This window comes from Macrococcus bovicus (assembly GCF_004359575.1).
Lineage (GTDB): Bacteria > Bacillota > Bacilli > Staphylococcales > Staphylococcaceae > Macrococcus > Macrococcus bovicus.
The window spans coordinates 1-49,477 of sequence record NZ_SCWF01000015.1 but is presented as its reverse complement, the minus strand read 5'-3'; the positions used below and the strand labels follow the sequence as shown (position 1 = coordinate 49,477).

Below are 49,477 nucleotides of genomic sequence, written 5' to 3'. Positions count from 1 at the left end.
GAATGACCTTCCTCATATAAATCGAAGATTTGCTGAAATGTTTCCGGTGATAGCTTGATTTTTCGCATAGAAAAACTCCCTATAAAGTTTTACTTTTTTAAGTGTCTACTTTATAGGGAGCATATCAGAGGCTGCGGCCTCTTTTTTTATGCGATTAATCACTGAATTAATAGTATAATAGTGCCAAGGAGTGAGATTGATGGAGAAGTTTACAGTTACATTAGCAGATAATCATCAGACAGAAGTCATGACCTTCACACCAGACCATCCGATCGGTACGGTGCAATTTCTGCACGGGATGGCGGAACACATGGACCGTTATCAGGATTTAGGTCAGTATTTTAAGGCACGCGGCTATAAAGTCATCATGCATAATCACGTCGGCCACGGCGGTCTGGTTCAAGATGATGAGAAAGGTCATTTCGACAGCATGCAGCAATTAGTGCAGCACAGCGCGGAAATTCTTGAGACATTCAAAGTCCCTGACAGACCGGTCGTCCTGATCGGTCACTCTATGGGATCGGTAGTGGCGAGACGCTACGTGACGATGTATCCCGAACACTTTGCGGCACTTATCCTGAGCGGGACGAGCTACTTTGATGCAAAAATGGCGGCAGCCCTACAGCTCCTCAGAGGAATGATCGCAGTCAACGGTAAAGATCATAAAGGGGACTTTGCCAATAAGGTGACGCTCAAGCAGTTCAACAGGAAGTTCAGACCGCTGACGACACCGTCCGACTGGTTAAGTGCAGATCCTGAGAAAGTGCAGCGGTTTATTGACGATCCGCTCACCGGCTTCAATATGTCGCTGAATGCCTATAAGGAAATTTTAAAATCGCTGAAACTGACGCAGCAGAAACGCCAGCTGAAGAGAATGAATAAGCACATGCCGATTCTCCTCGTGTCAGGAAAAGAGGATGCCTTCTCAAACTTTGGTAAAGGCATCGATCGTCTAGGTCACCTCTACAAGGAAGCAGGCATCGAGCATGTCACAGTGCAGCTCTACAGCCATTCACGGCATGAAGTGCTGCTGGAATCCAATCAGACTGAAGTCATGGAGCGTATGGCACGCTGGCTGGAACAGGTGAGCCATGACTAAGATTCCACTGGTCATCATTGTCGGTCCGACTGCTGTCGGAAAAACGGCGCTCAGTATTGAACTGGCGAAGCGTATCAACGGGGAGGTTATCAGTGGTGATGCGATTCAAGTCTACCGCGGCATGGATATCGGCTCAGCTAAAATAACGACCGAGGAGACAGAGGGTGTCCCCCATCACCTGATTGATATTTTAGAGCCGGACGAGAGCTATTCTGCTGCCGCCTTTAAAAAAATGGCTGAAGCCCTGATTGAAGAGGTCCATGCACGGGGTCATATTCCGATGATTGTCGGCGGTACCGGGCTATATGTTCAGTCAGTCATCTATGACTACGGTTTTTCAGATGAGAACCCGGCCGAGACTCAGAAGTATGAAAAACAGTTTGAAGCCCTGTCTCCGGCAGAACAGTATACTTTATTGCAGCAGTCAGACCCGGCAGCAGCAGACGAGATTCATCCTCACAATCAGCAGAGAGTGCTCCGCGCGCTTGTCTATTATCACGTACACGGTCAGTCGATCACTCAGCAGTCAAGAAGTGCTGCGCTGGCAGAACAGTATGATGTGACATTAGTCGGCCTGAATATGGAGCGGCGTCATTTGTATGACCGCATCAATCAGCGCGTGGATAAGATGGTGGAAGCAGGACTGATTGAAGAGGTCACACGACTCAAAGAAGCGGGTTATGGACACACCCGTAGTATGACCGCAATCGGCTATAAGGAAATCATCAGCTATTTAAATGGCAATCTGACATTGGAAGAGGCGTTGACACAGCTGAAGCAGAATTCCCGTCGTTTCGCTAAACGTCAGCTGACCTGGTTCAGAAATCAGCTCAGTTTGACGTGGTATGATACTGAACAGCAGACAACCGAGGAGATTGTGACAGATATCATCAGAAGAATGGCAGAAAATGAGGTGTGAGCTTGAAATCAAAAATGAATGAAACCCAAAAAGCGCGCGAACGTGCTATCATACTTGCTGTGCAGCTGAAGTCTCAGGATGATTTTGAATTCAGTGAGTCTCTGAACGAAATCAGTTCATTATGTGAGACAGCTGGCCTGGATGTAGAAGCGCAGTATACCCAGAACAGAGAGCGCTCAGACAGCGCGACTTATTTAGGTAAAGGACGTATAGAAGAGATCCTCGAACAGAGAGAGCGTGAGGATATTGAGTTTGATGTCATCATTGTCAATGATGAACTGACGACCAGCCAGTCGAAACATCTGGCGGAAGCATTCGATGTTAAGGTCATTGACCGGACGCAGCTGATTCTCGATATCTTCGCTCAGCGTGCCCGGTCTCGTGAAGGTCAGCTGCAGGTGGAGCTCGCACAGAATGAATATCTGCTGCCGCGGCTGTCCGGACACGGCGTCAGCCTGTCAAGGCTGGGCGGAGGGATCGGGACGAGAGGTCCAGGGGAGACGAAGCTCGAGACCAATCGCCGGCATATCAGGTCGCGTATCCATGACATCAAGGTTCAGCTGGAAGAAATCAAGAAGCACCGGGCACGATATCGTGAGAACCGGCGGAAACATGAGGTCTTCCAGGTTGCGCTAGTAGGCTATACCAACGCGGGGAAGTCTTCCTGGTTCAATCAGCTGACTGACAGTGAGACATTCGAAGAGAATTTACTCTTTGCGACACTCGATCCGAAGTCCAAACTGATGACGGTTAATGACGGCTTCCAAGTCCTGCTGTCAGATACAGTAGGCTTCATCCAGCACCTGCCGACTCATCTTGTTGAGGCCTTCAGTTCGACGCTGGAAGAAGCGAAATATGCGGATATCCTGATTCATGTGGTAGACCGCAGTCATCCGAATTACAGCGGCCATATAGAAACGGTGCAGACGCTTCTGAAGTCACTGGATATGAGCCATATTCCCGTCCTGACCTTGCTGAATAAGCGTGACCTTTTAAGCGAGCAGCCGGTAGAGAATACATTCGATACTCGCTATGTGACGTCACGTAGCGCCGCTGATGTGGCAGAGGTCAAGAAGACATTAAGTGACTTCATCCAGACACAGTTCACCCCCTATGACACTAAACTTGGAGCTGACAGCGGTAAAATCATCAGTCAGCTCAAACAGGAGACACTTGTCGAATCCATTGAATTTGATGAGCAGACAGAACGATATGCGGTGAAGGGATATGCACGGGATAACAGCAGCATTGTCGGCAGAATAAGGGAAAAGAGAGAGAGTCATGAATGAATTAATTAAAGAGATAGAACAGAAAATCAGACCCATCCATGAAGAGATTGAAGCACGCGCACTCAGCAATCAGGAGAAGGTGCTGAGTGCCTTTCAGGCGCAGCAGATTGCTGAAAGTGATCTTATCGGTACTTTCGGCTACGGGTATGATGACACGGGACGTGATCAGCTTGAAGCCCTTTATGCCAGGGTCTTTAAAGCAGAGGACGCGATTGTCCGTCCGCAGGTGATTTCAGGTACACATGCGATCACCCTCGCTTTGTCCAGCCATCTGAAATATGGAGATGAACTCCTCTATATTACAGGTGAACCGTATGACACACTACTAGAAGTCATCGGCGTGAACGGCAACGGTATCGGCTCCCTCATAGAGAACGGGGTCACGTACCGGACTGTCGACTTGAAAGACGGGGACATCGATTTAGAAGCGGTGATGGCGACTGTGACAGCAGAGACGAAAGTCATCGCCATTCAGCGTTCAAAAGGATATGCCTCCCGGCCATCATTAACTATCCGTCAGCTGGAGACAGCTATTCAGGCTATCAAAGAAAAGTTCCCGGACAAGATCATTTTTGTCGATAACTGTTACGGGGAGTTTGTAGAAGAACGGGAACCAATAGAAGTAGGCGCAGACCTGATCGCCGGCTCTCTCATCAAGAACCCGGGCGGAGGTATCTGCAAGATAGGCGGCTATATAGCTGGACGTCAGGCGCTCATTGAACGGATCGGCTACAGACTGACAGCGCCCGGAATCGGTAAAGAGGCAGGCGCATCCTTATACAGCCTGCATGAGATGTATCAGGGATTTTTCCTGGCGCCTCATGTCGTCAGTCAGAGCTTGAAAGGGGCGGTATTTACAGCGGCGCTCCTGGAAGAGCTGGGGATGACGACGAGTCCGAGATTCGACGATGTACGCACGGATTTAATCCAGTCAGTCACTTTTAATGACGCCGAGAAAATGATCACTTTCTGTCAGGCTATCCAGAGTGCGAGTCCGATCAATTCCAGATTTGCGCCGATGCCTGCCTATATGCCGGGGTACGAAGATGATGTCATCATGGCAGCGGGCACATTCATTCAAGGTGCCTCAATCGAACTGACAGCTGACGGCCCGCTGCGTGCGCCTTATGAGGCGTATGTCCAGGGCGGACTGACTTATGAGCACGTCAAACTCGCTATCATCAGCGCAGTGAAAACCATGCAGGAGTAAGGGATTCTCTCTGCCAGATAACCGATTATAAAATCCATGTCAGCTTTCCTGACATGGATTTGTTTTCTGAAAAAAAGTATGTTAGATTATAACCATGCAAGGAGGAGATGCTGTGTCAGATCGATTAAGAAGACAACTGCCTGTGTTTCCGATCAGCGTTGTCATGAAACTGACGGAGCTTACTGCCCGCCAGATTCGCTATTATGAAACGCATGACCTTGTAGCACCACAGCGGACAGAAGGCAACCAGCGATTATTTTCGATGAATGATTTAGACAGACTGCTGGAGATCAAACTGCTGCTTGAAAAAGGCTTCACCATCAAAGGAATCAAACAGATCATGCTTGAGGAAAACAAGGATCTGTCGAAGGATGAACAGAAATTAAGAGAGAGTCTATATGATGACATCTTTAAACCGACCGGCAGAGTTCCACTTAACCGCGGGGATTTATCAAGATTTTATCAATAAAAAACATTGGAGGCTATTATGGCTAAATTTACGAGAGAAGATATCATCCGTTTTGCAAATGAAGAGAATGTACGATTCTTACGTTTGCAGTTTACAGACATTCTGGGGACCATCAAGAACGTAGAGATTCCAGTCAGCCAGCTTGAAAAAGCACTCGACAACGAAATGATGTTCGATGGTTCGTCAATCGAAGGGTTTGTCCGTATCGAGGAATCAGATATGAAACTTTATCCTGACCTTGATACATGGGTGATCTTCCCGTGGACTTCAGACAAAGGTAAAGTGGCACGTCTCATCTGTGATATCCATAAACCGGACGGCACGCCCTTCTCTGGCGACCCACGTGCGAACTTAAAACGTGTCTTAAAAGAAATGGAAGAGATGGGCTTTACAGACTTCAACTTAGGACCGGAACCTGAATTCTTCTTATTCAAACTGGATGAAAAAGGCGAACCGACAACTGAGCTGAATGATAATGGGGGTTATTTCGACCTAGCACCGACTGACCTCGGTGAGAACTGCCGCCGTGATATCGTGCTTGAATTAGAAGACATGGGCTTTGACATCGAAGCGTCTCACCACGAAGTAGCGCCAGGTCAGCACGAAATCGACTTCAAATATGCCGATGCGGTCACTGCATGTGATAACATTCAGACATTCAAATTAGTAGTCAAAACAATTGCTCGTAAACATAACCTTCATGCGACATTCATGCCGAAACCTGTATTTGGTTTAAGCGGATCAGGTATGCACTTCAACGTTTCACTCTTCAAAGGACCGAAAGAGAATGCATTCTACGATCCAAATGGTGACATGGAATTATCAGACGATGCACGTCACTTCATCGCAGGGATTATGAAACATGCAAGAGGATTTACAGCGGTATGTAACCCATTGGTCAACTCATACAAACGATTAGTACCAGGATACGAAGCACCTGTGTACATCGCATGGAGTGGACAGAACCGTTCACCACTTGTCCGTATTCCAGCATCACGTGGTATCTCAACGCGTGTAGAAGTACGTTCAGTAGACCCAGCAGCGAACCCATATATGGCGCTTGCGACGATTCTGCAAGCAGGACTTGATGGAATCAAGAACAAATTAGAAGCGCCAGCACCAGTGGATCAGAACATCTATGAAATGAACCGTGAAGAAAGAGAAGCGGTCGGTATCGAAGATCTTCCATCAACCCTGTATACAGCCATCAAAGCGATGAAAGAAGACGGCGCAATGAAAGAAGCATTGGGCGAACATATTTACCGTCAGTTCATCAATTCAAAAACAATTGAATGGGATATGTATCGTATGCAAGTAAGTGAATGGGAGAAAGAGCAGTACCTGAAACAATATTAAGAGGTTTAACCCTTGAAGCTAAAGTCTTTGAGGGTTTTTTATTTTGTTTAGATATGTGTCCTTTAATCTTAAATTGACACCTAGGACACATTTGGGACACATCAGAATACTTTTTTGATGTATTTCTCGTAATCATCCAGGGCAGTCTGATTCATTTTAGGTGTAACATGCGCATAAACCTTTTCTGTCATTTCCATCGATTGGTGTCCTAAACGCTCCTGGATAACTTTCATTGGGACACCAGCTTCAAGTAATAGAGTCGCATGTGTATGTCTTAGTTTATGGACCGAGAGTTTTTCACCCAGTATTTTATTGCTGCAGTAAATCATCGTGTTATGGATGGATGATCTTGATATAGGATTGCCGAATGCATCAACAAATATAAAATTGTATTTGTTGTTATAGAGCTTGTTATTAATAATTTTGTTCGCATTATGCAGCTGAAGTAACTTGAATATTTCATTACTCAGCGATTGAGTGATATATACATCCCGATGATTCTTTGTCTTGGTTTCACCAAGCATATCTCTTTTCTGATCATACGATTTAGTTACATGGATAATATTATTGGTACGGTCAATATCCTGAAACGTCAAAGCACATGCTTCACCTACACGCAGACCAGTCTCAATAATGAGTCTAAAGAGAAAATAATGATAGACGTTTCTGCGGTTCACATCTTCAAGAAAGGCTTCTATTTTATCATGTGGTATATACTCAGCTGTTTTAGCCTTGCCAGTTGATTTATATTCAATAAGCTCAGCAGGATTATGAGTGATGTAGCCGTCATACTTCGCTCGTTCCATGGCCCGATACATGAGGGAATTGGTTTTCTTCACAGTAGATAAACTGCGGCCGTTTTCAAATAGCTTGTTTATGATTTTCTGATGTTTGGTGCCTGTCAGTTTGTCCAGGGTGATTGATTTGTCGTATAGCTTAACTGTTTTAGTATTTCCGTTTTCATCCTTGGTCTTAATTTCAAACAGCCTTTTTAAACTGCCTCTATCCATATCTACAGTTGCAGGACTCGCTTTACCTATACGGTATGCCTCGATATACTCTTCAAGGTACTCAAATAGAGTAGGAGTAGCTGATTTAATTACATAGGACTTCAAGTTATATTCAAGATCCGTCGCAATCTTCTTTGCTTCATTCTTCGTCTCAATGCCTTCTCGTGATAAAAATTTACGTTTTCCTGATTCATCTTTATAACTTACACGCACCCTATATTTACCGTTTTTCTTATCAATACTGGCCATAATATCAATCCTTTCCTCAAAAATAGTGTAAAAAAAGAAGGGTATAGAGATACCCTTACTTATTTACTTGTTTAAGTTATCTACTGCATATTGAGCTTCTTCTTCAGTGAAGGCATCAAATTGTGATGTTAATTGTGTTTTAATCGCATCAACCGACATATTTTGTGTTTCAGAATACTGTTTAGCTTTTTCTAAAGCATTCTTTTTGTAATCAGCTTTTAAGTTATCGACAGCCCACTTAGCGTCGTTCGCATTGAATTTATCAGCTTGAGATGTAAGTTGGTTGTAGATTCCTTTTTTACTCATAAACATTGTATCTGAATAAGTTTTAGCTTTATTAAGTGCTTTCTCAGCTTCACCGTTAGGTGCTTTAACATCTTTAGTAGATTCTTTGGCAGTGTCAGCAGTTGTTTTAGACGTTTCTTCCACTTTCTTTCCTGCGTCTTTTGCAGTTTCCTCAACTTTTTTACCTGCATCTTTAGCGGCATCTTCAGCTTGGCCACACGCAGCTAACAATAATGATGACGCGATCAGTGTACCCGTTAACATTTTGTAGTTCATTTCAATACCATCCTCTATAGTTTTTTTATATCTAACGGCTCAAAGCCGATTAAATATCCCTCGTATTTAACCCATAACCCGAACTTATTCTTGTAATCTTCAATAGCATCTTTTAAATACTTGTTGTCAATCTCCAGGTGCAGCACCATCTCGTATTCAGTGGTGATTCCTAAGTTATAACACTCAATCAGACGTTCTAACGGTAAAAGTAGTTTGATGCCATAGCGACGAGCGACAAGCTCCTGCTTAGCATGATTAATATTATTCGCATAATCAGTAATATGGCCGTGCGAAGTGAAATAGTGGCCAATCTCTTCAGCAAGGGTACCGGTATTGCGATAGTAGCCTTGGTTTTTGTTGATGCAGATCTCGTTATCCAGGTATAAACCAGCTAATTTATTAGGCATATAATCCAGGTAGCTCACTTTGACTTCAGGCACAATATTATGTAACCTCTCGTGCTGCTGCATAATATCACTCCTATTTACGATTGCGTTTTTTAAACTCGATGAAGTCCAGGATCTCCTGCATCTCTTCTTCAGTCACATCATCGTCAATGTGTGCTGCGATGGTTTCAATTTGTTTCGTATTCGCCTCATTCTTAGGGAAGAAATCATTAATACTGCATCCGAAAATATGTGACAATTCAAATAAAACGTCTTGATTTGCTTTGCGTTGACCATTCTCATATCTACTTACAGCTTGTTTAGTAATATTTAATCGTTCAGCTAGATCTTGTTGATTCATATTTCTAAATTCGCGCATTTTTTTAATTTGATTTGCTATATAAAGTGTAAGTTCTTCGTTTGTCATAATTATTTTCTCCCTTGATTTGATAATCCCATTATATAGGAAGCGTCACCAAAATGGAACATTTTTTTGGTCAAAATCTAAAAAAACTGTTCATTTTACTTGTTAAGTCACCAAAATGGTGATATAGTATAGTCATGAAAGGAGTGAGTTTATGCAAATGTATCTTTGGCGCTTAAGAAAAGAACGTAAATTGAGTCAAAATCAATTCGCCAAAATACTTGGTATGTCTAGGAACACGTATAGTGCTAAAGAACGTGGAGAAATACCGTTCAATTCCGATGAAATGTTCAAAGCATCTGAGTATTTAGAACTACCTATTGATCAAATTTTTTTACCTATATGTCACCAAAATGGTGACATAAATAACCGCGTGGAGGTCTGACCATGAATATTACTATCGATGATGCAGTAATTGTCGACCTGGTCAAAAAGCAAGTCGGTAATGTTATGGCAGATCTCGAGCTAGAGTTTGCAACGGTAGACATCAATCAGCTTTCCGAGATTACTTCTCTGTCACGATCAACACTTCTCAACACCATTACCTGCGAGCCAGAAATTGTAGAAGTGACTCGTCGTATTGGTTCGAGAGTGTTGTATCTCTATCCGGAAGTACTGGAGGCTTACAAAAAAGTATTGGAGAGGGTGGGGAAATGAAAAAACTGCTGTCATACGCAATAGCACTGATTTTCGCAGTTGCAATCTTCGTGGCTAACAATGCACCGATCAATGATTATACTGTTTCAGCACTTAGCTTAATAAGTATATGTATCTTTGGTTTAGCGAAAGTGGGGTGTGAGGAGTGATTGAGGACAACCTTGAAATGGCTGAACGTTATTTACATGCACAGGAAGCAGCATCGAAAGTGATGAAAGCTAGACCGTTCTTCTCAATGTATGAGCTGGAACAGCTAGAGGAGGATTACGGCGCACCTGACCGTCACGAGTACCATGACCATGAGTCAGGCGTAGCGTACTGGGAGGAAATTTGAAAGCAGGGCAAATAAAAAAACACATACCAAAAGGCATGTGCCACAAGTTAATTAGACACTAACATTGTAGCATCTTGCCTAGAGGAAATCTAGGAGGAAATTATGAACAGTCCAGAAAGATTGTACTTTTTACAGCAAATTCATGAAGAACTCGAACATTGCGAGCATGAGATTAGCCTTAGAGCTAAACAAGGCTTAATCTTCATTACTTTTGACGAAGAGGATTTAAAAACACTTTGGCTCTATCCAAACAGTACGGTTGATGAGGCTTATGATGTGCTTGAACAGCTGAGAAGTAACATTCAGTTTCTTAATAATCAGTCGTTAGTGAGACTGTCATCATGAGCGAACAAGTCAGTTACATCTATAAATTGAAAGTTGCTGATCTTTACGTTACTTCTCATTCAGAACATGGCACTTCATACACCACGAATCGTTCACAAGCCAAACCGTTTGTTGGATACGGCAGCAACGATAAACAACCAACACTTGAAACGCACGACATCATAAAGCGTACTGAAATAACAAATATAAGTTATGAAAGGGTTGATCTAACGAATGAATAAATCTGAATCAATCGTCGAACTGTCAAAGGCCATGGCTAACTTTCAGGCGGAAGTAAAACAGCCGCTCAAAGATAAAAACAACCCGTTCTTCAAATCGAAATATGTGCCACTTGAGAGCGTCGTAGAGTCCATCACAGAGTCAGCGCCTAAGCACGGCTTATCATTTACCCAGTGGGCGCAGAATGACGCACAGGGACGTATAGGAGTAGCAACCCTGCTCATGCACTCTAGCGGCGAATATATCGAGTATGATCCAGTGTTCATGAATGCTGATAAGAATACAGCCCAAGGTGCAGGTGCCTTAATCACTTATCTCAAACGCTACTCATTATCTGCAATTTTTGGCATTACAAGTGATGAAGATGATGACGGTAATGCTGCCAGTGGTAACAAGCAACAGGTAAAGCAGACACCTATCTCACAAGAAAAAGTGGGAGAACTTAAAACAGCAGTCATTTCATTCGCAAAAGATTATGGAGCAGATGAAAAGTCAGTGCTAGAAAACCTGAATATTCGTGACTACACAAAGCTGACTATGCAGGCAGCTGATGAAGCCATCAAAACATTAAATAACTGGAGGAATCAATCATGATCAACAATGTCGTATTAGTAGGGCGTCTGACTAAAGACGTAGAGTATCAGGTCACACCATCAGGCATACCAGTAGCTAAGTTCACACTAGCAGTAAATCGTAATTTCAAATCACAGAATAGTGAACAGCAGGCTGACTTTATCAATATTGTCACTTTCAGAAAGACAGCTGAAGTAGTTAACCAGTACTGCTCAAAAGGCTCACTAGTAGGTGTGCAAGGACGGATGCAATCACGTAGCTATGAGAACAATGAGGGCCGTAAAGTCTATGTAACAGAGGTTGTGGCAGACAGCGTGCAGTTCCTCGAATCCAAAAAAGATAGTCAACAGAATCAGCAACAACAGCCACAAAGCAATCCATTCGCTAATCAACCACAACAACAGCAACCTCAACAACAATATCACCAGCAATATCAGCAAGCTCCACCACAACAATACCAGGCACAGCCTCAACAGCAGTACCAGGCACCACCGCAACAAAATCATTACAACAATCCGGCAACATCCGATTTTGATTCGGATAATCCGCCTTTTTAATGGTAGAGCCTGATGAATGAAGTTTGGAAAGATGTTGTTGGTTACGAAGGTATTTACGAGGTGAGTGATCATGGCAGAGTGAGAACAAAAGAAGGTAAACAAACGCATTCTGTCAGACATGGTGTTAGAACATGGAAATCCAGAATACTAAAAGAAAAGAACCCTAACGGAAGAGACGTCAGAGTTTCTCTTTGGAAGGACAAGAAAGATAAAACTTTCCTTGTGCATCGGCTTGTAGCATTCGCATTTATTCCAGAAGTGCCAGGCAAAACATGCATTAATCACATCGACGGAAATCCCAGAAATAATCATGTTTCAAATCTTGAGTGGTGTACTTATAAAGAAAATACTAATCATGCCTTTGATAACGATTTGCAAAGTTCAAACATGAAAGTGAAGTTGATCAATGCAATAGGTATCGAATATGAATTTAGAAGTATTGCGAGAGCAAATAAATTTCTAAAGAGAGGTCACTCATATATTAATGATCGATTGAGCAAAGGCTATAAATTGGTTGAAGATTTAGATGGCAATCAATATAGAGTAATCAAGCTGTAAGGAAGTGATGACATGGCCAGAATCGAAAGATACCACCACCGAGGGAATGGCCGCTTTGACATAGTAGTCCGCAATGTGTCGCTAGATGATGACACATTGCAGCTACTAGATAATGAGATACCTGTCGCAGCTAACCTTGAAGTGATTGATCCGCACAAGATAACAGTCAAGCAGCGCAAGAAGATATTCGCACTGCTGAATGACATATACGAATACACAGGCCAGCCCCAAGACGACCTGAGACAGACGTTTCAGTTCTATCTTGAAACTATCAAAGGCTATAAACCTATCAGCTTATCTGACACTACTAAACAGATAGCCAGAGAGCTAATCGAACTAATTCTTGAATGGGTATTCCTGCATGACATCCCTCTTAACTACAAAACAAGCGACCTCATGAAAGAGGATAAGCGATTCATCTACCTTGCAACCATCAAGCGTAAATGTGTCATCTGTGGAAAGCCTCACAGCGACCTGGCACACCGTCACGCAATAGGTCGAGGGATGAACAGAAACGAAATGAATCACTACGGTAACGAAGTACTTGCCTTATGCAGACAACATCATGGAGAACAGCATCAGATAGGCATAGACAGCTTTAACGAAAAATATCATCTGCATGACAGCTGGATCCAGGTGGATGACAAGCTTAATGCGATGTTGAGAGGTGAGAAAAGTGAATAAAATAGTCGGTGAAAATTTTCGTATCGAAATGGCTATAAGAAATTTAAAAATATCTGATGTCCATGAAGGCACAGGTATCTCTAGAACTACTTTAATGAGTATTGCAAGTGGAGAAAGTCAAGGTATTCAATACGGTACTTTAGAAACATTATGTAACTATTTAAAAATAGAACCTTATACACTTTTCAAAAAGAAGGTGTATCAAGATGACTGAACAACCTAGTTACTATGCAATTCTGACGGCTAACGTCAGATACGATAATAGGCTGACTGATAGCGAAAAAATACTCTTCGCTGAAATAACAGCATTATCAAATAAATACGGATATTGTACTGCTTCAAATGGTTACTTTGCCAAACTATACAACGTTCATAAAATAACAGTTTCAAATCGGATAGCTAATCTGAAAAAACTTAACTATCTCAGAGATGAAATGATATATGAGGGCAAAGAAATCAAGCAGCGAAAGTTATACCCATTAGTTGATGCATTAACCCCTATTAATGCAAACGCTAATACCCCTGTTAGTCATACGGTTAATACCCCTATTAATGCAAACGCTAAAGAGAATATTACAAGTATTAATAATACAAGTAATAATATATCGTCTAGCGATGCTAGACCGCACGAGGAAATCATTAATTACTTAAATGAAAAAACAGGTAAAAAGTTTTCTCATAAGACTAAACAGACAGTTGAATTTATCAACGGGAGACTTGGCGAAGGGAAAACGATTGATGATTTTAAAAAAGTTATAGATGTAAAAGTGGATGAATGGTTAAACACTGATCAAGATAAGCATCTGAATCCTAGTACTTTATTCAGACCAGCTAACTTTGAAAAATATCTTAATCAAAAACCTTCAAAGAAACGAAAAAATAACAATATAAATATTAAGGATAAATATGACGCATTCTTGGAGGGATGGCAATGACCCCTAAAGAAGCATTAGAACTAATTAAGTTAATTGAAACTTCCTACCATCAAATAAACTTTGATAAAGAACAAGCAGATGTCTGGATCAGCATCCTAATAAAAGGCGATTACCAACTAAGTAAAGAAAAAATTTATCGCTATGTATCTACCGAAAAGTTTCCCCCAGTTATTAGCGACTTTCTTGTAGTGATCCAGGACAAGCCTGTTGAAGATTACTCAGCTGATATTGCAGCAGTACAGAGAGAGTTGAATGACCCTGTACTCAGAAAGAAACGTGAGGAAGCCATGCAGAAGCTGCGAGAGGCAGTGAAAGGCATGAATGAGAAAGTAGGTGTCTCTGATGATTGAGTTTGAAGAGAACCTGCTTGCTTCACTCATCAAGTTTCCTAAGCTGTACGATGATCTACAAGTGACACCGAACATGATATCTGATGAAAGTATCAAGGCAACGCTGCAATTCTTTAGAGAAAAAGGGTTTGCAGATGTGGCCAGTCTGTACCAGGTCAGCGGAGCATCTAATCAGCAAGTGATTGATAAAAAGACAATCGGCAGTATGCGGAATGACAAATTCATCTTTGAGTCACACTTCAAGCAGTATCAGATAGATGTCATCAACGCATACAAACAGAGGATGATCATTAGCGCTGCTCAGGATTACATTGAGAAGCCTACCGTTGAATCGCAGAACTTTCTTCAGCAGACCATCACGCAGCTGAATGAAATTGATATTGATGATGAAGATACAAAGACTGATGTTCTGCTGCAGATCATGGACACCATCACAAGCGATGCTAAGTCGGGTATTCTGACAGGCTTCAAGTCACTCGACGGACTGACAGACGGATTTGATGCGAGTCAGTTCAACATTATAGGCGCTCGGCCGTCAATCGGTAAGACAGCCTTTGCAATCGCAATGGGCCTTCAGATGGCACAGAAAAACACAGTTCATTTTGTCTCACTTGAAACAAAAGATGTGAAAGTCACGACACGTATCTTATCGAATCTGTCGAACGTACCACTTAAGAAGTTTAAGAATGGCGGCATGATGACATCTGATGAAATTGAATTAGTGACTAAGTGGATTGGATACTATCAGAATCTGGACTTTCATGTACATGACAAGAACAACATCACACCTGCCAAGCTGAGAAGCATCATCGCTAAACATCCTGATAAGACCAACATCATCTTTCTCGACTACATTCAGCTGATGAAGTCAGACGATAAAAGCAAGGATAGACGTCTTGAACTTGAGCAGATCAGTCGAGAACTAAAGATTGTGGCCAAGGAAACAAACTCAGTTATCATCGCCCTAGCACAGCTGTCAAGGGGTGTCGAGCAGCGTCAGGACAAGCGACCTATTATGTCCGACCTCAAAGAAGCATCAGGACTGGAACAGGACGCAGACATCATCATGATGCTCTATCGTGATGATTACTATACAAAGCAAACAGATCCAGACAATCCAGGTAAATCAGAAATTGAGTGCATCATCGCGAAGAATAAGGACGGGGAGACAGGCACCGTCAAGATGGACTTCTACAAGGCTTCACAGAGGTTTTACGGTTGAATGACTCATTTACTATTGATGATTATTTGGAACGCCTGAGAGAGCTATACAAGGCGGAGACAATGCCTCTAGTCAAGATTTACTGGATGAAAGCTGGATTGATTGTAAAGCAGCTGCTGGATGAAGGGCATTATATGCCTTTCGATGCAGCAAGCGAAGAGTTTGAACGAGATCTATATGGAAGGATGGATTGGAATGGCAGTCACATACATGAACAACGTTCGTCCAGATAAGGTCCTTTATATCCTCGATTACTTCGAGGAAAAGGACTACTTCACAAGAGAAGATGTGATTCTCGACTATGTGAACGGAACGCAGCACATTGTCCTGGACGGAAACAAACCGGTCGCTGTATTTACCCTGGAACGCATATTGAACAGAAAACACTTCAAGCGCTTCTCAATTCTGAATGATCAGTATGGCCGAGGTTACTTCAAAGCGACCTTAGAGCAGCTGATTAAGTATAAGGAGCCTATTGTCCTCACAGTGCTTCCGACTAATGAGAAAGTCATCCGCATCTTAAAGGAACTTGGATTTGAAAGAGTGGATGGACAGGTCAAATCAAGGAACAGTGATAACTACTATGATTTATATGAAATACAGAATTTCAAATTGGAGGGCTATTGATGAAAAACACTTTAGGAGATTTAAATGGTTACTTATTTGAACAACTGGAACGATTAAGCAATCCGGAAATGACAGAGGAAGAAATGAAGCTGGAGATTGAGAGAGCGAGAACAGTCACAGGGGTAGCTTCTCAAGTCATTTCTAACGGTAATCTTGTACTGAAAGCCAAAATTGCTTATGACGAAAATCTTCAACGTGATGCAGTTAAGCCGAAATTACTGGAAGGCTAGTCATGAATAATCAAAAGTTTATCTTCACAGAAGAAATGGATCTGTTCCTCCGGAAGAACAATGAAGGCATATCCAATAAGATTCTTCATCAGATGTTCAGAGAACATTTCAATTGCAATATCGGCTTATCGACTTTCAAGAATCGGAGAAAATCACTAGGACTGCATAGCGGACTTACCGGAAGATATGAAAAGGGTCACACGTCTTGGAACAAAGGGAAATCAATGCCTTCGCATCCTAACTCAGTCAAAACACAGTTTAAGAAAGGCCAGCGACCGACATCATTCAAAGAAATAGGCAGCGAAAGAATCGTTGAGGGTTACTACGAAGTGAAAGTTGCTAATCCCAGCACGTGGAAAGCTAAGCATCGTTTGATATGGGAGGAACATCATGGACCTATACCAGATGGACATGTCGTAATGTTTGCTGATCAGAATCCAATGAACTGCACTATCGATAATTTGATGCTGGTATCCAGAGGGCAGATGGCCATTCTTAATCAAAACAACCTCTTGCAGGACAGCAAGGAATTAAATGAAACAGCATTACTAGTTGCAGATGTCATATCAGCCACATACCAAAGAAAGAAATCACTTAAAAAGAAAAGGGGCAAAAAGAATGTCAAAACTAACTGAACTAACAACAAAAATCGAGCAATGGTCCATCGACCGTAATCTTCATACTGCTGATCCACGTAAGCAGATGCTGAAACTGGGAGAAGAAACAGGCGAACTATACGCCGGCATCGCAAAGAACAATGATGGCCTGATTAAGGACAGCATAGGGGATGCAGTGGTCGTAATGACCATCCTCTCTCAGCAGAAGGAAATTGACTTCAACAAGTTAGTCGAGAGTGTCGAGAAAATGAACTGGACAAGCAGAAATGACCTGAATGGCCACACACTTACTCTGATGCATCACGTCGGAATGTTAGCTGCAGCATTTGAGCAGACGGGCGGTAATACGCACATCATGATGAGATTGCAATGGGTGCTTGAATCGCTCATCGACATCTGTGAGGCGCTTGACCTGGATCTGATTGAGTGCGTGGAACTTGCTTACAACGAGATTAAGGACAGAAAAGGCAAGATGATTGATGGCGTGTTCGTCAAAGAAGCAGACCTGCAGGAGGTAGAGCGATGAAAATCAATGAATTTAAAAAGCAAGTAGAAGAACTTGATAAAGCTATCCAAGTTATTGAACTCGCAGACAAGAGAGTACAAGTTCAATTCAACAATAAACAGGTAGCATATGTGAAAAATGAACTTTATTCGATGTCAACAGGTTTCACTGAATTTGATAGATTAGGTAATCATATCAAAGAAGACATCATGAATCTTTGCAGACTATTTGCAGCTACACCACCGGAAGAACGCATAGAAGAACCTAAGTTCAGATTGAAGTTGTGTGATGTATTCGATTGCGCAGGTCGTGAATACCTTAATTACATCAGCAGATTAAATGCATTCATCTTTGATACGGAAGTTTCAGCCTGGGATCATAAAACTCAATTTACCAAAAGAGAAATGGATTTGTTACCCGAAAAAATAAAAACCATGATTAGTTATAAAATTCTTATTCCGGAGGTAGTCGAATGAAGCCACAAAAAGGAGAATACTATGAACTGCTATTCATGCCGGAAGATAATCAACTTTTTAAAGTAGTCAAGTTTTTCAGACATGAGAGAAAACCCCGGGCAGTAGTCAGAAGTGAAGTATTTGATAAAGACTATCCTATCCCAGTGAGAGTCCTAAAATCAGAACACTGTCGAAAGATTGAACCGATCATCGAGCCTGTTGTAATAGCAGAAGATGATATGGATGAAGTAATTGATGCTATGGATGAAGTGGAGTCAATGAAGTCAAAAGGTAGAATCAAGGGGTTATTCAAACGAATTTTAGCGAGAACTGTCTAAGCGATGAATGGAAAGAGCAAATATAACGCCAAGAAGTCCACCTGGAACGGCATCACCTTTGACTCAGAAGTTGAATGCGAATACTACCAGTTCTTACTTCAGCAGAAAGAGCAGCACAAGATCAGCATCATCAGATTACAGCCAAAATACAAAATCATAGACAAAGTAGCACATTTCAGAGCGACCTATTATGTGGCGGACTTTGAAGTCACACTGCCGGGCGGCCATGTCATTGTCATCGACATCAAAGGCATGGCGACAGCCGAGGCAAAGCTAAAACGAAAGCTGTTCATGTCTCTCTATCCGAACTTGGAGCTGCTTTGGATATGCAAGGCTCCGAAGTACTACTTAAAAGAGACAGGCGAACAATGGATAGATTACGACGAGTTACAACGAATTATTGCACAGCGTAGAAAACTAAAAAAACTGGAGGAACAGAAAAATGAATGAGAAGACAATCGACTTAAACTTAAACACAATCTTAGACGGTGCAGTGCAGGAGAAATTTGAGGAGGAAATGGAGGCAGTCCTCAAGAACATCCATGACCCAAACACTGATCCATCGAAAGCACGTAAAGTCGTCATTGAGTTTAAAATCTCGTCAGACAGCCGCAGAGAGACGCTAAAGACTGAAGTAACTGCCAAGCATTCAATCATCGGCAAAGAGCCTGTGACGGCCACTCTGCTTACTGGAGAGGACAGCAAGGGCGTACATGCTAAGGAACTTAAATCAGGTGCAAAGGACCAGACTTATTTTGATGAGTCAGGCGAGGTCCTGGACGATGCAGGGCAGCCAGTCGAGAAGAAAAGCAACGTGACATCAATCGAGAAGAAAGCATTATACAAATAGGGGGATATGAACATGTTAAAAGAAGCTATGCAATGGATTCAAGAACAGACAGGTACTGTTCAAATAGTGCAGGTGAATGATCAGGAGTATGCAAACAGAGAACTGTACAAGCTGGAACAGCCACGGAGAAAAGAACTCACGGTAACGACACTCACTGGTTTAGTTGATTACATCAAGTCAGAGTTTGATGGAAACGAGAAGTTTATCATCACAGTCCTTAATCATCACAAGGTCGTCGTTGAGTCACAGCTGAATGTAAACAAAAGACGTGAGTTTGCTATCGTCTCTAATGCACAGCTGCCGGAGGTAAGACTCAACATCTTCATGGATCTGGAGGAGTTCAATATTCAGATGCAGTCCGTATTCGTCAACACAGACGAACGCAAGCACGTACTCAGTATGATTGGTAACATCCGGACGGACAATATCCATCACACAGGCGACGATGGCATCAGCCAACAGGTCGAAGTGAAGCGAGGAATTACGTCAGTGAAGAAAGAGGACGTACCTAATCCGGTCTACCTGAAACCGTTCAGAACGTTTACAGAGATCAGTCAACCTGAATCGCCGTTTGTCCTTAGATTGCGTGAGGGGAACGCAGGACTACAAGCAGCACTCTTTGAAGCAGACGGCGGCGCATGGAAGAATGAAGCCATCCTGAACATCAAGGAATACCTGGAGAGAGAACTGGAAGCAGAGAAGGAAAGAATCACTATTCTGGCATAACAATAGGGCGGGATATCCGCCTCTTATTTTAAAGTGAGAGGGCTGGTGGAACAGATGAATCTTGAAAAAGAACTGTTAAGTTACTGGGATAAGCAAGGTGTAGATTTAATCTATAAGTATAAACATCAAATACATTGGTACAGAAGCCATAGAGAAGGTCGGGTGAACATTAAGTTATTTAATGATTTAACACAAACCATGTTTAAAGAGATTACTGATATTGCTAGTGTTGATGGCTATGTCGAAGATGGCTATGCAGTATCAGTGAAAGAATTATTAGAACGATTGGGACATCAGAGACAACGTGCTGACGAACTAGAAAAAGAAAATGACATTCTAAAGCATAATATCAGAGTTGAACTTGATTCGAGCAGAAACATGTTTAGCAGGATGTGTAAGGAAAAACAACGCGCTGATGAAGCTGAGAAACGTGCTGACGCTGCGGAGGGTAAGTGGGAAGAGTTGAAAGCCCTTCTGGATGAAGAAATATCTTACAATGCAACATCTCTTCGCGCATTATTCGCGCAGCAATGGTTAGTAGAAATGCAAAATCTCGAACGAGGTGAAGAGTGATGGTATTAGTGATTAATTCTGTTTATACAGGTACAGATGGCAATAATTATAAAGTTGGGGGATATGATTCTTATTTTGGCATTGTTGATATTGTTAGTGAGGCAACAGGCGAAGAAAGAATGATTCATGATGAAGTATTTATAAAGTATTATCAACCCGTTGAACGAGGTGAAGAGTGATGACTAAACACAGCGCCATCTATAAGAAGGAGAACATCAGGGTCTACGGTGAACTAGTCGAAACGAAGAAGAAAGTCTATATCAGAGTTCCTGCAGGTATTATGTATCCGGTTGATCCGCATAGTATCAGAAAAGAGGAGGAAACGGAATGTTAACTATACTTGCGTGGATAGTCGTTATCGTGTTCGTTCTATTCCTGGTCGGAGTATTAGGGGAAATCTTCTCATGCCTCATACAGCTGATTATATACGGAATATTATTCTACATTGTCTACTGGGCGATTAACTATCTGACGGACGACAGACTGCATCATGCAATATCAAATGTGTTCACATAAAAAAAGAGCCTTCAAAGGCTCATGCTGTAATTATCCACAAACTAATTATAACATGAGGAGGCTCTACATGAAGGATTTACTCATACAATATTTACAGTCGGCGGATGACATGAAGAAACGGATAGATGCTTTCGAGGCAGAGCATGCTGATGTGATTGAGGCGTATAAGGAACAGGGTAAGGGAAGCCTGGGCGATAGGCAGAAGGCAGCGTGTCCTGTCATGCAGGAACTTACGACGATGAATGGCATGTACAATGAACTGCTGTTTGTGATTGAGTGGTTACGCTCCGGACACAATCCGAATGTGACAAATGCGATTGAGAGACGACAGGTGTATCTGGTTGATCAGCAGGTGCTGGAAGTGGCGATAGAGGATAATCAATACGTCAAAGTATCTGATGATGAGTACACGGATTATATATCCAACGCAGACAGCCCTATCAGCCACGCACTGAGACGATTATCGCCAAGAGAACTGGAAGTATTCATAATGATGAAATGTGAGGGAATGAGCGCTGGAGACGTTTCACAGCTACTGAATGTGAGAGTGACATCTGTTGAGTCATACCTGGAACGAGCGAAGAAGAAAATTGATGATGAGTTATACAGCAATCTATTCCTGGCAGTTTAAATTTTGCGGTGGATAATACACATTAGTGTAAGGTATGTTACTAGTTAGTAATAATATTTTACGCCTCCTAAATTTATATGAACGTGAAACCACCTAGCGGAAACTAGGTGGTTTTCTGTATACTTGAAGTGTTCATACAAAATTTAATGGAGGAAATTATGGATAAGAATGAAATTAATCTAGCTTTGGAAGAAATTCAAAAAATCATTGATCAACCGATGAATATTCATGGATTTTTAGGATTTGTACAGCGATATGAGGATTTAGAGACTTTTGTGGATATATATGCGAATGAAGAATATTTTAAAAGTAAGTATAAACAATTATCTATGAAAAAGATAAGCTACTCAGGGGCAAAACTTGATTTGGAATCACAGCATCTTGCTAAAACATTTAAAAAGAGATTATTAAAACTCAGAGAAGTAGCGAAAGATTTGGATGCTGAGAGAGAAAGCGAAGTTAGTGTGATCGCAAGTCAAAATTGTAACGAGAAAGAGAATAAGATATTTATTGTTCATGGTCATGATGGTAGTTTTAAACATGAAGTAGCAAGAATAATAGAAAAACAAGGTATTAAAGTAAGTATTCTGGCTGAATTGTCTAATAGACATAAAACGATATTAGACAAATTTATAGATGAAATTGAATCCTGTCGAGTTGCAATTATATTATATACACCTGATGATTTATTAGATGATTCTTATCAGGCTAGACCTAATGTTATATTCGAGCATGGTTATGCAATAGCAAAGTTAGGTAGAGAAAACGTAATAATGATGAAAAAAGCTGATGATAAAAACTTAGAACTACATTCTGATATACACGGGGTTTTATATACAAATGCCAATGATGGCGGATGGAAGTTAGAATTATTAAAAGAGTTAAGAGATATTGGTTTTGAATTAAATATAGATAATATTTGATAACACCTTTCGAGGTGTTTTTTTTAATACAAAAATTTAAAGTGTGATTAACATAGAGGGCGTGATTGAATGAGAGAAAAATGAACTTAACGGATAAGCAGGAGAAGTTCGTTCTTGGTCTGATTGAGGGAAAGAGCCAACGTAAAGCCTATATAGATGCTGGGTATTCAACGAATGGAAAGAGTGAAAAATTCATTGATCAAGCTGCAAGCCGTTTATATAAGAATAGCAAGGTTTATACAAGGTACGAGCAACTCAAATCGGAAGTCGCAGAACAGTCGAAATGGACACGCCTTAAGGCTTTCGAGGAGTATGAATGGCTCAAAAACATCGCCAAGAACGAAATTGAGAAGCAAGGCATACGCAAGCCGACCGCTGACGCATTTATAAGCAGCTTGGAAGGCATGAACAAGATGGCATTCACGAACGATGAACTTGCTAACAAAAAGATTGAAAAAGAGATTGAACTGTTAAGTAAGAAGATTGATCAGATGAATAGTAATGGTGAATCATCAACTGAGAACGCACTCGCTGATGCACTGATTAAGATGGCAGGTGGCACGCATGACATTTAATAATATCCTCACACCTAAGCAGCAGGAAGTTTTCAATTGCTTCATCCATGAACAGCCTGTAATCACAGTGGCAAGTGGAGCGAAACGTGCTGGCAAGACTTATGTATTGATACTGACGTTCCTTACGCATATTGCACGTTACAAGGATAAGGGCCTGAACTTCATTATTGGCGGTGCCACGCAGGCAGCAATTAGGCGTAACGTTCTAGATGATATGGAACTGATACTCGGCAAAGAGTTGAAACTGGATAAGTCGAACGCCGTCCGGATATTCGGCAATAAGGTTTACGTGTTTGACGGTGCGAATGCAGATGCTTGGAAGAAAGTTCGGGGTTTTACTGCAGCTGGTGCATTTCTGAATGAGGCGACTGCACTTCATGATAAGTTCATCAAGGAAGTCATCTCACGCTGTAGTGTGTCACATGCCAAAGTCATTATGGACACGAATCCTGAGAATCCGATGCACACGGTTAAAGTGGACTATATTGATAAATCCGGGCAGCGATTAAGTAACGGCAAGCTGAATATTAAAGCATTTCAGTTTACGTTGTTTGATAACACTTTTCTCAATTCTGAATACGTTGAATCGATAGTGGCCAGTACACCGTCGGGCATGTTCACTGATCGTGATATTTACGGCAAGTGGGTAGCAGCTGAGGGTGTTGTCTATGAGGACTTTGATAAAGAGGTTCACATTATTTCCAAAGAGGAACTAGAAACCGTACGAGTAGTTGAATACTTTGCGGGCGTTGACTGGGGCTTTAAACATTATGGATCTATACCGGTCATCGCAAGAAGTGACGAGGATAAGTTCTACCTGATCGAAGAAAACGCACATCAAGGCAGATTTATCGAGGACTGGATAGAAACAGCTAAAGATATTATGAAGCGTTACGGTCGTATCAATTTTTATTGTGACACCGCACGTCCGGAATACATTGAGGACTTCAGACGTGCAGGCATCAGAGCCATAGAAGCTGACAAATCAATATTAAGTGGTGTTGAAGAAGTAGCCAAGCTGATAAAGCTGAGGCGCTTCTTTTTTGTCGAAGGCTGCATGCGGTTTGAAGAAGAAATTTATAACTATGTGTGGGACGGTACAACAGGTAAACCACTGAAAGTGTTTGATGATGTACTGGACGGCATCAGATATGCCATCTATACACATCTGCAAGGCAGCAGCATGGCAATATTAAAGTAAAGGAGGCTGACCATGAGCGACGTACGACTATATTATGAAGAAGTATTTGAAACAATGAAGCAGGAAGAAGAAACTATCAGCGATATGATTAAGCGACTGATTGCAGAGCATCAGCCGATTGTGACAGCGCAGATGATTGGCGAGAAGTATTATGATGATCAGCCGGATATTCTACTGCGCAAACCGCCGGAGGACGCAGAAGGTCGAACGGATGACAAGAAGCCACATAACTTACTGGTCGCTAACTTTCATCCAAACCAGGTAGACCAGAAAGTAGGTTACTTACTGGCCGAGCCGATTAACTTCAAAGCCGAGGATGCTATCCTGGATAAAATAGGCGAGCGATTCGATGACAGCTTTGATGACCTTATCATTGACGTACTCACTGCAGCATCTAATAAAGGCATTGAGTGGATGCACGTCTACTATGACGCAGACGGGAACTTAAAGTTTAAGCAGATTCCGGCGGAGCAAGTTGTGCCTGTCTATGACGAGTACGGACAGCTGACGATGTTGATTAGACATTATGTGCTTAACCAGGTGAGCAGAGCAGAGATATGGACTGCAGAGCATGTTTATTACTATATGTTAAGTGACGGCGAGTATGTAGCTGATTATTTTTGGGGCGAGGCAATCAAGACGCACTACAATGGCGACAGCTGGGGACGTATTCCGTTCGTACCGTTCCGCAATAACTCAAAGGAGAAAGGCGACCTATGGAAGTATAAGTCGCTGATCGATGCGTTTAACAATCGGTTGTCGGACATCCAGAACACTTTCGATGAATCAACAGATTTAATCTTTGCTTTAAAAGGTTATAACGGTCAAGATTTAGGCGAATTTGTTCGTAATCTGAGACACTACAAAGCAATCAACCTATATAAAGATGGAGAGATTGACACAATCACAGTCAAGATTCCGATTGAAGAGACAGAACGGTATCTAAAGATGCTGCGTGAAATGATTATCGACTTCGGCCGTGGCGTTGACTTCCAGTCTGATAAGTTTGGGAACAGTCCATCAGGCGTAGCGCTCAAGATACTTTACAGCGGCTTAGACATCAAAGCGAAACAGCTCGAGCGTAAGACACGCGTAGCGATTAAGGAGCTTCTATGGTTTGTATTTGACGATGCAGGTATTCAAGCAGACCCGAAAGACGTTGAGATGACGTTCCAATATAACCGACTTAAGAACGATATGGAGGATGCGCAGATTGTCGTAATGTCTAAAGGTATTATCAGTGATGATACTCTTATCGGGAATCATCCATTTGTTGATGATCCGCAGGGTGAACGTGAGCGCTTAGACGAGCAGGAGATTGCATTTAACAAGCAACTACCCGATATAACGATTGGTGGTGAAGAAGATGAAAAGTAATGTTGAAGTGACGCATGAAATGAAGATAAATATTCTTAAAAAAACAATCGAAGAATTTATGGAAGGCGGAAAACACTTTCATAAAGTAGAAGGTTCTGAAGGATACAAGCAAGGATGGAATGATGGTCTAGCAGCAATATTAGTGAGTTTAGAAAAACTCGATAAACTTAACTGTGAAATCAGTGTCACGCTAGGTGGTGCATCAGATGAACCAGGAACAGATTAGGCAGAACATCGAGAAACTTATCGCCGAAGCTGAATCAAATATCGAGAAAGTATGGTCAGAACGTCTCGAGCAAATCATCAGTGAGCTGTCTCAACTCTACGAGAAAGCGACAGATGATGAGGGACACGTCGGATGGACAGAGTTTAATAAGTATAACCGGCTGAATAAAGAACTCGATCTGATTGCTAAACAGATGACAGGTGATTACTCAACCATCGCTAGTATTATTCAAAAATTACAGCAAAATATCTACTTACAGTCATTTATGCAGCATATGTTTTTGTTTGAATATCAGGCACAGAAGATTATCTTGCAGACGTATCCTAATTTAGAACAGATACAAAAAGCACTAGAGCAGCCGATTGAGTTTATTAAGTTATTACCCACACTCGCTAAACAGCGTATGCAGGTGTTAAATCGTATCCGCGTGGACATCGCACAGTCAATCATGGCGGGCGAGGGCTTCGGCAAGATGGCCAAGCGATTACGTGACAACTTAGGCATGACCGCTAAACAGTCGAAGCGTGTCGCACGTACAGAGGGTGGCAGAGCGATGATGCAGGCCTCGCTGGACAGTGCAGCGCAAGTTAAGGCGAACGGTGTAGACATTGAGAAGATGTGGACCGCTACACTCGACAGCCGTACACGGTCATCACATCGCAAGTTAGATGGCAAGGCAGTGGACATTGACCACAACTTTAAGATTAACGGCTGCGTCGGTCCTGGACCTAAACTACTGGTCGGTGCGAATGCAGCTAAGGAAAACATCAACTGCAGATGTGTGCTGATGTATTTAGTAGATGGTCAAGTGCCGGAAGTGAGACGGGCGAAAGATGTAGACGGCAAGCCGATGGTTATACCGTTCATGTCATACAGCGAGTATGAGAAGTGGGTTAAAGGAGGACGAGTGGCTTAATGGCTAAGATAGTTAAATTCTTTTCAGATCAGGACAACACGAAACAGCAACTCATTGAACATATTGAGGACTTACTTGAATGGGCAAAGAACGACGAGTTTGACAATGTGATGATCGCCACTAAATTAAAATCCGGAGAAGTGATGACAGGCTACTGTAATCTTGATATGGGAGATAAACAATATCTTAACTCACACATCCAAGTGGATATTAACTTTGAAACAGTAAGAGCGAATGTAGATGAATTAATAGAATGGGTGGAGGGATAACAATGAAATTTAGTTATGACAGTGAACCTAATCCGTTAGAACGCTTATTGAATGCACAGATTGCCGAACTCAAAGAAGATGGAGCAATCGCAACTAAAAACTTGTCAGACGGCTATCACACTATCGGACAACTTTACCACGATAGAGCAATCCTGTTTGCAGTTATCTGTAATACTTATAAAGAAAATGCTTTCAAATCAAAGTTACATGACGATGGCACAATGTATGATGATATGTTTATCGTCGGACTTTACACACCTGAAGGCACTTACACATATCACTATCACATGGAATATTGGGATATGTATGATGTTGAAGAACTCAAGCATGCACCGGCTTATGATGGTCATACATTTAAAGACATTGGTCGCTTATTCGGCTTAGTAGGCAGTAAGTAATTAATTAGTCCTAGACACGACTTTAAACTGTCTTATTTTAGTGCAGTCTTTTAAGGAGATGATCTTTAGATTCACTGTATCTCGCCCTCAGCATGGCGTTAAAAGGCTTATTTGTTTTACAAAAAATCTTCGTGGCGTTGCACGTTAAACACGTAAAGAGGAGAGATATTCATGGATTTAAAGCAGTTACTCGATCAGTACAAAAATGGTGAAGTTGAGCAGAGCGCAGTGATTGACGCTGTTGATGCCTTGAAAGCTGATATGGTACCACGTTCACGTCTGAATGATAAGAACGTAGAGATTCAGGACCTTAACGCAGAAATCGCTAAACGTGACGAACAAATCACCGCACTCGAAGCAGCGAAAGGCGACGCACAGCAGACTGCTGACTTACTGGAGCAGTACAAACAACAGAACGAGAACCACGTTGCAGAGATGAACAAATTAAAACTGAATAACGCAATCAAGCTGGCAGTCGCTAAAGAAGCGAATGATCCAGACGACATCCTGGCGTTCCTAAAAACAGATGCGCTGGAAGTCACTGAGGATGGTACCGTCAAAGGTTTAGATGACGCCATTACCACACTCAAAGAATCTAAGCCGTATTTATTCCAGGGAGAACAACGACGCTCAGGCAATCCGCCGGTTAACGGTGCAGTTACTGGAGCGATGACGAAGCAACAGATTATGGAGATTAAAGACCCGGCACAACGACAAGAAGCAATCAGAAGCAACATGAATCTATTTAACTAAAAAAGGAGAATCATCTATGCAAAAATTAACAGAAAAACTTAAGTTGAACATCCAGTTTTTCGCTACACCATCTTATCCAGAAGCGAATCTACAAACGGTATCGACTCTGGATAACTACCCGGAAAAGTCAATCGACCATGTTTACCGATTCGAACAGTCTTTAAAAGACTTCCAGAACGCTTTAGGCATCTCACGTTTAATGCCAGTAGCGGAAGGTGTAACCATCAAGTTCTACGGTAAACCGACAGTAACACTTGCTGATGGCAACGTGCCAGAAGGCGACCTGATTCCACTGTCTTACGTCACACCAGCTGTTGAATCGACTAAAGAATTGACGCTTAAAAAATACCGTAAAGCAACTTCAGGCGAAGCAATCCAACGTTACGGTAAAGACAAAGCAGTTGAATTGACTGACGATGCGTTGCTGAAAGAAATCCAGAAAAATATCCGTAAAGACATGTTCACGCTTGTACAATCTGGCTCTGCTCAAACTAGCTTAAACGCTGCTAACGGCTTACAGGCTGCACTTGCAACTGTATGGGGATCACTACAGACTATCTTCGAAGACGACACTGTACGTCCTATCGTGTTCGTTCATCCAATGGATATTGCACAGGCGATTGCTGACAAACAGTTATCACTGGAAACAACTTTCGGTTTAAACTACTACACAGACGTAACTGGTACAGTTGTATTTTCATCTACACAAGTAACTAAAGGTTCAATCTACGCTACAGCTGCTGAAAACTTAGTTGTTGCTTATATCTCTGCTGATTCATCTGACTTAGCACAGACATTCGCATTAACATCTGATGACACTGGTTTCATCGGTATGACGCACTTTGTCAGCCACGAAACACTGACACAACAAACGTTGGCTGTATCTGGCGTGTTAATGTACCCAGAACGTCTTGACGGTATTGTTAAAGTGGCACTTTCAGCCGGCGCATAATACAAAAAAGGAGTGAACGAGCTTATGGCTAAGACAAAACTAACTGGAACGGTCCTCACTTACTGGGAGGACCTGCAAGACAATGACCGTGCTTATAATATGAGGGACACGTTCCCTCATGCTGAAGTCGGTTATGAAGTAACAGACGAACGTATGCATGAGTTGGCATCTAAACACAATAAGCGTGGACAAAAGTTGATTAATATCAATGAATCTGCGGAAGAGACAGAAGAAGTAACTGATCCATACGCGGATTTAACTGTCACTGAACTCAAAGAGCTGGCTAAAGAGCGTGAGCTTGAAGGCTACTCTAAACTTAATCGTGAGGACTTAATCGCCCTCTTAGAAAAGTAGGTGGTTAAATGAACGCACTTGAAGTGAGAACCATCAATCAGTGGCCAGCTGATAAGTATGATGATACTGAACTGGCTATCTTGATTGAGTTGTACAAGGGTATCGCTCAGGAACACTGCAACAATACTTTTCTTGATGGTAGCGAGCCGATGGGCGTGAAGAAATTCATCGCTGATTCTATCAAGCACTGCGAGACAACGGGTGTGACGAGCAAGAGCATGGGCAGCGTAAGTATCTCATTTGATACTAACTTACCTGCTGCGCTTTATAACCATCTCGCGCCGTTCAGAAAGTTGAGGTGGCGCTGATGTTTGAGAGCTTTTATGTCCACAATGTACAGATTGAGCGTACCACGAAGACAACGGACACAACGAAGTATCCGCCCGTTACAACGACAAACGTCTCTCTGACGTCTCTTCAAGCGTTTATGGACACGCCGGCAACATCTGAGGCTGTACAGTACCATCAGCGTAACATCAAGCTGACACGCTTTCTATACTATCCATACGGAGCAGCAGACATACGCAAGACAGACATCATCTTATTTGAGGGTGAGCGTTACGAAGTAACAGGCAAGCCTGAGAATCAAGGTGGTCAGAATCAAGTCATGCGTCTGCCGCTGAATCAGCTATGAAGAAGTTGGTTGTAGCACTTGATGATTATGCTGATGAAATGGAGCAATGGGCAAAGAAAGGCATAGCAGGCACGACAATGGCTATCTACAATACAGCTGTCTCACTTGCGCCAGTTGATATGGGGTTCCTGCGTGAATCCATAGACTTTAAGTTTGAGAATGGCGGAATGACCGGCATTATATCGGTCGGTGCAGAGTATGCGATCTATGTTGAGTTTGGGACTGGCATATTTGCCACACAAGGCTCAAAAGCTAAAAAGATACCGTGGACTTACAAAAACGCTGACGGCGAATGGGTCACTACTTACGGTAGCCCTGCACAGCCTTTCTGGTTCCCTGCACTTGACGCAGGCGAGCGATACTTCAACAAATACTTTAGTTAGGAAGTGATGACATGGCGGACTGGCTAAGTGCTGAGCAGCCGTTAATCAGAGCCATCATGGAGCATTTATATGCAAGTCCGCTGATGTCTTTGGTTGACGGCAATATTTTTGACAAAGCGCAAGTGGATATTACAGGTAACACGTATATCGTCATCGATAATACAAACGTACTAGAATACCCCACAAGCACGACGAATAAAGAAGTGATTGCAGTCACAGCACATATTTACCACAAGGACGAAGCACATCCTGAACAGGTAGTCGACCAGACACGCCAGTTCATGCGGTGGCTTCGTTTTTATATGCAACAGATCGAACAACTGCCGATGGAGCATTACGAGGTCAAGCGTGCCAGTCTCGATTTACAGGAGACCATCACAGACGTTGACTTGGTAACGCAACACGGCATCTTACGAATAAAATACGAAGTCTGGCATAACGTCAGATATTAAAAAGGAGAGAAATAGATGAACGCAAGTGATTTAGTAGTAATGGTGCTGCCGGTCAGCCAACCTTTAGCATCCGCAGCGTGGGCAGTCGGCGACTTTACCGAAGGTTCACATAAAATTTCAAACGAAGTACGTGAATCAGTCCGATCTGGTCTGAAAGACTTTGATTACGGCGTAACAGAAGAAGAAGTAGGGTTTACGATGAACCAGGTTACTTCTGACAAAGGGCAAAAAGCCTTTAAAGATGCAATTCAGAAGAAAGAACAATTACGTGTGTGGATTGTTGAGAAGGCATTGATGGACGATGGTAAACACCACAAATCTACTTTCTTCTACGCTGTTGCAGAAGAATTAGAAGACGGCTGGGACGACGAAGAAGGCACGCGTGAAGTATCACTTAAAGTGAAGCTGAACTCTGCTGAAGGTCCGTTCGATAAGTTACCACCAGAAATCCTTAATCCATCTGAAGCAGTACGTGTAGCATTCGAGAAGCCTGGTGAGTACACAGGTTCTCTTGAAAATCGTACTAACGCTGGAGCATAACTTAATCGAGGAGCGTAATGCTCCTCTTTTTTATTTGGCCAAATAAAAAAACTAACTGAAAAGAGGAAAAATAAATGACTAAAATCACAGAATTAACGATTGGTAAAGTAGTGGAAATGAACGAAGCAGGCGAAAAAGTAGTAGTCAATCCCGGTAAGGTCATCAAAGGGAAAGGCTCATTCTTTTTCACGCGTAAAGCAGACAAGAAATATGCGACAACTGACAAAGAGGGCAATGAAATTGACGGCGTATCAGCTATCTTTAACGACTTGACAATGTACAACGACTTAGGGCTTATCAAGTTCTGGGACTGTGCAGCAGCTAATCATCCATCGATTGACGTATCGGAAGATGAAATCACTGCGGAAATCCAACGTATTGCTGACGAAGTAGGAACAGCACCATTGTTTGCAGGTGCGCTCGAAGTTTTTACTCAGGGATTCTACAAAGACAAGGTGGAGAATCAGGACTACATGATGCAGCTAGGAGTCAACAAGGAGAAAGATCCAGTGAAGAAAGAGGAATTGGAAGGGCATCTTCAAATGGTCAAAGAGTTACGCAATCGCGTAGCGAGTTTATAGATTATAACGAACTCGAACAACATGCGGTCAGATATTTTAACATCATCGATTTACACTATCTCTACACATTAACCCCTAACGAGTGGGCGAACATGGTCAAAGGCTATCTACATCGCTCACTCGATAAAAGGGAGGAGAATCTGCACCTTGCTGTGATGATTGGTCAGTACAACAACGGTAAATCACTTCGTCCGTTTGCGCGTGATATTGAGAAGAAACGTCATGACATCGACACGACGGAAGAGCAGAAAGAGATGCAGAAGCTCGAAAAGAAAGTGCTTAAACAAATCACTGAAAGTGCGCTCGATAGATGGACGCACGACACATTTATTAAAAAGGAGGGACAGGGTGAATAAGAACTTTGCAGCTGAAATCACAGCGAACATCAACAAGTTTATGGCAAACATCAGACGCGCTCAATCCGCAGCGAACAGTCTGAAAGACGAAGTAACCGTCAACGTCAATGCAGACACTGCAGCAGCCACGGCACAGATCAGTCGATTCCGCGCGATGCTGAAATCTATTCCTAACAAGTTCCGCGTCCGAATTGATGCTGATATGAGTGGGATAGACCGTGCAAGAACAGCATTTGGTGCTTTCCAAGAGGCCAATGATCGTTTTGATAATCAAATGAGCAGTATCGCATCTAGTATTAGAGCATTTGGTACTGTTGTACAGAATCAAATACAAGGTGCGCTTGTAGCATCTTTTAGTGCAGCCATCCCAGTTATTGCATCGTTAGTTCCTGCAGTGATGGCAGTAGGTAATGCTTTAGCTGTGGTCGGTGGCGGTGCGATTGGTTTAGCGGGTGCATTTGGTATTGCGGGCGCAGGCGCATTAGGTTTTGGCTTCATGGCAAAAACGGCTCTCACTCTAGTTAAAGATGGCTTTGTAAATGCTACAAAAGAATCATTAGCTTATAATGCGGCCTTTACCAAGTATATGAATACTTGGGACGGTACAGTTATGAGCAACCAAGCAAGTATCTTCAATACACTGGCGAATGGCCTCAAGACATTTACAAGTGTATTACAACAAGCGGCCCCTTTTCTCTCAGGCATATCTGATAAAACAGCAGCAGCATCAGCACAAATGCTGAAATGGACTGAATCATCCAAAGTTGCATCGAACTTATTTAAAATGTTAGAAACAACAGGTGTATCTGTATTTGGTAACATTCTGAATGCAACCGGACGATTCGGAGCAGGATTCATTAGCTTGTTCGCTCAGTTCGGTCCTCTATTTAGCTTTGTGTCTCAAGGATTACAGAGTATGTCCGTACAATTTAACAAGTGGGCTAATAGTATTAGTACAGCTCAAGGAATACAGAGCTTTATAAACTATACTAAGACTAATCTTCCAGTAATAGGTCAAATCTTCGGTAATACATTCAACGGTATTTTTAATTTATTCAAAGCATTTGGATCTAACTCACAGTCTATTTTTAGTGCGCTTGCTGATATGTCTGCACGCTTTGAACAATGGTCAGCAACCATTGGACAGTCTCAAGGGTTCCGTCAATTTATTGAATATGTTCAAGCTCAAGGACCTATTGTGATGTCTACGATCGGTAGCATTGTTACTGCAGTGATGAACTTTGCGACAGCAATGGCGCCTATAGGTGCAGCAGTCCTAGGTGTAATCTCTGCAGTTGCACAATGGGTATCGGCGTTTACACAGGCCCATCCAGTCGTTTCTCAAATTGTTGGGGTCGTCATCAGTTTAATTGGTGTTATGATGTCTCTGTTGCCGACAATTCTACTGATTGTAGACGCAGTGGCCGTACTTGGTCCTATCTTTTTAACAGTTTTAGCGCCCATTGCATTATGGATTGCAGCCCTTGTTGCAGTTGGTGCAGCATTAGTTATGGCATATCAAAAAGTAGAGTGGTTCCGTAATGCAGTTAATACATTCGTGCAAGGTTGGCTTTCAGGCGTACAGATGATTATCGCAGGCGTTCAGCAGTTTGCTGCTGGTTGGATGGCGGGCTTTCAAATGATTATAGCAGGTATTCAATCGTTTATTGCAGGATGGACAGCAGGCGTACAGATGATTATTAACGGGGTTACTACTTTTGTTACTGGTTGGATGACAGGCATGGCTATGATTGGTCAAGGGATTACGATGGCTATTGCTTTACTAACGGCATTCGGCTCGACGGTCCTTACTGTCATGACTGCAGCATGGTCCGGAGCAGTTTCTGCAGTTACTGCTGGGTGGTCGATGATTACTTCGGCTATCAGTTTCGGAGTAGCTTCGGCGATTTCGTTTGTATCTTCTGGATTTCAGTCGATGCTCTCAACAGCCTCGTCGATTATGAGTTCGATCGTGAGCGCCTGCTCTTCAGCTTTCTCGTCTGTCGTATCGGCGATAAGTTCAGGAATCAGCTCAGCTGTCTCGATTGTCTCTAGTGGATTCTCGAGTATGCTGTCGACAGCTTCATCTATCCTAAGCTCGATTGTTTCAGCTGTTTCGAGCGCTTTTTCGGCGGTCACTTCAGCGATTTCTAGCGGTATAAGTGCTGCACTATCAGCGGTGTCTAGTGGTTTCTCTGCGATGGTTTCAGCGGCCTCTAGCTTCGCTTCGAGTTTAGTTTCGACGATTACATCTGCCATGAGTTCTTTTGTTTCTGCGATTACTTCTGGTGCTTCAGCGGCTTTATCTGCCATTACGAGTATGGTTTCTGGTATATTAAGCGCTGTTAGAGGTGCAGCAGGGCAGATGGTAGCAGCTGGTGCTGACTTGGTACGAGGCTTCATCAACGGTATTCAATCCATGGCAGGTGCAGCACTTGCAGCAGCACGTAATATGGCACAAAATGCAGTCAATGCGGTAAGGTCTGCACTTAAAATCGGCTCCCCCTCTAAGGTCTTGAAACAAATCGGTCAATGGCTGACTCAAGGTTTTGCAATCGGTATCCGTAAGGACATCCCGAAAGTAGATACTGCGGTACAGCGTATGCTTAGGCCAGTCACTAAAGGTCTTGCTAAACTCAAGTCAAATAATTACGGTACTGCTAAAGAGGGCGCGTCGTCCATCTACGGCTTTTTAACAGACAACATGAAAGCAGCTACTGCAGAAATCGAAAAAATTATTGATAAACGTAAAGGTATATCCCAAAAAATTGCTAAACTTAATCAAGATTTGCGCAAAAAGATGAGTTTAAAAGCAAGAGTGGCCAAAACGTCTCAAATCAATAAACTTAAAAAGCAGTACGCAACACTGCATAACATAGCGTCAGGGCAGTATCAAAAGCGCGCAAAAAACCGTAAAGCATATTACGAAATCAGACCGATGCAGATTTACATGACACGAATTGCGAAGAAACGTGAAGAGATTGCAGCACGTCTTGACAAAGCGCAGGATAAGCTACAGGCTGCGATTGACCGCAAGACAGACTTTAGCAACAAGATACGTGATGACCTGCGAGGGTTCGCGTCCATCACATCCACGGAACGCAAGACAGCGAACGGTATGCGTAAAGTTATGGCTAATCGACTGCAAAGTATGAAGTCCTACTACGCGAATATCGAGCGCCTTAAGAAGATGGGTATTAACAAGTCCACGCTGAAAGACATCCTAGACGCTGGGATTGAGACAGGCGGCTTACTGGCTAAAGGTTTAGTGAAAGGCGGCAAGTCAGCAGTCAATCAAATCAACAGCTTACAGGCACAGATCAATAGTGTCAGCAGTAAGATGGGCAGTAAGAATGCCACTCACTTTTATCAGGCTGGTGTGGATGCGGCTCGAGGTGTGGTCAACGGTCTGAAATCGCAGGATAAGCAACTTAAAGTAGTAGCCACTAAGATTGCGGACGTTATCAGCAGCACCATTAAAAAGCGTCTAGGCATCCACTCGCCATCAAGAGTGATGATGGACTTAATGGGCTATGTGGGAAGTGGCTTAGTTAACGGACTCAACACTGCACAGCGTAAAGTTGCAACGGCATCAAGTCAGATTGCAAGTGCCATTGAGCGTAATGTTAAGCCTGATTTGAGCCTCACACCGTTCGATGTTTCAGGCGGTACACAGGATATGAAACGATCAGTAGCATCTACTTTTGACGCAAACTTACAAGATGGTATCGAAATGCCACAGCAAAACATCACAATCGTGATTAAGTCTGAACACGATTTAGATATGCTTAAACACACGCTCGACACGATGGATGCTGTCGGCGCGAATGTAAACATATTGGGGGCGAGTTAATGTACAGTCTCGAACTAGTGCAAGGCACTAAAAGTATCAGGTTACATGAGGCGGGTTTTTGGCTCGCCTCTCCTTTAAAAGTAAGCAGTCCCGAAATCATCAATGAGTTCAGCCGGATAGACGGCAGACCAGGGCGGATTTTAGGAAACAGTTCGCACGAAAAAATCGTGCTAGAAGCAGAAATTGAATTTGACTTTAACTTAGATGCTCAATATCCGATGTTGCGTGACCAGATTATGGCCGTCTTATCGGGTAGTGAGCCTTTTTATATCAGAGAAATGGTGCCTGAGCATGTGAGAGTGAGCTTTGAAAAGCCGGGCGAACGAACAGGTGCGATGGGCTTACCTAACATGCGATACGCGAACGGCAAGCAATATCTAGTAATTGGTACAGGCAGTCAGGTATTTGAGCAGATAGCTCTCACAGGTAAAGGTACAGCGACCTTTGAGACAGCCATGCTGCCATACGCTGAAAGTATCGGCACGAGCAAGTTGATTAATGACAATGGTGTGGATGCAAGCAGTGGCATCTGGTCCTTTGGTATGGGTTTGCAGATGAAGGAGATTAATCGGGACACATGGGTGTACAAATACAGCAACGTGCCTAAATTCAACATCTATAATCCCGGCCATGTCGACATCAACGACTGGAAACAGTATTGCCAAATTACAATTACAGCTAAACAGTCAGCGTCAAGCATCAGATTGGTTGACGCAACAGGCGGTGTGTTCATTCTGACCAGAGATATTAAGGCAGGCGATGTCATCAAGATTAGTCAGCCTTATGTCAAGGTCAACGATGCGACAGCCCTGCATCAGAGTAACTACTATTTTCCTGTAATTAGATCAGGACAGAATGTAATGCGTGTTGAGGGGATAACTCAATACGACATCGAGTTTGATTTTAGATTTTATTACGGCGCCCAAAAAATAAGAGATGTGGAGGTTAATAGATGGAATTAGAGAGAATATATCCGATGATGGACGAAAAGACGGCGGTTGATATTGATGGGAATTTTCAAAAGATTGAGGGCGTTACAGGACAGCTGACGAACGAAGTGAAGAATCATCAAATTAGCCTGAACACGCTTAGTAGTAACGTATCAGATGTCAAAAAAACAATTGCAAACAGAGGTAAAGAAATCATTGCGAGCGAAGTCGTGCAGAGCTGGCTTGCTAAGAATGAGTTTAAGCCTAAAGAAGCAGTGGCAACATACGCTGATTTACCGGCCGTCGCCGAGCAAAAGGAAATCCGCGGCGTTCTCGATACAAATCAGATCTATTGGTACGACAACGGCAAATGGACGCTGCAATCAAGAGTAGATTTAAACGGGCTTAGTAACCGCAGTTTAGTGCAAACAAGCAATATCACCTTCAACATACCGTCGCAATATCCTACGTTGCAGGCGGCTATTGACGATTTAAGCACTCGCGCATTTAAGCAGGGGACAACAATCACATTGATGATTGATGCGGGGCATATCGTTACAACGCCACTTAGACTTGTTAATGGTGATTACAGTCACTTTAGGATTGCCTCAAAAGATGCTGTTGTCTTTGTCAATTTGCCATCTGGTGTCAATTTTATCTTTGGTAACAACGCAAAAATGCCGGTACTAAGCACTGTATTTGATATGCAAAACACGGGTGCAAATGGCTATAACATTGAGGACTCTTGCGTGGCCAAAGTAGACAGTCGATGCGGTGTTATTAATGCGGGCGTCACATGTCTGTATGTCCGCTCAAGTATGCTTCGCGCTGCATACTCCGTTTGGAGTGGTGGTAACGACAGAACAGCGTGGGTAACACGAGGCAGTATTGTATCTATTCCCGAAGCTAACTTTAACGATTGTAAAGGTGGCCTATATGCGGTTTATGTCAGTCGTTCATCCAATGCTGATTTAAGTAACAGTACGATTGACAATTCAAAAGCGACAGCATGTGCGCTGCGTGTATTACGCTCACGCTGTACGTTTATCTCTGGTTCGACGCAGAACTCTATATCTGACGGCATTGTGGCGACGCAGGCATCATCAATCGGCTGCGACAATGCGAATGTGAGTGGGTGTGCAAATAACGGTGTGTCATCAATGTCAGGTTCATCAGTGGACTTTGGCAGTGGCACAGCTAATAATTGCGGCGGTAATGGTATTTATGCTTCAGGGGTTTCGTCAATCCATGCTGACAGTGCCACAGCAACAGGTTGTAACCGCAACGTAGCGGCAATCTATGGCGCAGTCATCAACTTTGCCGGTGGTAAAGTTGCAGACGCAAAAGATAAAAATTTAGCAGTTTACAGCGGCGGTACGATTTACGCTACAAATGTTACCAATAAAGGCGCAACGGTTAAAACAACTGATATTAATGTTACCAGCTTTAATAGATTATCGACTTACGGTTTAATACACAATGCAAATGGTGGCTATAAGACGGCAACAGGTGTTGCGACAGACACAACAGCGACGAGTGGCGATCGTAATGTTTCACACACTTTGGGTGTAGTACCAACTTACGTTTCTGCGCAACTTTATGGAGCTAATAATACAGGTACTAGCGTACAGATTACAGGCGTTACAAGTACATCGTTTACAGTGCGTCTGCTTGACGGTGCGGGCAAGCCTATGCCAAATACTCCATTTACAGTGATGTATAAGGTCGAGACTAATTAAAGAGGTGATTAAATGGCTCTACACGCAATAGACCATAACAATATTCCTTACATGGTCGAGGGTATAACCACAGTGGAAGAACAGCTTAATGGCGATGACTCGCTCACGATCGAGCTGACGGATTCGCCGATTAACAAAGATGTTATCAAAAACATCACAGAGTCATGGAAGTTCTCAGGCGTTGAGGGTAACAATGATCGCACCGTCTACGTGGTTAAGCGTAAGGCGGTCTCAACGATAGGCAAGTTTAAAAAGCTGGTCATCAATGCAATACCACTCTTTAACGAAGTATTTAACACCACAAGGTTATATAACTACTACGAGGGCGAGTTTACAGCTGATGCTGTACTCAGCTCTCTTTTTAATGGTTCGGGGTTTACCTATCAGCTGCCGCCAACGTTTACATCTAGCAAGTACATTGAGTCGTACGGCGATGGACAGACTAAACTCGAGATATTTAACAATGTACTCGAGACGTTTGAGTTAGAGTTTAAAGTCAATGGCAACACCGTTGAGTTATCTAAGTATCTAGTCAATCGACCGGATTATATTATTTCAGACACTATCAACGCCGCTAACGTGCAGCAGGAGATTGACGGCTTTAACTTTTACACGTATGCCAAAGGCTATGCAGATGTAACGGACGGCGACCCTAACAGCCTTGCAGGCATATCGAGAGAGTACACCCACCCACTGGCAAGTGTGCCAGGCGTCGGCAAGAAACATGCGCCACCTTTACGATTGAGCGAGGAGACAGACCCTGCAAAGTTAGAGGCGGCGCTTAAAACTTATGTTGACAACTCGCTCAAAGTGAGTATCACGTCAGATTTTATCAGCTTGCGAAAACAGTATCCCGAAGCCGTGCCGAAAAAGGCGGATGAGGTCATGTTTGTCGCGAACAACATCAGCTACAAGCAGATGGTGCGAATAGTCGGTATCACGACCAAGCGTAATCATATGGGGGATATCATCACGCAGTCTGTCACTTATGGCGATCAGCCACTTGCTAAACGCCACAAGGCTAACGTCAACTTTGCCACGCAGTTTATCAATGAGTTAGTAAAAGGTAGACGAACTATCAGCAGTACGATGTTAGACAGTGCAATTTCCACGGCGACTAGTTTAATTCTCAACGCCAAGACGCAACTGGACTTTACCTCTAGTCTAGGCATCGTGGCTAAAAATCCGGACAATCCACAGGAGATGGTCGTTTTTAACAGTGCCGGTCTCGGCATCAGTAAGAATGGCGGCAAGACGTTCAGAAATGCCATCACAGGCGCTGGAATGGTTGCTGATGTCATTACTTCAGGCACACTCAATACGCAGCTTGTGAAAATTGAGGGGACGACAGGCGCGTTTGTGATTACAGGGGACACGCTGACATCTGTAGACGTTAAAAATCCTGATAAAAAGACTGTTATCTCAGCCGGCAATGTTTCAGTGTGGGGAGGCGGTTTTTCAGCATATAGACCATCAGGCGTGCCTTGGACAGTGAATGGGGTGCCTAAAAATGAGCTGGTTGTACAGCGTATCTGGTTTACATCCCCCGGCGTTTCACACACTGGGCAGATGTTTCAGTCGGCTAATACAACACCCTCATCATTTGAGGCTGCTTACTTTAACCATAACGGCAGTAAGCTAACATTTACGATGGCTTATACACTTGCGCCTAACTCAGCATCATCTAGCGTCTACGGATTTATTAGAGTACGTGAGTTTGGTGCAACAGGCACACCTAAAGAATGGATGGCTCAAGTATTGGTAAAGCGTGGCTCAATTGACTATATCAGTGAGAGCGTGGATATAGGAGAGCCAGGATACGAAGAACGATCGTTTTATTTAGAGTTCTGGATTGACCCTGCCAGTGCGCCTAGCAACACGATGGCAGTGCGCTGCAACAAGATTGCACAGAGAGGATGATTAGATGAATTGGATTATCTGTTACAAATTAATTGATGGCAAATATGTATTGTCGCGCAGTGGCTCTGATTTAGTTGTAAGCGATATTTTTGATAAAACCCTGCCAGTCAGAGAAGAAGTGGCAAGACAAGCATATAAACTGGAATATGATGGCGAGAATTTAAGACTCAAAGACGGCGAGAAGCTGCTGTCGCTCGAGGAGTTAAACGCAGAACAACAGCAACTCGACACGGAAAAAGGACTAGTAGTTGAAGAAGTGTCTGTGCCACAACTGGTGGAAGTCGTACTTTAACCTCTCTACATTAGTAGAGGGGTTTTTATTATAAATAAAATTAAAGGAGAGTGGAGAATGGATAAGACAGTAATCATTACAGAGCTTAACGTATGGAGAGAACTATTATTTAACGGGGATATGCTGCTACTGCGTATCCTTTTTTTGATGACATTATTTGATGTCATCAGTGGTATCAGTAAAGGGTTTGCGAAGAATGAATTAAGGTCACGCAGAGCATCGGAGGGACTAGCACGAAAGGCGCATATGTACTTCATCGTGATTATGGCCAACGTGATTGACCAGGTATTTAATGGCAATGGTATGGGGGTCAATGCAGTTGTCATCTTTTATATTGTTGTAGAGTCGCTAAGTCTAATCGAAAATGCTAAACAGCTTGGTCTGCCTATTCCTGACGTCATTACAGATAAGTTGGCCATGTTTGAAAATGGTGAAGCAGTCAAGGAGATTGTGCCTGGCGACGCAACAACAACAATTGTTAAAGATAAGAATGGCGACATTAAAGACGTAGAAGTAAAAGTAGAGAATAAATAACGGGCGGCTCATTGAGTCGTCTTTTTAATTTAAGGAGGAAATGGAATGACTAAAACTCGAGCCGAACTCAACCAGCGTTTAGATTGGTATATCGGTAAGTTTATTAATCCAGATGGTCTATACGGTTATCAGTGTGCCGACTTACCAACCGATTTAGTCAAGTGGGCTACTGGAATCACGATGACTGGTAATGCGAATCAACTCATTGATAATCACTTCAATGGTGCTGCTGAAGTCTTGATAAATACCCCCGACTTATTGCCTAAACCGGGCGATATTCTGATTTATACACTTGGTCGTTTTGATAATCAGTATGGCCACGTAGCAGTGGTGCATAGCGATATCACATTAGAATCATGTGTTGTTATTGAACAGAACTGGAACGGTAAGGCGGACACACCAGTCAAGAAACGCCGTGATAATTATGAAGGTTTAAGTCATATCATCAGAATCAAATATAAGGAGGAAGAAGCAATGAGTAAAAGAATTCTATTAACTGCAGGGCATGGTGGAAACGATCCAGGAGCAGTAGGAAACGGTACAAATGAACGTGATTTTATCAGAGAGAACATCGTTGATAATATCGCGAAGTATCTAAGAAAAGCTGGAAACGACGTGACCGTATTTGATAAAAAATATGATATGCTGACATGGACATTCGATCCATCTAAGCAGTACGGCCTTTACTGGGCAAAGAAACAGAAGTTTGATGAAGTCATCGAGTTCCATCTTGACGCAGCAAGTCCTTCAGCAAGTGGTGGCCATACTATCATTTGGGGTGGGTTTAATCCAGATAAAATGGATACACGTATTCAGAAAGCATTATCGGATACAGTGGGTGTCATTCGACCTATCTCAAAACGTACAGACTTAGGTAATGCGCGTATCGCTGCAGAGTTAGGCGTGTCCTATCGACTAGTGGAATTAGGATTCATCACAAGTAAAAAAGACATGAATTACATCAAGGGAAATCTACAATCATTTACTAAAGAGATTGCTGAAGCTATCCACGGTGGGGGCATTGATGATCCTAAGCGAGCTGAAAAGAAAAAACCTGCGTCATTGTCCAATGCGACTACTCATAAGGTCGTAAAAGGTGATACATTGTACAGTATCTCTAAAAAGTACGGTGTAACTATCAAGGATCTAATCGACCTTAACAACAAGATTAAGTCCAAGAACTATAAAGACAATACTCAAATTGCAGTGGGAACTGTATTAAAAGTTAAATAAAAAGTTAAAGCCGTCTATCTCCTCGGAGGTAGGCGGCTTTTTTATTTGCTCTAAAGTGCGTGGTTATGGGGTTTGTAGCTTATACATAAAAAATTATGACAAATGTCATTATTATTGTTGACTTATGACTTATGTCATAGTAATATATAGACATAAGGAACAGCACACCACATTCAAACAAAGGAGATTGATTAAGATGAACAAAAAGCACATGATGGTATCAGCTCACAGAATCGCTCAAAGAATCGTTAAGGAAGTTGGCAACTACTCAATCGCTTTATCGCTTGCTTTAAAAGAAGTGTGGAGACAAGTCAAAACTTACAACAAAAAACGTTTCGGCTGGGAAGCTATCTACAGTGCAGAACGTCGTCTTTGCACACCTAAGCAACAATCTTCTAATAAAAATGTTGGTGGCGTTCCTGAATGGATCATCCGCAAGAATTTAACAACAGAAGAAGCATTCGCAGTAATCAACAGCTATTCACAAGTTACAATCCGAAAAGAAACTGAAAAAGCTGTACTGGTTGATTTCCACACTGACTGGGGTCACGTGAGCATGTGGTGTCCTAAATCAGTAATGGCAGCATAATCAAGGAGGCACATATGGAGAAACTACTGAAAGAAATATTTGAAAGTGATTTATCTACCAACAAGATTGCAACATTATCTGGTGTAGACCAATCAGCATTACACAAGTTCAGAAAGGGACAACGCGACACTGACAATATGACACTTGGCACATATAAAAAACTATTAAAATTTTGGGAGGAAATGAACATGATCACTTTAACAGCAATCGAAGAAGGTACAGTACAATCACAAGAGACGTTTAAGGACTTCGCAGCACTCAAACAGCACTTACTTACTACTGATTACTTTAGCTGGATTAAGGACGACGAGCCGGACCGAGAGCTTCCAGACTTTAAGGATGTCGAGACGCTTGAAGAAGTGCAGGCTATACTTGATGAGTACGATTACAGTTGGTGGACGCTTACGACTGATAAAGTTGATGTATGGATAAAGTGGACAGGCAAAACAACTGACGGTCGTAAAGTCTATACTGCAGAGGCGCAGACGTACAAGGATCTGTATGCAGAGATTAATGACAAGTATGGGTCCGGCAATATTATTGATGAAGAGTATGAGGACGCAGATCGTAGTAAGTGGACTGAAGAAGATTACAAAGAAGCAATTGAAGAAAGCAGAAGCGAAGCATACTATCACGATTTTGAAATTACAGTAGATTAAAAGATAGCCACCTTAACAGGTGGCTTTTTACATAAACTTATAACAATCAACAGTTATTTACATATATAATTAATGAGTACCTACTACATATAAGGGGATAACTCATGACATTCAGATATGATGATAAGTACACCAGGTTAAATGAAGAAATTGAGGCAGCAGTAGAAGCAGGAAAGATGGCATACTCAGATGGAGTAAAAGTGGAAAGAGGAAGCTTCGTTATACTACCTGATGGCGTACCCTATGCACCAGTGGTTGGTTACTATCCCGAAAACTTTGACTTGCGAAGTGATCCAGGTATAAACCTTAGAAAAATAGAAATATTACCTATTGGTATTTTGTCTTTGGAATTAGATTATATGAAAGAGTTGTTCTAGTTAGTCCGACTAAAAGGAGAATCAACATGAACATTAGCTATGATTACAACAATCTGATCCACGAGCTTCATGCAGATGTTAAAGAAGGACTGATTGATGGTAATGGCACTATCCGCGTTGAACGAGGTGAGACCATTATAATCGGTCATAAATCTTATGCACCCGTGGTAAATTACTTTTACGACACTGATGATGTCGAGCAGCTAGAGGAAGTGAATCAGGAACGCATACAGACTGTTAAGGTTAACGAGCTGATGATTGAGATGTTGACGATGAATGAAATCGTCTGATTAGACGAATTGTCATATATTCGTTTATTTAAACTAATGTGTCCTTTTTATTAAAATATTTAATAAGGACACTAAAAAGGACACACTCATTTATATTCATATAAACTCTAATACATTAAAATCTAGTATTTATAAGGTTTTAAACTTTAATACACAATAATATATTGATATTTTATCCATCGTATGCAAGTAAGTGAATGGGAGAAAGAGCAGTACCTGAAACAATATTAAGAGCTGAAAACCCCGAAACGACAAGGTTTCGGGGTTTCTTTTATTTCATACTTTGGTGACAATGTGATTTTAATGATAAACCAATCAAACTTGAAAAGAGGGTTGTATATACTTTGAAAGATTCTATATCGGCAGCAGCATATATAGGGATTGCAGCTGCAAGAATAAGTGAGGCCATCTTCATGTATTTATATCGTGACTGGTGCCTTTGACTTTTAGAAGATAACAATTTATTTGATTCATCAATCATTCGTTGATGTAGGCCTCGATTTTCACGCTGCACCACAATTCTGAAATAGCTGAACTGTGAATCTAGTGATCATCTAGAGTGGTTATTTATTACCTTGATTTTGAATGACAGCATCTGATTCTTGTGCTCATTGATCGTGTAACTCTTGAGAAATCTCTCCATTGCATATATAGAGCATGTGAATCATTTATTTTAATAATTTTTCCCTCACGATTTTCATAAACGAATGTTAAAATAAGAACTAATAGATAAAGTTGATTGAATTAAGGGAAGTGATGTTTTGAATAAGTTTAAGATTAACCGGTATGGTGAGATTAACGTCTTCAGCAACTCGGTTGAGTATGTTTCACCGCTTGAGAATTTTAAGGATATCTATACGAACAAGGAGAAGCTGATGGAGGACTACCAGGCGTTCTCCCGTGATTTCAATCATGATCATGTATTCTGCCGGATTACTCGTTTTAATGACTGGGGTAAATATATTTCATTTGATTATTTTCTGCAGGATGCGACGATGTATTCTGCAATCCGCAATGATGATTTTATGACACAGCTTGAACTGTTCTCTTCACTGACCGATGTGGCAGAGTTTCAGGACCAGCATCAGGTACGTGTACTTTGGGACTTAAACAACTTTGTTATTGCGCATCATAAAGATGAGAAGGATAGAGTGAAAGCTGTCCTGCATAACTTTGGAGATCTAGTCGTCTATGATGATACGACACCTTTAAATGGTCTGAAGCGATTGATCATTCTGGGTCTCACTCATCTGCAGACAGGCGATGTCAAGCCGCTTAAATCTGATTTTATTCACCAGAATGAGGATGTTTTCCAGTTTGCTGATGAAGTTCTGCGTGCGAAAGATATTCAGTCTATTCGCCATAGTATCACTGCACGTCTCAGCCAATCTAAAGGGATGGGTGCTGTGCCGGTGAAAAGGACTGTAGCCAGTGGTTCCGGTCGTAAACCGCTGCGTTATATTTTAATGAGCTTAGCCGCACTGCTAGTGATGGCCGGCGCATTCTTCCTATATCAGAATATGACCCAGAAGACAAAGGAATCTGAAGCACTGAATCAGCAGCTGAAACAGCAGCAGAGAGTGAATGATATTTTCAGTGAATATATCAGCGGAGATCGACAACAGGCCAAAAAACAGATGGCGTCTTTAAAGTATGACGAGCTGAACAGTGATAAACAGCGCGCCATTTATCTTAAATGGCTGGTAGAGGACCAGCAATATAAAAAAGCACTGAGTCTGGATCAAGAAGCGGTGTACTTGATCGGCCAGGAGATTAACCAGAATAATCAACCGGCAATTAAGGCGCTTGCGAAAGAACAGGACAATGACGTCCTCAACTTCTATCTCGCCAGCAGAGAAGGTCGATACGATGAAGTCATCAAGTTGCGTGACAAGGTTGATTTAAAAGAGCGCTCTGCCGCAAATGAACTCGTTAAAGCGTATGTGTTAACTGATCAGATGGAGAAACTGAATGACGTCAATGATAAAGAGCATCTTCTGTCAGTAAAAGAGCATTATAGACCATATCAAAAATCTCTGGAAAAGGCGCAGACTCAGTATGATGATAAGCGGGAAGAGATTAAATCTCTGAAAAAGCTGCCGAAGAAGAAAGCCAGTCAAGCAAAAGCCAAAAAACAGTTAGGACAGGCACGGAAAGAACTGGAAGATTTAAGAAGTCAACTTGCGGAAGAAAAAACGAAGATTGCCAGTATCAAGGTGACGGACCTAAAAGAAAAATAGACACTCGGCAGCCATAGAATCAAGTTGAATCGTCTACACTTAGTTGGACAATTTCTATGTGAATAGATATTGTTAATCTAAGAAAGTAGGCGATTTTATTTATGTCACGAGAAAGAAGAAGCTTCAGTCCTGAATTCAAGTTACAGATGGTCAAACTTTATGAGAATGGTAAACCTAGAAATGAAATTGTACGTGAATATGAGCTGACGTCTTCGGCATTAGGAACAGATTTAGAGTCATATAAAGGACGAACAATCTTAAATAGAATTTCAGGAATAGATTATTGATAGTTGAACGCATTCATATATTAACTTTTCTTCTTAATATTCATTTAGAATTTAGAATAAAAATGAAAATTACAATAGTACCAATCATCCGATAATACCAGAAGAGTATCGATATGAAATAAACTATCATGTAACACAATAGGAATTATGTTACATGATAAACCCCGACACAAAAGGGGTTCATTTTTATGTCTTGAATAATGTATCATAATGATATCAATATATACATTATATATAACTTATAGGAGTGATTTTGATGAATAGTGTGGAACTGATTCGAGATGTGAAAAAGATACAGGAGATGAAAGAAGCACTCGCTTATTATGGATCAGAGCGAGACGTCTTTCTATTTAATCTTGGAATTAACTGTGGCCTGAGAGTGAGTGACATGTTGGGATTAAAGAAAAAAGATATTAAGGATTATACAATCAAGATTAGAGAACAGAAGACCCGTAAACAGAAACAAATCCCCCTTTACCATCTAAAGGAGGATATTGATCGTTATATTCAGTTCCAGGAGGATGAAGATTATCTGTTTAAAAGCAATAAACTCGATTCTGACGGCAATGATAAACCCATTAGTCGTGTGCAAGCCTACAGAATTTTGAATCATTCAGCAAAATCAATCGGTCTAAGTGAAATCGGTACACATTCGATGCGTAAGACATTCGGGTACCATTACTACAAGAAAACGAAAGATGTCGCTTTGTTGATGGATTTATTTAATCATTCATCTCAGTCTGTGACCTTGAGATATATTGGGATTAATCAGGATGTGATAAATGATTCAATAAGTAAAGTAATGGAAAATTTATATAGTTAAGTTTTTAATAAACTGCATATTTCATATATTACTTAGACATATTGTGGATTAAAGAATCAAACATATATCCTAAATATAAATATATGGGCATAAAAAATAAAGAAATCAAAAATAAGATACATAATATAGGTTTCTTAATAACTATACTAATACTAATACCTATGACAGAAATTAATATTGAGATAATAACTGCCCAATCTGGTAGGAAACCTCCAAAATTAAGCAGATAACAAATTATTGATATAAAAAAAGAAATATATAAAAGCGAAACTATATTATTTTTATTCATAGGAAACCCACCTTAACTTGCATAGTTTTTACAGCCTAGTGGAGCATTAAGCTTAGCATACATAGCTGCGAGAATTCCTTGTGCTTTTACTTTTTTAGTGCCTGAAAGTTTTCCCATAATATTTTTAACATCGGCAATTAATCCTCTATCACATTGACAACTATTATAAGTTTTAGAATAACACAAATCATGCTTTTTACATTGTGCATCAAGAATATCAACGGGTTTTGCATTCATATTCTGTGTTCCTGGTCCGCAAAAATTTCCATGGTACTCATTTGCTGTATATTCAGAATCAGGATTGAATTGAATATCTTGTGCAAGAGTATATTCTTCTGCGCTAACACCGGCCATTATGAAATCAGATGACTTTTTATCTTTCTTTGCTCTTTCAATATCGAATTGAACTGTACCATCTTTTTGAACAGTTAAGTAGTTTTGAAGCTGAGTAACAATTTGATCAGTCGTTGCAGCTTGAACAGGTAAAGAAAAGAATGATGCAAACATTAGAGAAATAATTGGAATAAACAAAAATATTTTTTTCATAATTACACTCCCTAGTATATTTAGATACTTACATCCTAACTTGCATTGAATTATAATACAAGAATAAAATGGAAAAGGATGTAATAATATGAAAAAAATATTTTATTATTATTTTTTGTATATATTGTTATTAATAACAATATACTACTAGCAAAAGAGCTACCGATTAATAGAATGGTTATAGAAGATGACAATAGAATTATTATAGAAGATTGGGAAAATTATAAATCAATTGTCCATTTAAAAACTGATTTAAATGATGAATTAGTAAATTGTACAGGTACCATTATAAGTAAAAATATTATATTAACAGCTGCTCATTGTGTTTATAATCAAAAATTAAATATTAAAGCCAAGTCAGCAAAAATTTTTTTTAGACAAGACAATGTTAGTAACGGTGTTAAAATCCTCAATAATAACGTTTTAAAAATCCCCAAAATTAACGGATAATCTATATCAATTGATGTAGATTGGAAGTGATTTTGAAGATGACGTTATTAATGGAGGATTTTT

At 41.7% G+C, this 49,477-nt stretch carries 71 protein-coding genes and 2 pseudogenes; 68 read left to right on the top strand and 5 right to left on the bottom strand.

Going from position 1 to position 49,477, the window contains the following annotated elements; all coding sequences use genetic code 11:
* Positions 1 to 199 precede the first annotated feature (199 nt).
* From ERX55_RS10645 to glnA, 6 genes are all read left to right on the top strand, one after another.
* Entirely contained in the window at positions 200 to 1,099 is a 900-nt protein-coding gene (locus tag ERX55_RS10645; RefSeq protein WP_133452569.1) for an alpha/beta fold hydrolase, read from the top strand.
* Positions 1,092 to 2,018 (top strand): tRNA (adenosine(37)-N6)-dimethylallyltransferase MiaA, encoded by a 927-nt coding sequence (gene miaA, locus ERX55_RS10640; protein ID WP_133452568.1) that lies wholly within the window; start codon positions 1,092 to 1,094, stop codon positions 2,016 to 2,018. Before ERX55_RS10645 ends, miaA begins: the two co-directional genes overlap by 8 nt.
* A 14-nt stretch (positions 2,019 to 2,032) precedes the next feature.
* The gene (gene hflX, locus ERX55_RS10635) at positions 2,033 to 3,307 is read left to right on the top strand and encodes a GTPase HflX (protein WP_133452567.1); all 1,275 of its coding nucleotides are present in this window, start codon (positions 2,033 to 2,035) and stop codon (positions 3,305 to 3,307) included.
* Complete coding sequence (locus ERX55_RS10630; protein ID WP_133452566.1) at positions 3,300 to 4,517, top strand: methionine gamma-lyase family protein; 1,218 nt, start codon at positions 3,300 to 3,302, stop codon at positions 4,515 to 4,517. The genes hflX and ERX55_RS10630 overlap by 8 nt, the downstream gene beginning before the upstream one ends.
* A gap of 163 nt (positions 4,518 to 4,680) precedes the next feature.
* Positions 4,681 to 4,986: a MerR family transcriptional regulator gene (locus ERX55_RS10625; RefSeq protein ID WP_424960692.1), complete on the top strand. Its 306-nt coding sequence runs from the start codon at positions 4,681 to 4,683 to the stop codon at positions 4,984 to 4,986.
* 18 nt (positions 4,987 to 5,004) lie between these two features.
* Positions 5,005 to 6,342: a type I glutamate--ammonia ligase gene (gene glnA, locus ERX55_RS10620; RefSeq protein ID WP_133452564.1), complete on the top strand. Its 1,338-nt coding sequence runs from the start codon at positions 5,005 to 5,007 to the stop codon at positions 6,340 to 6,342.
* Between the two features lie 101 nt (positions 6,343 to 6,443).
* Here the strand turns inward: glnA and ERX55_RS10615 are convergent, their stop codons facing one another.
* The 4 genes from ERX55_RS10615 to ERX55_RS10600 all read right to left on the bottom strand — a co-directional run bounded on the left by ERX55_RS10615 (position 6,444) and on the right by ERX55_RS10600 (position 8,975).
* A complete protein-coding gene (locus ERX55_RS10615; protein WP_133452563.1) occupies positions 6,444 to 7,601 on the bottom strand; it encodes a tyrosine-type recombinase/integrase in 1,158 nt (385 codons plus the stop codon).
* Between the two features lie 63 nt (positions 7,602 to 7,664).
* Positions 7,665 to 8,162, bottom strand: coding sequence for an Ltp family lipoprotein (locus ERX55_RS10610; protein WP_133452562.1), 498 nt, complete (start codon positions 8,160 to 8,162; stop codon positions 7,665 to 7,667).
* Positions 8,163 to 8,176: 14 nt separating this feature from the next.
* Positions 8,177 to 8,632, bottom strand: a complete 456-nt coding sequence (locus ERX55_RS10605) for an ImmA/IrrE family metallo-endopeptidase (protein ID WP_133452561.1) — start codon at positions 8,630 to 8,632, stop codon at positions 8,177 to 8,179.
* Positions 8,633 to 8,642: 10 nt separating this feature from the next.
* Positions 8,643 to 8,975 carry a helix-turn-helix transcriptional regulator gene (locus ERX55_RS10600; RefSeq protein WP_133452560.1) on the bottom strand — a complete coding sequence of 111 codons (333 nt, stop codon included), beginning with the start codon at positions 8,973 to 8,975 and terminating at the stop codon, positions 8,643 to 8,645.
* Positions 8,976 to 9,126: 151 nt separating this feature from the next.
* Between ERX55_RS10600 and ERX55_RS10595 the strand changes: the two genes are divergently transcribed.
* The 61 genes and pseudogenes from ERX55_RS10595 (at position 9,127) to ERX55_RS10310 (ending at position 48,129) form a co-directional block, all read left to right on the top strand.
* Positions 9,127 to 9,357: a helix-turn-helix transcriptional regulator gene (locus ERX55_RS10595; RefSeq protein ID WP_133452559.1), complete on the top strand. Its 231-nt coding sequence runs from the start codon at positions 9,127 to 9,129 to the stop codon at positions 9,355 to 9,357.
* Between the two features lie 2 nt (positions 9,358 to 9,359).
* Positions 9,360 to 9,629 carry a hypothetical protein gene (locus ERX55_RS10590; RefSeq protein ID WP_133452558.1) on the top strand — a complete coding sequence of 90 codons (270 nt, stop codon included), beginning with the start codon at positions 9,360 to 9,362 and terminating at the stop codon, positions 9,627 to 9,629.
* A 166-nt stretch (positions 9,630 to 9,795) separates the two neighbouring features.
* The gene (locus tag ERX55_RS10585; protein WP_208001534.1) at positions 9,796 to 9,963 is read left to right on the top strand and encodes a hypothetical protein; all 168 of its coding nucleotides are present in this window, start codon (positions 9,796 to 9,798) and stop codon (positions 9,961 to 9,963) included.
* 102 nt (positions 9,964 to 10,065) lie between these two features.
* The gene (locus tag ERX55_RS10580) at positions 10,066 to 10,308 is read left to right on the top strand and encodes a hypothetical protein (protein WP_133452556.1); all 243 of its coding nucleotides are present in this window, start codon (positions 10,066 to 10,068) and stop codon (positions 10,306 to 10,308) included.
* Positions 10,305 to 10,529 carry a DUF2483 family protein gene (locus tag ERX55_RS10575; protein ID WP_133452555.1) on the top strand — a complete coding sequence of 75 codons (225 nt, stop codon included), beginning with the start codon at positions 10,305 to 10,307 and terminating at the stop codon, positions 10,527 to 10,529. The genes ERX55_RS10580 and ERX55_RS10575 overlap by 4 nt, the downstream gene beginning before the upstream one ends.
* Complete coding sequence (locus ERX55_RS10570) at positions 10,522 to 11,121, top strand: ERF family protein (RefSeq protein ID WP_133452554.1); 600 nt, start codon at positions 10,522 to 10,524, stop codon at positions 11,119 to 11,121. The genes ERX55_RS10575 and ERX55_RS10570 overlap by 8 nt, the downstream gene beginning before the upstream one ends.
* Entirely contained in the window at positions 11,118 to 11,657 is a 540-nt protein-coding gene (locus ERX55_RS10565; RefSeq protein ID WP_133452553.1) for a single-stranded DNA-binding protein, read from the top strand. The genes ERX55_RS10570 and ERX55_RS10565 overlap by 4 nt, the downstream gene beginning before the upstream one ends.
* A 12-nt stretch (positions 11,658 to 11,669) precedes the next feature.
* Positions 11,670 to 12,215 (top strand): NUMOD4 domain-containing protein, encoded by a 546-nt coding sequence (locus ERX55_RS10560; protein WP_133452552.1) that lies wholly within the window; start codon positions 11,670 to 11,672, stop codon positions 12,213 to 12,215.
* 12 nt (positions 12,216 to 12,227) lie between these two features.
* Positions 12,228 to 12,899, top strand: coding sequence for a putative HNHc nuclease (locus tag ERX55_RS10555; protein WP_133452551.1), 672 nt, complete (start codon positions 12,228 to 12,230; stop codon positions 12,897 to 12,899).
* Positions 12,892 to 13,113 carry a helix-turn-helix domain-containing protein gene (locus ERX55_RS10550; RefSeq protein WP_208001533.1) on the top strand — a complete coding sequence of 74 codons (222 nt, stop codon included), beginning with the start codon at positions 12,892 to 12,894 and terminating at the stop codon, positions 13,111 to 13,113. Before ERX55_RS10555 ends, ERX55_RS10550 begins: the two co-directional genes overlap by 8 nt.
* Entirely contained in the window at positions 13,106 to 13,834 is a 729-nt protein-coding gene (locus ERX55_RS10545; protein ID WP_133452550.1) for a conserved phage C-terminal domain-containing protein, read from the top strand. The genes ERX55_RS10550 and ERX55_RS10545 overlap by 8 nt, the downstream gene beginning before the upstream one ends.
* On the top strand, positions 13,831 to 14,184 hold the full coding sequence (locus ERX55_RS10540) for a hypothetical protein (protein WP_165983781.1): 354 nt from the start codon (positions 13,831 to 13,833) through the stop codon (positions 14,182 to 14,184). Before ERX55_RS10545 ends, ERX55_RS10540 begins: the two co-directional genes overlap by 4 nt.
* Complete coding sequence (locus tag ERX55_RS10535; RefSeq protein ID WP_133452548.1) at positions 14,177 to 15,406, top strand: DnaB helicase C-terminal domain-containing protein; 1,230 nt, start codon at positions 14,177 to 14,179, stop codon at positions 15,404 to 15,406. The genes ERX55_RS10540 and ERX55_RS10535 overlap by 8 nt, the downstream gene beginning before the upstream one ends.
* A gap of 62 nt (positions 15,407 to 15,468) precedes the next feature.
* Positions 15,469 to 15,639: a hypothetical protein gene (locus ERX55_RS11470; protein WP_165983780.1), complete on the top strand. Its 171-nt coding sequence runs from the start codon at positions 15,469 to 15,471 to the stop codon at positions 15,637 to 15,639.
* Positions 15,602 to 16,033: a GNAT family N-acetyltransferase gene (locus tag ERX55_RS10530; RefSeq protein WP_133452547.1), complete on the top strand. Its 432-nt coding sequence runs from the start codon at positions 15,602 to 15,604 to the stop codon at positions 16,031 to 16,033. Before ERX55_RS11470 ends, ERX55_RS10530 begins: the two co-directional genes overlap by 38 nt.
* The gene (locus ERX55_RS10525; protein WP_133452546.1) at positions 16,033 to 16,263 is read left to right on the top strand and encodes a hypothetical protein; all 231 of its coding nucleotides are present in this window, start codon (positions 16,033 to 16,035) and stop codon (positions 16,261 to 16,263) included. Before ERX55_RS10530 ends, ERX55_RS10525 begins: the two co-directional genes overlap by 1 nt.
* Positions 16,264 to 16,265: 2 nt before the next feature.
* Positions 16,266 to 16,898, top strand: coding sequence for an HNH endonuclease signature motif containing protein (locus ERX55_RS10520; RefSeq protein ID WP_133452545.1), 633 nt, complete (start codon positions 16,266 to 16,268; stop codon positions 16,896 to 16,898).
* The gene (locus tag ERX55_RS11580; RefSeq protein WP_243721502.1) at positions 16,882 to 17,406 is read left to right on the top strand and encodes a MazG-like family protein; all 525 of its coding nucleotides are present in this window, start codon (positions 16,882 to 16,884) and stop codon (positions 17,404 to 17,406) included. The genes ERX55_RS10520 and ERX55_RS11580 overlap by 17 nt, the downstream gene beginning before the upstream one ends.
* Positions 17,403 to 17,861 (top strand): hypothetical protein, encoded by a 459-nt coding sequence (locus tag ERX55_RS10510; protein ID WP_133452543.1) that lies wholly within the window; start codon positions 17,403 to 17,405, stop codon positions 17,859 to 17,861. The genes ERX55_RS11580 and ERX55_RS10510 overlap by 4 nt, the downstream gene beginning before the upstream one ends.
* Positions 17,858 to 18,178, top strand: a complete 321-nt coding sequence (locus tag ERX55_RS10505) for a hypothetical protein (RefSeq protein ID WP_133452542.1) — start codon at positions 17,858 to 17,860, stop codon at positions 18,176 to 18,178. Before ERX55_RS10510 ends, ERX55_RS10505 begins: the two co-directional genes overlap by 4 nt.
* Before the next feature lie 3 nt (positions 18,179 to 18,181).
* Positions 18,182 to 18,628: a DUF1064 domain-containing protein gene (locus ERX55_RS10500; protein ID WP_133452541.1), complete on the top strand. Its 447-nt coding sequence runs from the start codon at positions 18,182 to 18,184 to the stop codon at positions 18,626 to 18,628.
* The gene (locus tag ERX55_RS10495; RefSeq protein WP_133452540.1) at positions 18,621 to 19,028 is read left to right on the top strand and encodes a hypothetical protein; all 408 of its coding nucleotides are present in this window, start codon (positions 18,621 to 18,623) and stop codon (positions 19,026 to 19,028) included. The genes ERX55_RS10500 and ERX55_RS10495 overlap by 8 nt, the downstream gene beginning before the upstream one ends.
* Before the next feature lie 12 nt (positions 19,029 to 19,040).
* Positions 19,041 to 19,754: a hypothetical protein gene (locus tag ERX55_RS10490; RefSeq protein ID WP_133452539.1), complete on the top strand. Its 714-nt coding sequence runs from the start codon at positions 19,041 to 19,043 to the stop codon at positions 19,752 to 19,754.
* A gap of 45 nt (positions 19,755 to 19,799) precedes the next feature.
* Complete coding sequence (locus ERX55_RS10485) at positions 19,800 to 20,327, top strand: hypothetical protein (RefSeq protein ID WP_208001532.1); 528 nt, start codon at positions 19,800 to 19,802, stop codon at positions 20,325 to 20,327.
* The gene (locus ERX55_RS10480; RefSeq protein ID WP_208001531.1) at positions 20,324 to 20,506 is read left to right on the top strand and encodes a hypothetical protein; all 183 of its coding nucleotides are present in this window, start codon (positions 20,324 to 20,326) and stop codon (positions 20,504 to 20,506) included. Before ERX55_RS10485 ends, ERX55_RS10480 begins: the two co-directional genes overlap by 4 nt.
* Entirely contained in the window at positions 20,506 to 20,661 is a 156-nt protein-coding gene (locus ERX55_RS11465; protein WP_165983779.1) for a hypothetical protein, read from the top strand. The genes ERX55_RS10480 and ERX55_RS11465 overlap by 1 nt, the downstream gene beginning before the upstream one ends.
* A complete protein-coding gene (locus ERX55_RS10475) occupies positions 20,655 to 20,843 on the top strand; it encodes a hypothetical protein (RefSeq protein ID WP_133452536.1) in 189 nt (62 codons plus the stop codon). The genes ERX55_RS11465 and ERX55_RS10475 overlap by 7 nt, the downstream gene beginning before the upstream one ends.
* A 67-nt stretch (positions 20,844 to 20,910) precedes the next feature.
* Positions 20,911 to 21,474, top strand: coding sequence for a sigma factor-like helix-turn-helix DNA-binding protein (locus ERX55_RS10470; RefSeq protein WP_165983778.1), 564 nt, complete (start codon positions 20,911 to 20,913; stop codon positions 21,472 to 21,474).
* 158 nt (positions 21,475 to 21,632) lie between these two features.
* Positions 21,633 to 22,397, top strand: a complete 765-nt coding sequence (locus ERX55_RS10465; protein WP_165983777.1) for a TIR domain-containing protein — start codon at positions 21,633 to 21,635, stop codon at positions 22,395 to 22,397.
* 65 nt (positions 22,398 to 22,462) lie between these two features.
* Positions 22,463 to 22,972 carry a terminase small subunit gene (locus ERX55_RS10460; RefSeq protein ID WP_243721501.1) on the top strand — a complete coding sequence of 170 codons (510 nt, stop codon included), beginning with the start codon at positions 22,463 to 22,465 and terminating at the stop codon, positions 22,970 to 22,972.
* Complete coding sequence (locus tag ERX55_RS10455) at positions 22,962 to 24,173, top strand: PBSX family phage terminase large subunit (RefSeq protein ID WP_133452533.1); 1,212 nt, start codon at positions 22,962 to 22,964, stop codon at positions 24,171 to 24,173. Before ERX55_RS10460 ends, ERX55_RS10455 begins: the two co-directional genes overlap by 11 nt.
* A gap of 12 nt (positions 24,174 to 24,185) precedes the next feature.
* Positions 24,186 to 25,550: a phage portal protein gene (locus ERX55_RS10450; protein WP_133452532.1), complete on the top strand. Its 1,365-nt coding sequence runs from the start codon at positions 24,186 to 24,188 to the stop codon at positions 25,548 to 25,550.
* Positions 25,540 to 25,776, top strand: coding sequence for a hypothetical protein (locus ERX55_RS10445; RefSeq protein WP_133452531.1), 237 nt, complete (start codon positions 25,540 to 25,542; stop codon positions 25,774 to 25,776). Before ERX55_RS10450 ends, ERX55_RS10445 begins: the two co-directional genes overlap by 11 nt.
* Positions 25,757 to 26,692, top strand: coding sequence for a phage minor head protein (locus ERX55_RS10440; RefSeq protein WP_133452530.1), 936 nt, complete (start codon positions 25,757 to 25,759; stop codon positions 26,690 to 26,692). Before ERX55_RS10445 ends, ERX55_RS10440 begins: the two co-directional genes overlap by 20 nt.
* Positions 26,692 to 26,961, top strand: coding sequence for a hypothetical protein (locus ERX55_RS10435; protein ID WP_133452529.1), 270 nt, complete (start codon positions 26,692 to 26,694; stop codon positions 26,959 to 26,961). Before ERX55_RS10440 ends, ERX55_RS10435 begins: the two co-directional genes overlap by 1 nt.
* Before the next feature lie 2 nt (positions 26,962 to 26,963).
* On the top strand, positions 26,964 to 27,359 hold the full coding sequence (locus ERX55_RS10430; protein ID WP_208001535.1) for a WDGH domain-containing protein: 396 nt from the start codon (positions 26,964 to 26,966) through the stop codon (positions 27,357 to 27,359).
* A 171-nt stretch (positions 27,360 to 27,530) separates the two neighbouring features.
* Positions 27,531 to 28,112 carry a phage scaffolding protein gene (locus tag ERX55_RS10425; protein WP_133452528.1) on the top strand — a complete coding sequence of 194 codons (582 nt, stop codon included), beginning with the start codon at positions 27,531 to 27,533 and terminating at the stop codon, positions 28,110 to 28,112.
* A 16-nt stretch (positions 28,113 to 28,128) separates the two neighbouring features.
* The gene (locus ERX55_RS10420; RefSeq protein WP_133452527.1) at positions 28,129 to 29,064 is read left to right on the top strand and encodes a phage capsid protein; all 936 of its coding nucleotides are present in this window, start codon (positions 28,129 to 28,131) and stop codon (positions 29,062 to 29,064) included.
* Between the two features lie 24 nt (positions 29,065 to 29,088).
* Positions 29,089 to 29,418, top strand: coding sequence for a Rho termination factor N-terminal domain-containing protein (locus tag ERX55_RS10415; protein ID WP_133452526.1), 330 nt, complete (start codon positions 29,089 to 29,091; stop codon positions 29,416 to 29,418).
* 8 nt (positions 29,419 to 29,426) lie between these two features.
* A complete protein-coding gene (locus tag ERX55_RS10410) occupies positions 29,427 to 29,726 on the top strand; it encodes a head-tail connector protein (protein WP_133452525.1) in 300 nt (99 codons plus the stop codon).
* Positions 29,726 to 30,052, top strand: a complete 327-nt coding sequence (locus tag ERX55_RS10405) for a head-tail adaptor protein (protein WP_133452524.1) — start codon at positions 29,726 to 29,728, stop codon at positions 30,050 to 30,052. The genes ERX55_RS10410 and ERX55_RS10405 overlap by 1 nt, the downstream gene beginning before the upstream one ends.
* Entirely contained in the window at positions 30,049 to 30,435 is a 387-nt protein-coding gene (locus ERX55_RS10400) for an HK97-gp10 family putative phage morphogenesis protein (protein WP_133452523.1), read from the top strand. Before ERX55_RS10405 ends, ERX55_RS10400 begins: the two co-directional genes overlap by 4 nt.
* A gap of 11 nt (positions 30,436 to 30,446) precedes the next feature.
* Positions 30,447 to 30,887, top strand: a complete 441-nt coding sequence (locus tag ERX55_RS10395; RefSeq protein WP_133452522.1) for a hypothetical protein — start codon at positions 30,447 to 30,449, stop codon at positions 30,885 to 30,887.
* A 15-nt stretch (positions 30,888 to 30,902) separates the two neighbouring features.
* The gene (locus ERX55_RS10390; RefSeq protein WP_133452521.1) at positions 30,903 to 31,427 is read left to right on the top strand and encodes a phage tail protein; all 525 of its coding nucleotides are present in this window, start codon (positions 30,903 to 30,905) and stop codon (positions 31,425 to 31,427) included.
* A gap of 74 nt (positions 31,428 to 31,501) precedes the next feature.
* Entirely contained in the window at positions 31,502 to 32,008 is a 507-nt protein-coding gene (locus ERX55_RS10385) for a tail assembly chaperone (protein WP_133452520.1), read from the top strand.
* A gap of 92 nt (positions 32,009 to 32,100) precedes the next feature.
* Positions 32,101 to 32,364, top strand: a complete 264-nt coding sequence (locus ERX55_RS10380) for a hypothetical protein (RefSeq protein WP_133452519.1) — start codon at positions 32,101 to 32,103, stop codon at positions 32,362 to 32,364.
* Positions 32,357 to 36,217: a hypothetical protein gene (locus tag ERX55_RS10375; RefSeq protein ID WP_133452518.1), complete on the top strand. Its 3,861-nt coding sequence runs from the start codon at positions 32,357 to 32,359 to the stop codon at positions 36,215 to 36,217. Before ERX55_RS10380 ends, ERX55_RS10375 begins: the two co-directional genes overlap by 8 nt.
* Positions 36,217 to 37,179: a phage tail domain-containing protein gene (locus ERX55_RS10370; protein ID WP_133452517.1), complete on the top strand. Its 963-nt coding sequence runs from the start codon at positions 36,217 to 36,219 to the stop codon at positions 37,177 to 37,179. Before ERX55_RS10375 ends, ERX55_RS10370 begins: the two co-directional genes overlap by 1 nt.
* Positions 37,170 to 38,885: a hypothetical protein gene (locus ERX55_RS10365; RefSeq protein ID WP_133452516.1), complete on the top strand. Its 1,716-nt coding sequence runs from the start codon at positions 37,170 to 37,172 to the stop codon at positions 38,883 to 38,885. The genes ERX55_RS10370 and ERX55_RS10365 overlap by 10 nt, the downstream gene beginning before the upstream one ends.
* A 12-nt stretch (positions 38,886 to 38,897) precedes the next feature.
* Positions 38,898 to 40,805 (top strand): phage tail protein, encoded by a 1,908-nt coding sequence (locus tag ERX55_RS10360; protein WP_133452515.1) that lies wholly within the window; start codon positions 38,898 to 38,900, stop codon positions 40,803 to 40,805.
* A 4-nt stretch (positions 40,806 to 40,809) separates the two neighbouring features.
* Positions 40,810 to 41,097 (top strand): hypothetical protein, encoded by a 288-nt coding sequence (locus ERX55_RS10355; protein WP_133452514.1) that lies wholly within the window; start codon positions 40,810 to 40,812, stop codon positions 41,095 to 41,097.
* Between the two features lie 57 nt (positions 41,098 to 41,154).
* A complete protein-coding gene (locus ERX55_RS10350; RefSeq protein ID WP_133452513.1) occupies positions 41,155 to 41,631 on the top strand; it encodes a phage holin family protein in 477 nt (158 codons plus the stop codon).
* Positions 41,632 to 41,676: 45 nt separating this feature from the next.
* Positions 41,677 to 41,997: pseudogene (locus ERX55_RS11700) on the top strand (CHAP domain-containing protein); the annotation flags it as partial.
* A gap of 108 nt (positions 41,998 to 42,105) precedes the next feature.
* Positions 42,106 to 42,864 carry an N-acetylmuramoyl-L-alanine amidase gene (locus ERX55_RS11695; RefSeq protein WP_424960691.1) on the top strand — a complete coding sequence of 253 codons (759 nt, stop codon included), beginning with the start codon at positions 42,106 to 42,108 and terminating at the stop codon, positions 42,862 to 42,864.
* Positions 42,865 to 43,060: 196 nt separating this feature from the next.
* The gene (locus ERX55_RS10340) at positions 43,061 to 43,453 is read left to right on the top strand and encodes a hypothetical protein (RefSeq protein WP_133452510.1); all 393 of its coding nucleotides are present in this window, start codon (positions 43,061 to 43,063) and stop codon (positions 43,451 to 43,453) included.
* Positions 43,454 to 43,467: 14 nt separating this feature from the next.
* Positions 43,468 to 44,112, top strand: coding sequence for a hypothetical protein (locus ERX55_RS10335; protein WP_133452508.1), 645 nt, complete (start codon positions 43,468 to 43,470; stop codon positions 44,110 to 44,112).
* Between the two features lie 104 nt (positions 44,113 to 44,216).
* The gene (locus ERX55_RS10330) at positions 44,217 to 44,489 is read left to right on the top strand and encodes a hypothetical protein (protein WP_133452507.1); all 273 of its coding nucleotides are present in this window, start codon (positions 44,217 to 44,219) and stop codon (positions 44,487 to 44,489) included.
* Between the two features lie 26 nt (positions 44,490 to 44,515).
* Complete coding sequence (locus ERX55_RS10325) at positions 44,516 to 44,779, top strand: hypothetical protein (RefSeq protein ID WP_133452505.1); 264 nt, start codon at positions 44,516 to 44,518, stop codon at positions 44,777 to 44,779.
* 761 nt (positions 44,780 to 45,540) lie between these two features.
* Positions 45,541 to 47,019 (top strand): hypothetical protein, encoded by a 1,479-nt coding sequence (locus ERX55_RS10320; protein WP_133452504.1) that lies wholly within the window; start codon positions 45,541 to 45,543, stop codon positions 47,017 to 47,019.
* Positions 47,020 to 47,120: 101 nt separating this feature from the next.
* Positions 47,121 to 47,237: pseudogene (locus ERX55_RS10315) on the top strand (transposase); the annotation flags it as partial.
* A gap of 325 nt (positions 47,238 to 47,562) precedes the next feature.
* Entirely contained in the window at positions 47,563 to 48,129 is a 567-nt protein-coding gene (locus tag ERX55_RS10310; RefSeq protein WP_133452502.1) for a tyrosine-type recombinase/integrase, read from the top strand.
* A gap of 301 nt (positions 48,130 to 48,430) precedes the next feature.
* Here ERX55_RS10310 and ERX55_RS10305 read toward each other — a convergent pair whose 3' ends face one another.
* The gene (locus ERX55_RS10305; protein WP_133452500.1) at positions 48,431 to 48,964 is read right to left on the bottom strand and encodes a phospholipase A2 family protein; all 534 of its coding nucleotides are present in this window, start codon (positions 48,962 to 48,964) and stop codon (positions 48,431 to 48,433) included.
* Positions 48,965 to 49,138: 174 nt separating this feature from the next.
* On the opposite strand from ERX55_RS10305, the gene ERX55_RS10300 reads away from it, so the two are divergent.
* Positions 49,139 to 49,414 (top strand): trypsin-like serine protease, encoded by a 276-nt coding sequence (locus ERX55_RS10300; protein WP_133452499.1) that lies wholly within the window; start codon positions 49,139 to 49,141, stop codon positions 49,412 to 49,414.
* Positions 49,415 to 49,477 lie beyond the last annotated feature (63 nt).

Bases quoted from the DNA above. Each gene is read 5' to 3' on its own strand.
- ERX55_RS10360 (WP_133452515.1), top strand. From the start codon at position 38,898: ATGGCTCTACACGCAATAGACCATAACAATATTCCTTACATGGTCGAG.
- ERX55_RS10520 (WP_133452545.1), top strand. From the start codon at position 16,266: ATGAATAATCAAAAGTTTATCTTCACAGAAGAAATGGATCTGTTCCTC.
- ERX55_RS10310 (WP_133452502.1), top strand. From the start codon at position 47,563: ATGAATAGTGTGGAACTGATTCGAGATGTGAAAAAGATACAGGAGATG.
- ERX55_RS11465 (WP_165983779.1), top strand. From the start codon at position 20,506: ATGACTAAACACAGCGCCATCTATAAGAAGGAGAACATCAGGGTCTAC.
- ERX55_RS10390 (WP_133452521.1), top strand. From the start codon at position 30,903: ATGAACGCAAGTGATTTAGTAGTAATGGTGCTGCCGGTCAGCCAACCT.
- ERX55_RS10330 (WP_133452507.1), top strand. From the start codon at position 44,217: ATGACATTCAGATATGATGATAAGTACACCAGGTTAAATGAAGAAATT.
- ERX55_RS10340 (WP_133452510.1), top strand. From the start codon at position 43,061: ATGAACAAAAAGCACATGATGGTATCAGCTCACAGAATCGCTCAAAGA.
- ERX55_RS10585 (WP_208001534.1), top strand. From the start codon at position 9,796: ATGGCTGAACGTTATTTACATGCACAGGAAGCAGCATCGAAAGTGATG.
- ERX55_RS10505 (WP_133452542.1), top strand. From the start codon at position 17,858: ATGAAGCCACAAAAAGGAGAATACTATGAACTGCTATTCATGCCGGAA.
- ERX55_RS10565 (WP_133452553.1), top strand. From the start codon at position 11,118: ATGATCAACAATGTCGTATTAGTAGGGCGTCTGACTAAAGACGTAGAG.
- ERX55_RS10625 (WP_424960692.1), top strand. From the start codon at position 4,681: ATGAAACTGACGGAGCTTACTGCCCGCCAGATTCGCTATTATGAAACG.
- ERX55_RS10425 (WP_133452528.1), top strand. From the start codon at position 27,531: ATGGATTTAAAGCAGTTACTCGATCAGTACAAAAATGGTGAAGTTGAG.
- ERX55_RS10530 (WP_133452547.1), top strand. From the start codon at position 15,602: ATGGCAGTCACATACATGAACAACGTTCGTCCAGATAAGGTCCTTTAT.
- ERX55_RS10405 (WP_133452524.1), top strand. From the start codon at position 29,726: ATGTTTGAGAGCTTTTATGTCCACAATGTACAGATTGAGCGTACCACG.
- miaA (WP_133452568.1), top strand. From the start codon at position 1,092: ATGACTAAGATTCCACTGGTCATCATTGTCGGTCCGACTGCTGTCGGA.
- ERX55_RS10400 (WP_133452523.1), top strand. From the start codon at position 30,049: ATGAAGAAGTTGGTTGTAGCACTTGATGATTATGCTGATGAAATGGAG.
- ERX55_RS10570 (WP_133452554.1), top strand. From the start codon at position 10,522: ATGAATAAATCTGAATCAATCGTCGAACTGTCAAAGGCCATGGCTAAC.
- ERX55_RS10525 (WP_133452546.1), top strand. From the start codon at position 16,033: ATGAAAAACACTTTAGGAGATTTAAATGGTTACTTATTTGAACAACTG.
- ERX55_RS10615 (WP_133452563.1), bottom strand. From the start codon at position 7,601: ATGGCCAGTATTGATAAGAAAAACGGTAAATATAGGGTGCGTGTAAGT.
- ERX55_RS10380 (WP_133452519.1), top strand. From the start codon at position 32,101: ATGGTCAAAGGCTATCTACATCGCTCACTCGATAAAAGGGAGGAGAAT.
- ERX55_RS10495 (WP_133452540.1), top strand. From the start codon at position 18,621: ATGAATGAGAAGACAATCGACTTAAACTTAAACACAATCTTAGACGGT.
- ERX55_RS10510 (WP_133452543.1), top strand. From the start codon at position 17,403: ATGAAAATCAATGAATTTAAAAAGCAAGTAGAAGAACTTGATAAAGCT.
- ERX55_RS10555 (WP_133452551.1), top strand. From the start codon at position 12,228: ATGGCCAGAATCGAAAGATACCACCACCGAGGGAATGGCCGCTTTGAC.
- glnA (WP_133452564.1), top strand. From the start codon at position 5,005: ATGGCTAAATTTACGAGAGAAGATATCATCCGTTTTGCAAATGAAGAG.
- ERX55_RS11580 (WP_243721502.1), top strand. From the start codon at position 16,882: ATGTCAAAACTAACTGAACTAACAACAAAAATCGAGCAATGGTCCATC.
- ERX55_RS10600 (WP_133452560.1), bottom strand. From the start codon at position 8,975: ATGACAAACGAAGAACTTACACTTTATATAGCAAATCAAATTAAAAAA.
- ERX55_RS10575 (WP_133452555.1), top strand. From the start codon at position 10,305: ATGAGCGAACAAGTCAGTTACATCTATAAATTGAAAGTTGCTGATCTT.
- ERX55_RS10500 (WP_133452541.1), top strand. From the start codon at position 18,182: ATGAATGGAAAGAGCAAATATAACGCCAAGAAGTCCACCTGGAACGGC.
- ERX55_RS10580 (WP_133452556.1), top strand. From the start codon at position 10,066: ATGAACAGTCCAGAAAGATTGTACTTTTTACAGCAAATTCATGAAGAA.
- ERX55_RS11470 (WP_165983780.1), top strand. From the start codon at position 15,469: ATGCCTCTAGTCAAGATTTACTGGATGAAAGCTGGATTGATTGTAAAG.
- ERX55_RS10435 (WP_133452529.1), top strand. From the start codon at position 26,692: ATGGCTAAGATAGTTAAATTCTTTTCAGATCAGGACAACACGAAACAG.
- ERX55_RS10595 (WP_133452559.1), top strand. From the start codon at position 9,127: ATGCAAATGTATCTTTGGCGCTTAAGAAAAGAACGTAAATTGAGTCAA.
- ERX55_RS10300 (WP_133452499.1), top strand. From the start codon at position 49,139: ATGGTTATAGAAGATGACAATAGAATTATTATAGAAGATTGGGAAAAT.
- ERX55_RS10535 (WP_133452548.1), top strand. From the start codon at position 14,177: ATGATTGAGTTTGAAGAGAACCTGCTTGCTTCACTCATCAAGTTTCCT.
- ERX55_RS10415 (WP_133452526.1), top strand. From the start codon at position 29,089: ATGGCTAAGACAAAACTAACTGGAACGGTCCTCACTTACTGGGAGGAC.
- ERX55_RS10305 (WP_133452500.1), bottom strand. From the start codon at position 48,964: ATGAAAAAAATATTTTTGTTTATTCCAATTATTTCTCTAATGTTTGCA.
- ERX55_RS10445 (WP_133452531.1), top strand. From the start codon at position 25,540: ATGAAAAGTAATGTTGAAGTGACGCATGAAATGAAGATAAATATTCTT.
- ERX55_RS10560 (WP_133452552.1), top strand. From the start codon at position 11,670: ATGAATGAAGTTTGGAAAGATGTTGTTGGTTACGAAGGTATTTACGAG.
- ERX55_RS10410 (WP_133452525.1), top strand. From the start codon at position 29,427: ATGAACGCACTTGAAGTGAGAACCATCAATCAGTGGCCAGCTGATAAG.
- ERX55_RS10475 (WP_133452536.1), top strand. From the start codon at position 20,655: ATGTTAACTATACTTGCGTGGATAGTCGTTATCGTGTTCGTTCTATTC.
- ERX55_RS10610 (WP_133452562.1), bottom strand. From the start codon at position 8,162: ATGAACTACAAAATGTTAACGGGTACACTGATCGCGTCATCATTATTG.
- ERX55_RS10450 (WP_133452532.1), top strand. From the start codon at position 24,186: ATGAGCGACGTACGACTATATTATGAAGAAGTATTTGAAACAATGAAG.
- ERX55_RS11695 (WP_424960691.1), top strand. From the start codon at position 42,106: ATGAGTAAAAGAATTCTATTAACTGCAGGGCATGGTGGAAACGATCCA.
- ERX55_RS10350 (WP_133452513.1), top strand. From the start codon at position 41,155: ATGGATAAGACAGTAATCATTACAGAGCTTAACGTATGGAGAGAACTA.
- ERX55_RS10630 (WP_133452566.1), top strand. From the start codon at position 3,300: ATGAATGAATTAATTAAAGAGATAGAACAGAAAATCAGACCCATCCAT.
- hflX (WP_133452567.1), top strand. From the start codon at position 2,033: ATGAATGAAACCCAAAAAGCGCGCGAACGTGCTATCATACTTGCTGTG.
- ERX55_RS10355 (WP_133452514.1), top strand. From the start codon at position 40,810: ATGAATTGGATTATCTGTTACAAATTAATTGATGGCAAATATGTATTG.
- ERX55_RS10440 (WP_133452530.1), top strand. From the start codon at position 25,757: ATGAACCAGGAACAGATTAGGCAGAACATCGAGAAACTTATCGCCGAA.
- ERX55_RS10545 (WP_133452550.1), top strand. From the start codon at position 13,106: ATGACTGAACAACCTAGTTACTATGCAATTCTGACGGCTAACGTCAGA.
- ERX55_RS10365 (WP_133452516.1), top strand. From the start codon at position 37,170: ATGGAATTAGAGAGAATATATCCGATGATGGACGAAAAGACGGCGGTT.
- ERX55_RS10605 (WP_133452561.1), bottom strand. From the start codon at position 8,632: ATGCAGCAGCACGAGAGGTTACATAATATTGTGCCTGAAGTCAAAGTG.
- ERX55_RS10590 (WP_133452558.1), top strand. From the start codon at position 9,360: ATGAATATTACTATCGATGATGCAGTAATTGTCGACCTGGTCAAAAAG.
- ERX55_RS10490 (WP_133452539.1), top strand. From the start codon at position 19,041: ATGTTAAAAGAAGCTATGCAATGGATTCAAGAACAGACAGGTACTGTT.
- ERX55_RS10645 (WP_133452569.1), top strand. From the start codon at position 200: ATGGAGAAGTTTACAGTTACATTAGCAGATAATCATCAGACAGAAGTC.
- ERX55_RS10470 (WP_165983778.1), top strand. From the start codon at position 20,911: ATGAAGGATTTACTCATACAATATTTACAGTCGGCGGATGACATGAAG.
- ERX55_RS10420 (WP_133452527.1), top strand. From the start codon at position 28,129: ATGCAAAAATTAACAGAAAAACTTAAGTTGAACATCCAGTTTTTCGCT.
- ERX55_RS10455 (WP_133452533.1), top strand. From the start codon at position 22,962: ATGACATTTAATAATATCCTCACACCTAAGCAGCAGGAAGTTTTCAAT.
- ERX55_RS10370 (WP_133452517.1), top strand. From the start codon at position 36,217: ATGTACAGTCTCGAACTAGTGCAAGGCACTAAAAGTATCAGGTTACAT.
- ERX55_RS10385 (WP_133452520.1), top strand. From the start codon at position 31,502: ATGACTAAAATCACAGAATTAACGATTGGTAAAGTAGTGGAAATGAAC.
- ERX55_RS10430 (WP_208001535.1), top strand. From the start codon at position 26,964: ATGAAATTTAGTTATGACAGTGAACCTAATCCGTTAGAACGCTTATTG.
- ERX55_RS10395 (WP_133452522.1), top strand. From the start codon at position 30,447: ATGGCGGACTGGCTAAGTGCTGAGCAGCCGTTAATCAGAGCCATCATG.
- ERX55_RS10325 (WP_133452505.1), top strand. From the start codon at position 44,516: ATGAACATTAGCTATGATTACAACAATCTGATCCACGAGCTTCATGCA.
- ERX55_RS10335 (WP_133452508.1), top strand. From the start codon at position 43,468: ATGGAGAAACTACTGAAAGAAATATTTGAAAGTGATTTATCTACCAAC.
- ERX55_RS10465 (WP_165983777.1), top strand. From the start codon at position 21,633: ATGGATAAGAATGAAATTAATCTAGCTTTGGAAGAAATTCAAAAAATC.
- ERX55_RS10540 (WP_165983781.1), top strand. From the start codon at position 13,831: ATGACCCCTAAAGAAGCATTAGAACTAATTAAGTTAATTGAAACTTCC.